Below are 49,249 nucleotides of genomic sequence, written 5' to 3'. Positions count from 1 at the left end.
GGCCACCGGACCCATCGAAACACATCTCCACCATTCCTTCAACTGGGAAAATGGCGCCCCCGGGGCCCGAGAGGGGCCGCGGGGGCGTTCGGTTAACTGCGGGAGCGTGCCATCAGCTCAATGTGTTCGGCTGAGATCGGAAATCAACCATCGTGATAATACCTATAATGGCGATAGCTAAAACACGACCTGCTTCCCCATCGGAGGATATTTATGACCGAAACCGTTGCCGCAGCCGCCATCGAGACACGCGACACCAAGCTCGAGATCATCATGGGCCGCGAGGCACTCGATAAGCTCGCCGATGCTACGGTGCTGGTGCTCGGCTGCGGAGGTGTGGGCTCCAATTGCTGCGAGGCACTCGCCCGCGGCGGCATCGGTCATTTCGTCATTCTGGACAAGGACATCATCGCGCCCAGCAATATCAATCGCCAGGCCATCGCCTTCCACAGCACCGTCGGCAAGCGCAAGGTAGACGTGATGGAAGCCATGATTCGCGATATCAATCCCGCCGCCACCGTTATCAAGCGCACCGAATACCTGTTGAGCGACAACATCGACGAGTTCTTTGCGAGCGTTTTTGAGCAGACGGGCAGCAAGCTCGACTACGTCGTCGACGCCATCGACACCATCTCGGCCAAGCTCACTATTGCCAAATATGCTCAGGACCACGACATTCGTTTGGTTAGCTCCATGGGCGGGGCCAACAAGCTCCATCCCGAGTGCCTCCGCTTTGCCGACATCTTCGATACGGTACGTGACCCCATGAGCCGCATTATGCGCAAAGAATGTAAGAAGCGCGGAATCAAGAGCCTACATGTATTGTTTAGCTGCGAGGAATCGGTTAAGACACAGCCCCGCGACCCTTCCAACATCCACGAGCGTACCGAGCTCGGAACCGCCAGCTTTATGCCGCCCATCATGGGTCAGATGATTGCCGGCGAGGTTATCCGCCAGATCAGTGGGCGCGGCACCGAGCGCGTGCGCGCCGATGGCCAGCGCCTGGACTAGCGGAGTGCGCCGAGATGGAGCCCCGGTTATTTGATGCACACTGCCATCTTGATTTGATGGCTTACCCGAATGCTGTTGCCGACGAAACTGCGGCTATAGGGTTGGGGGTCTTTGATTGCGGGGTCGACCCACGCGACTTCGCGGCAGCAAAAAAGCGGGCCAGCCGTTACCCAAACATTATCGCGGGCGTCGGGCTCCATCCCTGGTGGCTCGCCGACGGCCGCTGCGGTCCTGCCGAAGTCAATCTGCTTTGCAAAGTTGCTGCCCAAGAGCGCTACATCGGCGAGGTGGGACTCGACTTTTCCGCGCGCTTTGCCGGAAGCGAACCGCTGCAAATACAGGCACTTGACCGGCTCTGCGATGCGCTCGTGCAGTGTCCTCTTGCCGGGCGCGTGATATCGATTCACGCCGTTCGTTCGGCAGGAGCCGTACTGGACGTCCTCGAATCGCATGGTCTACTCATCCCAAACCCCGACTCCCCCGCTATCATCTTCCACTGGTTTAGCGGTACTTCGGACGAACTCGTCCGCGCGCGTAATGCGAGCTGCTATTTTTCTGTCAACGAACGCATGCTCGCGTCTAAACGAGGACGCGAATACGCACGACAGATTCCACTCGATCGTTTACTGCTCGAGACCGATGCGCCGGCAGAGGCAAACACAGAAACAAGCGCGCAGTCGCTCATCAAATCGCTCACAAGGACCTCGATGCGCATCGCCTCGCTCAAAAATTGTGACGCAAAGCGCATCGAATCGGCAGTTTTAACAAATGCGCACTCTGTTTTTGGCCTTCGCTAACCCCTCTGGGCAAAAAGACGACAACGATACCATTATGACGGCAGACGTGCCGTCCAAGTCCTACGCAAGCTCCAGCAGCTCCGGCAGCTGGTCGATAATCTTGTCCGCGGCATCTTGGCTAAAGCCGAAGCGTTCCTCGCGCTTGGCAATGACCGTCAGGCCGGCTCGCTTGCCGGCAGTGATACCAGGTACCGAATCCTCAACGCAGCAGCAGCGATTCGCGGGCAGTCCCAGCAGGTCCAGCGCATGCAGGTAGATGTCGGGCTCGGGCTTGCTCTCCTTAAACTGCTCGCCGCTCACCACATACTCAAAGGCATCCGACAGCCCGCACGCATTGAGCACTTCCTCGATGCTATCCATGGGAGACGAGCTGGCAAGCGCCACGCGAACGCCGCGGCGCGGCAGCTCTCGAATCGTATCCACGGCGCCTGGGTTAATCAAAGCCTGATAGTCGCGCGGACGCTTATGCGCCCACTCGTCCCAACGGGCCAACGCTTCCTCGCCAGTGAAATGCCCCTTACCGGCGCGCTCAAACCAATCGACCAGCATATGCAGGAAGAACTGATGTGAGGTACCGATCTGCCCGTTCAACTCCTCTTGAGTCAGGTTAAGCCCAAGCTCCTTGGCAAACGCGGCAGTCTCGCTCAGGTAGTAATACTCGGTATCGACAATGACGCCGTCCATGTCAAAGATAACGGCGTCGAACGGAAATGCGGACACGGCACCCTCCCTAACAAAAGGGCGCCTGTAAGCAGGCGCCCGAACCATGCATTAATCGGCGATTCTAACCCAGCAGCTTATCCAGCGCCACCGCAATGCCGTCTTCGTTGTTATTGGCAGTCACCATCTGGGCCACGGCCTTAACCTCGTCAACCGCGTTGCCCATGGCAACACCGGTGCCGGCCCACTCAATCATGGACTTGTCGTTCTGGCCGTCGCCAAACGAGACGACCTCGCTGGCATCGATGCCGAGCTTGGGCAGGGCACCCTCGAGCGCGCGGGCCTTGTCGATACCGGGAGCCGTAAACTCAAAGTACCAGTCGGCCGTAAACATACCCGAAAGCGTCTGAGTAAAGGGCGCATACATCTCCTCGTGATGCGCTTGCAGATAGGCCGGGTCGCCAGCAGTGAGCAGCTTGTCCACGGGATAAGTGTCCACGACCTCATGCAGGCTCTCCACCTCGCGGATCTTAAGGTCGCAGGCATCGCGCTCGTATTTGACGATGTTTTTCTGCGAGCCATCCGGCAGCGTAATCATGCAGCGGTACGAATCCTCGACATGCAGATCGCGACCGAGCGAAATCATAGGGATCACGTCGAAATTGCGCAGATGATCAATCAGGCGATACAATTCGTCGGCAGGCATAGCCTGATCGAACAGCACCTCGTCGGTCTGGGCATCGACGACGTGAGCGCCATTAAAGGCCACCAGCAGACCGTCATGGTTATGAAGGTCGAGCTCCTGCGCCAAGGCGTGCAGCCCCCATGCGGGACGGCCCGAAGCCAAAATGAGCTTAATGCCCGACTCCTGCGCCGCGAGCAGCTTCTCGCGCGTACGCGGGCTGATGACCTTTTGGTCGTTGGTGAGCGTACCGTCGATATCCATTGCGATGGCTTTGATTGCCATATAAGCCTCCTTGCATCGTTTTTATCGCGCACTATCTTATCCGAGCCGGGGCACGTTCGCACAGCGCACGTATGACGGTTGCAAAACCACCCCATTTGAAACAAAGGCAAAAAAGTACTTGCAAAGACGCGTTCCGACATATAAGTTGATAAAAGACCGCCGTTGCGGTTTTAAGTAGATCGAGCATATGAAGTTTGAGTTTTAGCGTGTAAGAGAAGGAAGATCGGCAAAGTACAACCCCAAACGTAATGACAACTTAATGAGGTAACTGCCACATGTGAGGCACCCAGGGCATTGCTGTCTCGATTTTGAGCACGATGCCTTCCGCCTTGCATGGGCCGTTCCATCCCGCCCCTGCAGCAACTGTCTCACGGGCTCATTGAAAACCGCATAGCACCCCAACGTCAGCACATCACCCACGGCAAGCACATCACTCACGACAACCAACACATCAACAAACAGCACGAACATCAACCGATTGGAGAAGCTATGACAAACCACCACGCTGAAGACGGCGATAAGAAAAGCATTCTGGATGCCCGCATTGAGCGAGCATATGCAAACGAATATGACGCCGCCTTTGCCGCCGCGACCATCAAGAACTACGCGTCGCTACCGCTCGCGACGATCCTGGCCGACCACCCTCAACTGCTGAAGCTCTGCACAAAGATCATGGGCGACCCCGACATTCGCAAGCTGACAGACCCCTATGCCCCAAAACGCGGCAACGATTCGTACGTTCTTGCCGTAGGCTGCCTAGCCCATATGCTTACGGCGCTCGACACGAAACTCAAGCTCGAATGGGAACCCGACGAGCGTCATGAACTCGAAAGCAAGCGGAACACCCTGCGCACCGCACTGTTCCTTCCGTTGGACGGCCTCAAGCGCTGCAACGTCGAGCTCAATACACAGGCGCGGCAAAAGCCCGGGACCACGGGGCAGAAAACTCCAAGACCCCATGCGGCCATCGTCGACCGCAACCGATATAACCGCATGACCGCGCACTTTTCCGCCGAGGGAGCAGCCATAAGGACGCTGATCGACCTGCTGTGCCTCCTGAGCATCAACGAGCTATTTGATGGCTATCTCGCCCTTGTTCCCGCGACGGCACCCAAGTCGGTAGCAAAGATCATCGAGACCTGCAGACGCCAGTTTGAGCGCCATCGCAATGGCAGCGAGATGAACGCCAGCATCGCGCAGTACTACGCGGCTCATTACAAAAATGACGGATGTGCCCCTGTCGAGCATCAGCTGCGGCTCGCCTACACCACGCCCGTCGCAACGCTCCATCGCTTTGGAGCCCTTGGCGCTTGCGAGCCGTACGAACAGGCAGCCTGCCCCACAACCGAGCTCGATCTCAGGCTCGGACGAACCCTGTAGCCCGCCAGCCCCTCCGCGGGCAACAATCCTATTCCACAACACAACCAACAGAAAGGAGTCCTCATGGACACCAATCATTCCCCCATCATCAGCCCCCTCACCATGCGTGAATCCGCCCGAGGTATCACGCTCACCAGCATTTACGATGAGATGCTCGCCCGTCGCGAGCTCTCCGTCATGGGAAACATCGAAACCCCGATGGCCCACGACCTATGCCAGCAGATCCGTCTGCTCGATGCCGCCGACCCCAGCCGCCCCATCACCATATTTGTCGCCAGCGCCGGCGGAAGCGTGCGATCGGGTCTTGCGATCTATGACGCCATGCGCCTCGCATCGTGCCCCATCCGCACCGTCTGCCTGGAATTCGCCGCGTCCATGGGCGCCGTGATCTTTATGGGCGGCGACGATCGCCGTATGGCGCCCCATGCAGAGCTCATGATTCACGACCCGCTGATCCCCCAGGGGGCAGGCGGCTCGGCACTTGCGCTGCAGGAAACCAGCCGGCGTCTCATGCAGACCCGCAAGACCCTCACGCAAATCCTCTCGGACCGCAGCGGCCTCACGCCCAAGCGCATCCAGTCCCTCACCGCAAAAGACACCTACCTTTCGGCCGAGCGCGCCGTCGAGCTCGGCTTTGCCCACGAAATCCTCTCGACCACCAAGGAGGTCGCCCATGTCTAACCTCACCAGCCGCCTCGCCGCATCTGAGTCCGCATCGTCCACCATCCTCGCCAAGGATCGAATGCTTTCCTGCGACACCCGCCAAACGGGACTCAACAACAACACACTTGTGATCGGCCCCTCGGGAGCCGGCAAGACCCGAAACGTCCTCAAGCCCAACCTGCTGCAAATGAACGCAAGCTACATCGTGCTCGACACCAAAGGCACGCTCTGTCGCGAAGTGGGACCCGTGCTGGCAGCCCACGGCTACCGCGTGCAATGTCTCAACTTCGCCGACCTCAACACCGTCCCGGCCCTTGCGCCCGGCATCGAGCGCTGCGGCTACAACCCCCTGAGGCACATTCGCCGCAAGGCGGACGGCAGGCCCAACCAGCAGGACATCCTCTCGGTGGCAAAGGCCATCTGCCCCATCGAGGACAACAACCAGCCTTTTTGGGATCATGCGGCGGCAAACCTGCTGTCGTGTCTTATCGCCTACGTCACCGAACAGCTACCCGCCGACGAGCAGACGATCAGCTCGGTCATCAAGCTGATCGAGCACCTGCAGGACGGTGCCACGGGTCGATTGTTTGACGACCTGATCACGATCGACCCCCAAAGCTATGCCCTCTCGCTATGGCGGCGCTACGCCATTACGCAAAATGCCGAGCGCATGCACGCGAGCATCGTCGGCATCCTTGCCGAAAAGGTCATGTGTCTGGGATTCGACGGTGCGGCACAGCTCTATCGTGAGTGCCATCAGGTGGACTTCGCTTCCATGGGACACACCCCCTGCGCCCTATTTGTAACCGTGAGCGATATTGACCGCAATCTCGATCCGCTGACCGGCCTCTTTATTTCGCAGGCGTTTATGGGCCTCATTCGTGAGGCCGATAGGCAGCCCGACGGCAGCCTGCCCGTGCCCGTGCGCTTTATGCTCGATGACTTCGCAAATCTGCAGATCCCCCAGATCGACAACGTGCTCTCGATTATCCGAAGCCGCAACATCTGGGCAACGCTGCTGCTGCAGTCGACCAACCAGCTCGATGCGCTCTATGGCGAGGCACGCGCACGCTCCATCATGGGCAACTGCGACACGCATCTGGTGCTGGCGTTCCAGGATCCCGAGAGTGCCCGGGTGTTTTCCGAACGCGCCGACGCGCTGCCCAGCACGCTCATGGCGACGCCGATCGATCGCTCGTGGCTCTTTGTGCGCGGCCACACTCCCGAACAGGTCGAGCGCTTTAGGCTCGAAGACCATCCGCTCTACGGGGAGCTGCCCGAGGCGCAGCGAGACCATGCGGAGGCCGAGATCTAGGCGCAGGGTTCTCGCGGCGCGCGGCGCCCCGGCGATGTTCCACAAAGGCCGTGCGCCCCGGGACTACGGCAAAGCAAAGGGGCCCGCATCCGATAGGATACGGGCCCCTGACTATAAGGCGCGATGCGTTAACAGCAGCGACTACTTACGATGCGCGCGATAGAACTCGATGAGCGCCTGGGTCGAAGCGTCCTGCTCGGCCTTGGCGGCGTCATCGTGGAAGGCCGGGGTAATCTGCTTGGCAAGCTGCTTGCCCAGCTCGACGCCCCACTGGTCGTAGGAGTCGATGCCCCAGACCGTGCCCTCGACAAACGTGATGTGCTCGTACAGGGCGATGAGCTCGCCGAGTGCGAACGGGGTCAGCGTGTCGCCGAAGATCGAGGTCGTCGGGCGGTTGCCCTCAAAGCAACGGGCCGGGACGATCTGCTCGGGCGTGCCCTCGGCACGAACCTCGTCGGCCGTCTTACCAAAGGCGAGCGCCTTGGTCTGGGCCAGGAAGTTGCCCAGGAACAGCTCATGCACGTCCTGACCGCTATCGGTCGCAGGGTTGGCGGTATTGGCAAAGGCGATGAAATCGGCCGGAACCACCACAGTGCCCTGGTGCAGCAGCTGGTAGAAGGCATGCTGACCGTTGGTGCCGGGCTCGCCCCAGAAGATCTCGCCGGTATCGGAGGTCACAGCGCTGCCGTCCCAGCGGACGTGCTTGCCGTTGGACTCCATGGTGAGCTGCTGCAGGTAGGCCGGGAAACGGTGCAGGTACTGGCAGTACGGCAGTACGGCGTGGCTCTTGGAACCGAAGAAGTTGACGTACCAGACATTGAGCAGGCCCATCAGCGCGACGGCGTTGTTCTCGAGCGGGGTGTTGCAGAAGTACTCGTCGATGGCGTGGAAGCCCTCGAGGAACTGCTGGAAGCGCTCGGGGCCGAGCACGACGATCAGCGACAGACCCACGGCGGAGTCGACGGAATAGCGGCCGCCGACCCAGTTCCAGAAGCCGAAGGCGTTAGCGGGGTCGATGCCGAAGGCCTCGACCTTGTCGAGTGCGGTGGAAACGGCAACGAAGTGCTTGGCCACGGCCTCGGCGTTCTGCTCATCGGAGCCGTCGATGGCACCCTGAGCCTTGAGCTGCTCGAGCATCCAGGTCTTGACCTCGCGAGCGTTGGTGAGGGTCTCGAGCGTGGTGAAGGTCTTGGAGACGATAATCACGAGCGTGGTCTCGGGATCCAGGCCCTTGAGCTTCTCGGCTTGGTCGTTGGGGTCGATGTTGGAGATATAGCGGCAGTCGATACCGGCGTCGGCGTAGGGACGCAGGGCCTCGTAGGCCATGACCGGGCCCAGATCGGAGCCACCGATGCCGATGGACACCAGATGCTCGATCTTCTTGCCGGTAACGCCCTTCCACTCACCGGAGCGCACGCGCTCGGCAAAGGCGTACATGCGGTCGAGGACCTCGTGCACGTCGGCGACGACGTCCTGGCCGTCAACGATGAGCTGGCCCTTCTCGCTTGCCGGACGGCGCAGCGCGGTGTGCAGGACGGCGCGGTCCTCGGTGGTGTTGATGTGCTCGCCGGAGAACATGGCGTCGCGGCGCTCCTCGAGCTTCACCTCGCGGGCAAGATCGCACAGCAGCTTGACGGTCTCATCGGTCACCAGGTTCTTGGACAGGTCGAAGTGCAGGTCACCGGCGTCAAAGCTCAGCTTGTTCACGCGCTCTGCATCGGCAGCGAACCAGGCCTTGAGGTCGATACCTTCGGCCTCGAGCTTCTCCTGATGAGCCTCGAGCGCCTTCCAAGCGGCGGTCGACGTAGCGTCGATAGGTGCGGCAACAGTTGCCATAAAGTCCTCCTCAACATACGGGCGCAAACCTCCATGCACCCGGATAATCAGATGCCCCTATTCTAGCGCAGGTCAAGACCGTAATCAGCGAGCGTTGCCAATCCGCCCCCAAACGGCGACCGACCAAAAAGGGACAGGTTTATTTTGGCAGGTCAAACGCTTTACCTACCAAAATAAACCTGTCCCTTCCTGGCAGGTATTAGGCGAGCATCATGCTGAAGATACGGGCGACGGCCATATCGCCCGCCTCGTCAACGCCCCACACACGGCGCACTAGCTGTGCCAAGCGCGGCACCGTGGCAACCTCGACATCCAGGTAATACATGAGCACCGCCGGAATCACCACGAACTTGTGAATCTGTCTGAACAGCTGACCGCCGGGACGAGCGTTTTCGTCAAACACGACGACGTCGAGCCCGCGCTTGGCAGCCTCGATGGCAACGGAAAGGCCGCTGGGACCGGCGCCGGCCACGACCAGATCATGACGCTCCATGCTACTCAGCCTCCTTTACGGCAGCAGGGCTTGCAGCCACCTCGGCAACCAGAGCCTTGGCACGCGGGTCATCCAAATCGAGCGAGGCAACGCCGTCTTGCGTGCGCACGTCCATACCGGCGACGAGCGGCGTCATGCACGTACGTACGTTAGGCTTGCCGTCCACGACCATGACACAGTCGGTGCACCGACCGATAGCGCAAAAGATGCCGCGCGGCTCGTGGCGCTTGGCGGTAAAGCGATGGACCTCGACACCAGCGGCCTTAAGCGCCATGGCAATCGATTCGCCCTCGTATCCTTCCATCTCAACACCGTCATAGGTAAAAACGACTCGACTCCCCTTGCTGGGAGCACCCAAAATGGGATGCTCGACAATCCTGGACATGGCAACACCAAACCCCTCTCGTTCATCGGTTACCAACAGCGCCTGTCCTGAGATTTGCCCTGTTAACGAGCAGTTTCCGGTCGATTACCATTCAAAGGGAAACAATGGAGCACGAGATTTTACCGCGCGGGTCCGCCAAAACGATCGGGGCCAAAGCCCATAGGTTGTCAGATCGCCCATAGAACGAAAAGGATGCAGCCGGATGGTTCTCAAAACAAGACCATCCGGCTGCATCCATTTGCGCATTCTGACTTTGAGCCCACACGCGTGTCAAGCCCAACACGACAAGTCGGCTTGAACCACTATCGGAATGAACATCCCACCTTGCCGAACACTTTAAAACGCAAGGTCACGAGTCCGCTACATCAGTCGATCTTCTCCCCCGTATACTCCTCGTACATCTCATCCATACGTGCAACATAATCGTCGGCAACCGCCTCTGCATCAGAAAGCTCAGTTACCTCTCCTTCGAGCAATTGAAATCCACCGTTGGCATAGCGCTCTACAAGAGAAGACGCGGCCTTCCTGTCTCGAACGACTTCCGTGTTTTCAAATCCGGCATCTGCGAGATTAATTGCATTGGCAACTGCCTTGAATTTGTCGGATAAATATTCCGCCCTAGTTAAGTTTCTCGGCCTCTTTAGTTCAGGCTTGAGGCCCTCGTGATAACCCAAAGCCAAAGCAAACAGCATCTTGTCCTCATTTGTCATTCCGTCAAACAGAGGGAATGAACTCATGGTCTTTACGATGCCCTCAAATGCCTCATCAGTCGTATTGAGAATAGTAGCGAAAGGCGTACTCTCATTAGCCACGATACTCGACCTCCTTCATGACTTCCGACTCTTGCTCATCCAAACGCAAGCGCGTATACGTCGCAATGGCTGGTTCAAACTCACGCGAAATCGCCTCGGAATACTCATCCGGCGTAAACGCTAAGATAAGTTGCTTGTTCTTGCTTACTTCGACCAGCGTTTTTGCGAAGTTTTCCCTGTTTTCACCAGAAGCACGCGCAATGGGCGTGTCAATGAACAACGGGGAATCAAACCCCGAGACTTCGTGCATTGCCAATGTAAAAGAAAGTGCAAGCAATGATCTCTCCGCTGCGGAGCAAGTTCCCGCACACGAATAACCTTGCCTGTCATAGAGCGACAACTGATAACGCTCCGTCAGCTCAACGCGGTCGCACTTGGAGTTCTTCCAAACAAGCCCCTTAAACAGAGCCTCTGTACGCGACTCCATTCGCTTTCTCACGTCATCAACGATCGCCTTTTCGGCGGCCTTTAATACGTTGAGCGCACGATTGCCAAATGAGATTGCCCGATTTGCTGCCTCCGTCTTCTTGTCCTTCTCAAGCTCTGTTTTTAGCTTTTTCTCCCACACCGAGATTTTTCCATCCATCTCGGACTTATTGCTTTGAAACGCGCCGATACCTTGATTCAGCAGATCTATTTCCCTATCGAGCTGCTCCCTCTCTTCGAAGAGACGCTTCAAATCATCCGAAGATTCAGCAAACTTTGCAATTCGCGCATTGATGTCATTAAGCTGACGGCCAATTTGGTCGAGGTCTTGTTCATCTTTCAGAAGTGGTTGAAGAGCCCGTTTTCGCTCGTCTGGGTATCGTTTAACGGAATCGACAATTCTTTTAAGTTCACTTCGCATCGACGAGAGAATATTCGATGTTTCGCTACTCACCTTAAATTGATCGAGCATGGCCTTAATATGCAAACGCTCTTCTTCATTTAAGGAATGGCCGCACAACGTGCATGTGCCCATGTTGAGAGCCTTTTGAAGCTTTTCGGGGTCGATCGAAGGAGGCAGATGCCCCTCTCTCTCCATCCTTTCAATGACATCGAGAGTCTTCTTCGCAACGGGATAAAGGTTAAAATCAACCATCATCTTACGAGCGAATTCGTAGTATTTAGCTCGGTCCTGTTCATAGCGATCATTGAATCTTCCTTCGAGCTCTAGAGCCGCCTCCCGCTCGTTCTCGATGCCACGCACATCCTCAACGCCGCGCAGCTGTCCGTCGATATCAGCCAGCCGCCGCTTCGCCTCAGACAAGCTGGCCTCCTTATCCTCTATCTGTTTGATACACCCATTGCGGGTCTCTTCAAACTCGCTGAGTTTCTTGTAAGTTTGTTCCGTGCTGCTTGAAGCTGAAGACGCATCCCTTTTCTTTCCGGAAACGGTCGCCTTTAGATGGTCGATCGTCCTCGACAGCACATCAATCTGCGAAATTGAATACACCGCTTCTTTGATGCGATCGCCCTTTGTCTCCTGAAAATAGGTATTGAGCTGCTCACCATCAAAAAAGAAATACTCTCGAATTGATTCGGGAAGATAGCGATTGATGTATGCCGTTGCTCCTTCATTCTTAAGTGAACGAGCTTGGCCATCAACCCCATTCGTCACTGTTACCGTAAACCGCTCGTCGGCCTTTTTCTCAAGGAACTCTAGCTTATCTTTCTGAAGCAAGCGAAATGGAACAAAACGTCTAATCTTTACGGTAGTATTCTTCGTATCGCCCAGCTCGACGGTCACAACAACGCTAACGTTTTCCACCCAAACGCCATTCTGAACGCACTCGGCGATAACCTCCTTGTTTAGCTTGGGCTCTCCGGCGTCATACTTGCTGTTGCCGAGGTGAGGCTCATCACCGTATAAACACCAAGTAAATGCATTGAGCAAATTTGTCTTGCCAACGCCGTTATCGGCAACGATTAACTGCAGGTCGTGATCGCCCGGACGAAACTCAAGTGTCAGATCACGATACTGACGATAGTTGTGAATCTCAATCTGCTTGAATCTCATCGCTCTTCCTTACCGCGGAATCCAGCTCCTGCTCATACCGCTTTCGATAGCTGCCGTTTCCTTCCATTTCGTACGAAATAAGCTCAAGCAGGAAATGGAGCATGGCTTGATCGCCCGTGCATTCCTTTTTGACGCTTTCGAGTACTTGCCGATTAATAGCCATTTGCCCTCCTCAAACGGTCCTGTACCTCAAATAACAAATCAGTGCTGTTCACTGCATTCGCGCGCATGTCTTCGATGCGAACCATCTCTTGCTTGAACAGCTTTTTCTCGAGTTCAATGCCGCCCATTTCTTTGATTCGTTTCCAATCCGGCTCAATTACGAAATCGTAGATATGGGCAATCTTCTTTCCGGGGTGTCGGCGAATCACCCTGCCCACCCTTTGGACGTACTCGCGCGGATTCGTGCTGCTCGACAGCAAAACGGCCGTTTTCGCTTCGGGAATGTCGATGCCCTCGTCAAGGCATTTGATTGCCACGAGCGTTTGAATGTCGCCCTGCCTGAATGCGTCCAAAAGATACTCACGCTCGCTCAGACCGCCATACTCCGCCCGCTTCGCCGTTCCCTCTTCTTCGGTAAAACGATGCGCCGCAATCTCATGCGAACCGAGCATCAAACACACTTCCGAGATTCTGTGGGGCGAAGTGAAAACGATTGCTCCGGTCAAATCAACCGAATCAATCAAGTCTTCAAAGTGGACCATCTTCGAAGCGGCATCTTTTTTGATTTCTGCCCTATCGCGAAGAAGCTTTTCGACATGCTCTTCCGCATCTGGCAGTGGGCTATTCTTAGCCGCCACAATCCTCTTCGTCAAAGCACAGTATTTATCTAGCTCTTCGTCGTTCAAGCTAGAAAACACAAGATGATACTCATAGGGACAGAGGAACGTATCACCTGTTATCGGATTAATAGTGTTTTGAGCCTGAGCAATCGTAAACACAAAAGACCTGTCACCAAAGTATCTGCGAATGAGCTCGGTTCCATCCTCATCAAACCAACGGGACGGCGTAGCAGACAGGCCAATTCGATACCGGTACCTCTCCAAAAGCCCGGCGCGCTGCTTCGGCGAGCCCATTCCATGGACCTCGTCGCCGACGATGCATGTAGCCACCGTATCAGGGAGTTTGTTGATAATATCTAGCAGCTTCTTGCTGCATGCGCTCTTGTGGGTGGTATAGATAATCAAGCTCGACGATCGCCCTATGCGTATCCTGGAAATCGCCGAAGAGATTTCCTTAAGCCAACGAGCGCTCGGTCCGGCAGATGAATCGGCAAATACAGATTTGTCGAACTGCAGCCCTAAAGCGGCGGTCTCCTTCTCCCATTGACGCGACAATGTACTCTGCGGCGTAGCAACGATGCAGACAAACTTCTTCTCTCGAGCAAGAAGCTCCCCAACACAAGCAAGGGCGGTGCGCGTTTTACCGGTCCCCGTCGCCATCTCGAATAACAACCTACCGTCATTCGCAAGCCATGCTTCAAGCGCCTCTTTTTGGTAAGGAAAGAGAGAGATCCGCGCTTGCTTGCGAGTTCGACGATAATTGGCAATAACGCTATGCTCGAGTTCAAAATTGGCGCCAGCAGAAACGAGCTTCTCGCAAAACGAATGCGTTGGGACGAACGTCTTTACGCTCTTATGTTCACCATTCCAAAGTGATTCAAATTTTGCCCGATCAGATTGATAAAAATCGAGTTGTCCCGGCTCCCAGCTTTTGAACACCTTGAACTCTTCGCAGTTAAGCAGCCATCCCGACGCCGTCTCGTTTACCGAGCCGCTAAATGAGAGCGCATCGCCGTCACAATCCTCAATAAGGCCGATTTTTTGATGATAGAGCTGGCCAGCCCGTACATTGCCGTCTTCATCAACGATCACGGCAATCTTCATTTCCAGAAGCCCTTTTGCAAGCATCCAACCGAGCGCCTTGACATGGTCACGCTCGATTTCATCGGCAAGGGCGTCAATATTCCCAAGGAGCTCGCTTGCTATGTCTTCAATTACCTCATCTGGATTGTTGGCAGCTTGCCTAATCGCATCGATATCACGCTCGTTTAGATTTGGGCTAACAATCAGGCGCATGGTCCCGCCGTTATGAATTAACCCCGCGACGCCCCTAGCCGCAAGAGCAAGACTTGCAGACGAGAAAAACCCTACACTTCGGTCATATTCAACAGCCTGTGAAAGTGCCGGTATATAGAAGTCGGATACGGGGTCCACATCCCCAAGCGTCTCATAAGATGTTCCGATATGCAGCTCCTTCAGACCCATCAGCGCCTGCCGATCCGTGAAATGGCAACAGATAGTGCCCGGTCTTCAGTACCGCACTGACCGTCAATCAAGCGAAGGAGGCCCGCAACGTTGGGAGCTCGCCGCTTTTTCGTCGAATCCGACAATGGTCTTAGATAATCCTCGATATAAACCGGTTCCCCATCATCGGCCTTCGCCGCATCACATAGCAGCTCTCTAATAACCGGGATGCGGAAGCACAGTTTTGCAAGCATATTCTGCTTTTCATCATCCGGAAGAGCGCAGTACAGGTCGGAAAACGGAGACGCCACGATCTCGATCCCCCTCCGTTCGCCTTTTACATCAGCGAGGTCGAGAAGCGTTGCTAGCTTTCCATGGTTCTCACCATATTTGATGTTTGCCGTAGCCTTTTTGCCTCTATCGCCAGTCAGGTAAATGCCGAGCTTCTCAAACGTGAGGGGCTCGCCAATCAGCGTGAGAATACGCACAGCAGCATCGAGGGCCTCTAGGTTGCTAAACTGTGGAATATTGGCAGCCGTAATCAACTCGCACGGTTGCAGACTACAAACGGCATGGAACACTTGCCTGAGGCTCGCTTCACGCAGCAGCGAGAACAGCTCCTTCGAAAGCCCCCCCCCCGGAACTCATTTCGCCAGCACTTGCCAACCAAACAATATCAAGGTTTTTGGCATAATAAGCTGCTAGAACTTCTTCAGTACTTGACTCCCCAGTGGCAAACCGTGCCCATGCATTTCGCTGGATATCGTCAACGTCCTTAGAAGGGGTACCAATAAACTGCCTTCCATACCAGCGAAGCATATTTCTTTCCTCAAATTTCAAATCAAAATAGCGTTTTGCGATTTCTGGATACTCTTGTTCAAATGAAGTCATTGCCGCATAAGCGGAGCAAAGCGTCCCCTTCGTTTTGTGGAGCGCTTGGTTTGCCTCGCAGAATTCTCGAAACGATTTCTTTTTGAAGAACTGCGGTTGGTTGCACCATCGGGCAATGGTGACATATAAGCCTCGTAAAGGAGACTCTTTGTATTTTTCATACCGCATGATATACGGTAGGCAGCCGTATTTCATTAGAATCGAGATGCGTTCGAACACATTGGCAATATCTTGCGCGTCCTGAGAATCATAGCCGCTCAAAACATACAGACGGGTACCCTTATCTGACCAAGTTCGCCAAATGCGCAGCTTTCTTTCTATGAGCTCACGGTCTTCGATGTGGTCGAAGGCGAAAATATAATCCCCGTGATAACGGCAGCCGGAAAGAGCTTTTGCCTTCGCATCGGTCATAAGACGCACGTCAAGACCTTGGCGAAACTGAAACGGCTTGCCCGTCTCACGAAGTTCATCCAAGATCTCTCGCCAACCGGGAAACGCAAAGAAATTATCATCCCAGAGATAAATGTAGGGCCTGTCTTCGTCTAGGAACTCAGAAACAGGCGAGTGCTTAAAGGCGTGATCGTACTTTTGGTTTACGCAGAAGCTGCACTTTCTAAAACAACCTCTCGTAGTAAAACCAATCGAGTAATCAAGGTAGTCAGCATATTGGCTACGCCTCCTGCCGGAAGCAAGCTGCTTTTCGACAAACGACTGATACAGGCTGTAATCGGGATGAAAATGCTCCACCTCATCCGGTAGGTTTTCTCCGCCGTCTTCATAAAAACCCGTACCGCCATAGACAACGTTTGGAAGGGCCAATAAGCCTTCCGGTATGTTCGTAAATGTGAAAACGCAAGAGATGAAAACGATATCGTAATCTGGGACTGCTTCAAACGCCTCGATCAGCTCGACGCTATGACCCCTCGCCTTGAAATATCCACTCAGTTTAAGAAGAACCAGGTTTGGATGGCGCGTGCCATGATCGATTAAATCGGCATCAACAAGACCAATACGTAGGTGGCTATTGCTTTTAACAAAATCGATAGCACACGATACTGGCCGGCTGGACAATCTGCTCCCCTTACACAATAAAGCTCTCAATTTGTGTGATCTAAAATAGCACTGAGGTTGTAGAAAATGTTGATCAATTCTGCTAGCGGCATTCTCGCCATTAGCATCTGCCTAGACGCGAGCAATTATCCGAGGCGAAAATAAAAACAGGACTTTATCGGAAAACGAATCAGTCGGGACGTCGCATCCGCACGTCATCGACGCGGGAATTCGAAGCTATCCAGCCAGCGGCAGAAGGATCGACCCTCTCAGCGACCCAACAGAGACTTGTGGAATATCTATCAAGCATCGCCGTCTCATTACGAAGTTCCTCCAGAACCAAACGCTCTTGATGGGAACATCTGTTGTGCAATCTATAGATTTCTGCAACGTTAGCCTCAAACTCAGCCCGCTTCGTCCCCGGTAAAACGGCATGCCGCCATTCGCCTGCGCGCGCAAGGCGCGCCATACCGTGGGCTCCAGGCGGCAAACAAGCATGAATCGCCATACATCAAATGTCAAAGCGGCGGCGACCCTGTCATAAGATGGCGCCTTTCCTTCATGGCCCAAACGAACTTTCGCAAGCTATAGCAACAGCAAGCTGAACATACGGCATAACGCCCTCCTACGCCGTGGCGCACACGCTGCCGAGCAGCTCGCGCAGAGGAGACCCAATGCCCTCCAGCAGTTCGGGCGCGATGATGGCAAAAACGGGAACCTCGCCGGCCCCCACGACGGCAGGCACCTTGCCCTCCGAGACAATACAGCCATAAGGCACAAAACCGTCTTCGCCGGCATCGAGCGCCGCCATGCGACGCGCGAGTTCGCGCGCAAAGCCGGCAGTATCGGCATCGCCGATCGCCAGGACAAAGTCCACGCCTTCGTCGGTCGCCAGGGCCACAGCTTCGTCGATCAGCTCGTCTCCCCCGTCGCCCTCAACCGAGCCGCAACGAAAAAGCACGCGCTCGAGCAGAGCTCGGTCAAGCGAACCGAGTGCCGCCGAGACAAGCTCATCGCGCGTATGCTTGTCTCCGCCCAGCACCACCAGCGCCTTGGTGCCGCCGTAGTGAGCGACCAATCGTCCACACCAGCGAGCCACGTCTCCATCCGCAACAAGGCGCGTCGGCATACCAAACCCATAGTTGACCATTATCCCCACAACCCTTCCGTGCTTTATGGTGGTATCGATCGTTAGGCTCATGCTACGAAGCGAGGTTTTCCGGGCTGTTTCGCGCTCTTTAGAGCTGCGTTAAAACCCGATACAACCGCCCGACCATACCTGCCAAAAAGGGACAGGTTTGTTTTGGTCGGTCAAGCGTTTTACCTACCAAAATAAACCTGTCCCTTTTTGGCAGGTTTTGACGATGTCCGGACGAGCGGGTATTATCGAACATGTATTCGATAAGAACATGTGTTTGATGGGAGGACGCGTGGGGGACGGGCGTCACACCTATATCTGCATCGACCTCAAGACGTTTTATGCCAGCGTCGAGTGCGTCGACCGCGGGCTCGATCCGCTCACCACCCACCTGGTCGTTGCCGACGAATCACGCGGGCGTACGACCATCTGCCTCGCCATTACCCAGGCCATGAAGGACCTCGGGATACACAACCGCTGCCGCCTGTTTGAGATTCCCGACGGCATCGACTACATCAAGGCCGTACCGCGCATGCAGCACTACATGGAGGTGTCGGCGCAGATCTACGGTATCTACCTGGAATACGTCAGTCCGCAAGACGTTCACGTCTACTCAATTGACGAGTGCTTTATCGACGTGACACCCTATCTAGAGCTCTACCATACCAATGCCAAAAGCTTTGCCTGCATGCTGCGCGATGAGGTCCTCGCGCGCACCGGCATCACGGCGACAGTCGGCATCGGCCCCAACCTATTCCAGGCCAAGGTGGCGCTCGACATTACCGCTAAGCACGTACCCAGCCGCATCGGCATACTCGACGACGAGACCTTTCGCAAGGAGATCTGGCCCCATCGCCCCATCACCGATATCTGGGGCATCGGCCCCGGCGTGGCAGCCCGCCTCGAAAAGTACGGGGCATACGATCTGATGGGCGTCGCCGCGCTCGACGAAAACCTGCTTTACGACGAACTCGGCGTCAATGCCGAGTATCTCATCGACCACGCCTTTGGGCGCGAGCCGACAACTATCGCCGATATTCAGGCCTATCGCCCGCAGGCAACTTCAACCACCACAGGACAAGTGCTCTCGAAGGGTTATGCCTACGAGCAGGCCTACACCGTCTTGCGCGAGATGGTCGATGCCGCCGTACTGGACTTGGTCGATAAGCACGTGGTCTGCGACAGCATCTCGCTCTTTGTGGGCTACGCGAGCGAGCGCGCCGACATACGCCGCCTCGACGCCAGCGGCACAGCGCAATATGTAGACGGATGCGGACATTTGCGTTCGAGCACGTCGAGCATCGAACCCGCCGCAACCGCCGGCCCCGAGCTCACACCCCGTGCACCCAAGCCCGTCCAGCGCGATGACGAACGACGCCGTCTGGTGCGCGAGGCACAGGCAATCGACGGCATCTTTGTGGGAGAGCATGGCGGCAAACCGCGTGGCGGCTATGCCGCGCTCTTTGCGCACTCTAACGCTTCGCGCAAGCTGCCCGAGCGCACCAATTCGTTTAAGAAGATCATGGGCCATTTCGATGAGCTCTGGGCGCAGACCGTCGATCCCAAACGACCGGTCAAGCGCATCAATTTGGGCTTTGGCAACCTCATGCCCGAGGAATTTGCCACCATCGATCTGTTTAGCGATGTTAAGGCCGACGAGCGCGAGCGTGACCTGGCCCGCGCCGTTCTGGCCGTGAAGGGCAAGTACGGCAAGAATGCCCTGGTCAAGGGATTAAGCTTTACCGCCGGCGCCACCGCACGCGAACGCAACGATCAGGTAGGAGGACACCGTGCCTAAGGCCCAACAACAGCCGATGCGGCCACCGACGCCTTTTGAACGCCTGGCGGACCCCGAGGGAAGACGTCGCGCCGCCGACCCCAAGCTCACCGCTAACGGTGCCGTTCGCGCCAACCGCGCCGCGCAGTTTATGCCCTTTGCCGCCCTCACGGGATACTACGAGCTCGTGCGCAAACAAGAAATCTCTGTTGAGCCCAAATGCGAACTCACGGAAGAAAAAGCCCTCGAGCTTTCGGAAAAGCTCGAGGGCCTCAAACGCGGCGACTTGGTACGTGTCACCTATTACGATACATACGGCTATCGTAGCCGAACCGGCATTCTCGACGAAGTGCTCCCCGCGTTCAAACTGCTCAAACTCCGAGACATCGCCATCGGCTTCGACGATATCCAAGACATCGAGCTGCGCGGCCGAGCCTAGGCGCAAGCGCACGCCCGGCCCTACGGCTTTATGACGTAATAGCCCGCATCCCTCACGGCAGCCTCAAGTACCTCACGATCGATCGGGTTTTTAGAACGGATGCACGCCGTGTGGTCTGTATACGTCACCGTGGCCCAAATGCCATCGAGAGCGTTGAGGGCGTTCGTCACATTTTGCGCGCAGCCGCCGCAGCTCATACCGCCAATAAGCAGCTCATCGCTATAGGGGTAGTGAGACACATCGGTGTCCGCGACCGCGACCCTCTTGACCTTCTTTCTGCCCGCCCCATCGCCGCAACAGCATTTGCCATGCGTCGATGCGACAATACGCCGGAATCCAAAGAATAAGCCGGCGGCAATTACGGCAAGCACAATGATGTTTGCAGTTTTCTGCTATGTCAGCCACATAAAGCAGCTACGAGATGTTGCCCAAAAACGCCTTGGTACGCTCGCTCTTGGGATGGTCGAAGACCTCGCTCGGCGTGCCCTCCTCCACGATAACGCCACCGTCCATAAAGACGACGCGGTCGGCGACGTCGCGGGCAAAGCCCATCTCGTGCGTCACCACGATCATCGTCATGCCGTCACGCGCAAGATCGCGCATGACACCCAGAACGTCGCGGACGAGCTCGGGGTCAAGCGCCGACGTAGCCTCGTCAAAGAGCATCACGTGCGGATTCATCGACAGGGCGCGGGCGATGGCCACGCGCTGCTGCTGGCCGCCCGAAAGCTGGCTCGGCATAAAATCGATGCGCTCGGCCAGACCGACCTTGGTCAGCTCCTCGACGGCAATCTTCTCGGCCTCTTCCTTGCTGCGCTTGAGCACCTTTTGTTGCGCAAGCATGACGTTCTTTTTGACCGACAGGTGCGGAAACAGATTGAACTGCTGAAACACCATGCCCAAGTGCGTACGCACCTTATTGAGGTCGACGCCCTTGGCGCACACATCCACGCCCTCGACGACAATCGAGCCGCTCGTGGGCTCCTCAAGACGGTTAATGCAGCGAAGCATCGTCGACTTACCCGAGCCCGAGGGGCCCAGGACCACGACGACCTCACCCTTGTGCACATCCAGATCGATGTCGCGCAGGACCACGTTATCGCCAAAGGCCTTCTGGAGATTCTTGATGCTGACGACGACCTCGTTCGAGTTATTGGTTTCGCTCATAATAGAACCTCCTTACAGACCTGCAATATGATCGGCGGGTGTCGCGACAACCTGTCCGGCGCTCTTGGTGGGACGCTTCTTTTTGGTTTCGGCCGTCCCCAGAAGTCTCGCCTCAAGACCGCTCACCAAGCGCGCAAGCGGCAGGGTAATGACCAGATAGAACAGGGCGGCAACCACATACGGCGTGATGGAGCCCGTCGTCGCCACGATGGTGCGGGCATTCATGACGATCTCGACCACGCCCACGGCGGCGAGCAGCGACGTATCCTTGTAAAGCAGGATAAACTCGCTGGTCAGCGTAGGCAGGACATTGCGGAACGTCTGCGGAATCATAACGTAGAGCAACGTCTGGAAGGCATTCATGCCCAGCGAGCGGGCAGCCTCGTTTTGGCCCTTGGGAATCGACTGAATACCGGCACGGAAGATCTCGCACAGGTACGCAGACGAGTTCATGGCCATGACGATAACGCCCAAGACGTAGTCGTCCACCTTGACGCCGGCAAGTGGCAGGCCAAAGAACGCGATATAGATCTGCAGGAACGCCGGCGTACCGCGGATGATATTCACGTAGATGCCGGCAAGACAGCGCAGGATGCGCGACTTGGAGATGCGCATGAGCGACAAGGCAAAGCCAAAGGGGATTGCCAGCGGAAACGCCACAAGCACGATCGAGAGCGACATAAGGAAGCCCTTAAATACGACCGGCAGGCTCTGGACCAAAATGACCGGGTTCAAGAACAGGCGCAGGAACATATTGGAATTCCAAGCCTCGACCCACGGCTGTTCCTTAAGATCGGCCTGGAAGTTATCGAAGGCCGTCACGCCCTTAATCTCGACGGAAGGAATCTTGGAAATCTTCTTGGTCGAACCGTCGGCGAGCGTATAGGCGCCGCTAAAGGCCTCGTCGCCGCCTTCGACGGGGAAGGTCACGCCGTACACCTCGACACGGAAAAAGCCGCCGGCAGGCGCCGTCTCGCCAAAGTCAATCTTGAGCGTCTGGCCATCAGCCGTGCACGTGGGCTTCATGGGTGTGCGATCCATGAGGTCCTCGCCCGAGAGCATCGTCAATCGCGTGTCATCGGTACCAAACGTCGTGCCGTCGACAAACGTCAGCGAAAGACCGCTCAGCTCCTCGTCGGCATCGGCCTGGACCTCCCAGGTAATGCGCGTCTCGGTACCGCCGACCACAGCGCTGCCCGAACCGGTGTTGGGTCGGGCGGTAATCTTTGCGGTCTCAAGCGCCTGGGCGGTCGTGGGCGCATATGCCCACACACACACCAGCGCGAGCGCCACGGCCATGACGCAGACTAGCTTTTGGAGCAAGGCGGGCAGTGGAAAACGCTGCTCCGCGGCCCCTTTGTTCAGTCGAGACAAGGTGGCTCCTATCGTAGAAGTTGCCGGCAAATAGAGACGGAAACACTCTCCGTCGAGAGAAGCGCAAAGGCCCTCTCCGCTAAACGGAAAGGGCCCACACGCAATCAAGTATCTGTTTACTTGATGTTGTACTTAGCCATGAGGGCGTCAACGGTACCGTCGTCGGTCAGGTCCTTGATGGCCTGGTTGATGTCGTCCTTGAGCTTGGTGTTGCCCTGGTTGATGGCGATGGCATACTCCTCGCCGGTGCTAATCTGCTTAATGGTCTGGCAGGTGTTGAACTGCTCGGCGGTCAGCTGGCTGGCAACGGAGCGGTTGGTGACTACGGCGTCGCCCTTATCGGACTGCAGGGCGCTGAAGCACTCGGTGGCGTCCTTGTAGGGGACAATCTTGGCCTTGGGGAAGTTCTCCTGGGCAAAGGACTCGGCGGTCGAGCCAGACTGGACGATGATGGTAGCATCGGCGTTGTTGAGCTTCTCGCTGTAGTTGTCGGCCGTGATGTCGGTGTTATCGACCTTGGTCACGATAGCCTGATCGTCCATGTAGTAGGAATCGGAGAAAGTGACTTCCTTCTCACGCTCGGGCGTGTCGGTGATAGCCGCGATGGAAACGTCATATTTGGCGCCCGAAGCGACGCCCGGAACCAGCGTGTCAAAGTCGTTGTTGACATACTCGACATCCAGGCCCAGCTTGTCGCCGATAGCCTTGATGAGCTCAAGGTCAAAGCCCTGATAATCGCCGTTGTCATCCTTGTACTCAAACGGAGCGTACTCGGCAGAGGTGCCGACGGTCAGCGTACCGTCCTTGACGAGCGCGTACTCCTTGGAGCCGTCGACCTTCTCGACCTTAGCGTCGTCAGAGCTGCTGGAACCGGCATTAGAACCAGAGGTGGCGTTGGACGAGCCGCAGCCCGTCAGAGCGAGGGCGAGCGCCATGGCGCCCGTGGCGGCAAATGCGCCAAGCTTCTTCAGCTTCATAATCAGTCTCCTTCCAATGACCCCACGTGATTCAGAGGTCTGCAAAAACTGAGGATTATTATGCACCCGCTTGGAAGAATCTGCAATTAGAAAACTGATTGAAACAAACCCATAACGTGAATGGAGCGTCCCACTTTATGGCAGCCATTACTGCTGCAATGACCTTAACAGTTTGATTTCAGCCGCATAACCTGCAAGTTCGTTCGGTGTCTCCAAAATGAATGGCAATGCGCGCAAGCGGCCATTCGATACAATATTCTGTATAACCTGCATACCGCCGCCAAACTCTTCACTACCCAGGTAGCCCTTGCCGATGCACTCATGCCGGTCCTTATGGGCACCGCGGGGATTCTTGGAGTCATTGATGTGCACGGCGCGCAGGCGCTCGATACCCACCACACGATCGAACTCGTCAAGCACACCGTCAAGATCGCGGACGATGTCATAGCCGGCGTCATTCACATGGCAGGTATCTAGGCAAACGCCCAACTTGGCCGACAGCTCGGGGCGCTTGTCGGCAACGCCCTCGATGATGAGCGCCAGCTCCTCAAAGCTGCGGCCCACCTCGGTGCCCTTGCCCGCCATGGTCTCGAGCAATACCGTCGTCTGCTGTCCCTCAAACATCACCTGGCACAGCGTGTCGACAATCATCTGAATGCCGGCGTCTGCCCCCTGTCCCACATGCGCACCGGGGTGAAAATTGTAGTAGTTGCCGGGCAGTGCTTCCAGACGCTGCAAATCTTCCGCCATAGCCTCCAGGGCAAACTCGCGCGCCCGCTCTTTGGCCGAGCAGGGGTTATAGGTATACGGAGCATGGGCCACGAGGGGACCAAAATCGTTTTGTTCCATAAGCTCGCGCAGGGCCGCCACGTCATCCATGTCAAGGTCTTTCGCCTTGCCGCCGCGCGGGTTGCGCGTAAAGAATGCAAAGGTATTGGCGCCAATGGATAGCGCCGTCTCCCCCATCGCCCGATAGCCCTTCGTCGTGGATAGGTGACACCCAATCGTCAGCATCCCCAGCTCCCCCTCATCAGTTACGGTGAAATAGTTCCTGTTGATGCCTTATTCTGCCGCAAACAGGAACTATTCCACCGCAAGTTATAAAAGGGTCATGAGGAGCGCGTTTTGCCGAAGGCCTTAAGCGCCGCCGTCACGGGGCCAGGCTGGAAACGTCGGCGCACATCGTCAAGACACTCGGGGATATCGATGTGCTGTGGGCAGCGGCGTGCGCATTTGCCGCACTTGACGCAATTGCTCACCAACTTGGGATCGCTTGTGCGCACCGCGCTCGCCGTAAAGTACTGCGATAGACCCGTAAACCAGCTGTGCGCATAGCTTGCGTTGTAGGCGGCAAAACATCCAGGAATATTGATGCCTTTAGGACACGGCATGCAGTAACCGCATCCCGTGCAGGGCACGCGATTCGATTTTTCAAACTCCGTCAGCACGTGCGCGATGGCATCGAGCTGAGTAGCTGTCATCGAATCCGGCAGGGCCCGATCGGCCAACGCCGCGTTCTCATCCACCTGCGCGGTATCGGTCATACCCGAAAGCAGCATCGTCACCTGAGGATGATTCCACACCCACGAAAGGCCCCAAGCAGCCGGCGTCTTCAGGTACGGATCGCGTACGTCATCGAGCACGGCGCGGGCCCGCGGAGGCAGCTTGCCCGCCAGGCGTCCACCCAAAAGCGGTTCCATTACAAACACCGCGAGCCCGCGCTCGGCGGCTGCCATGAGTCCAGCCGTTCCCGCTTGGTAGCGCTCTCCAGCGTAGTTGTACTGGATCTGGCAAAAGTCCCAGTCATACGCGTCAAGCATCGTCAGGAAATCCGCCGCACTGCCGTGGTACGAAAAACCTATCTGGCGAATACGCCCCGAAGCCTTTTGGCGCGCAATCCAGTCCTCGATGCCCAGTGCCACCACGCGCCCCCACTGGGCGGGCGAGGTGATGTTGTGCATGAGGTAATAGTCGATATGGCCGGTCCGCAGCCGACGCAGTTGCTCATCGAAGATGCGGTCGAAATCATCCGCGCACTTGCACGAGGCGTGCGGCAACTTCGTCGCCAGCAACACCCGGTCACGCAGCCCCAAGCGCTCAAGCGAGGCGCCCACGCACGCCTCGTTACCGGGATAGAGATACGCGGTATCCAGATAATTAATCCCCTGCTCCACCGCACGGGAAATGATAGTATCGGCTGTCTTCGCATCCGGACGTCCCGGCGCACCAGGAAATCTCATGCAGCCCAGACCGAGAGCGGATATTCGGTTACCACTTTTGGGGTCAACGCGGTATTGCACGGCCCCTCCCTTCGCCATCAGCGCCCCGGCAAAGCGAAACACAATGGTCACGCGGCCGAAACATCGTGGAATCGCAATCGAGAACGTATCGTAACGCAGCAGAAATCGAGCTGTCACGGCACCGCTTTAACATCAGCAAAAAGCCCGATGAAAGGAGGCGAGCGTGACCACACGCGAGGACGCCTACCCCTACCCCGGCGAGCAGTACATCCTCTCGGTTGACCGATATCAGATTGAGGTCATGGACCATCTGGACGAGCTTCCTGCCACAGGCGCCGTCATCTTCTGCACCTTCCCCAAGGTGCGCGATGGCGTTGGATATCCCGCGCGCGTTTTTGCCATCTGCCCCGCGGCATAAGTTCCCATGCATTTGTTCTTCTAAATTCAGCCTCCGGTGTACGCCACATGCCCCAGCGGCATACAATCCATCAGGCGCCCCATATGCGGGCGCCTTTTATATGGGGAGATGATTCACATGCAGATCAACAAGGTCGCCTTTATCGGCAAGGGCGGCGTCGGCCTGCTCTACGGCAGCATGATTGCCAAGACCCTCGGCAACGATGCCGTCGAATACGTCATGGATGACGCGCGTTTCGAGCGCCACGTGGGCGATGCGCTCACCGTCAACGGAAAGCCCTGCACGCTCAAGTCCGTCCGCGCCAGCGAGGCAACGCCCGCCGATCTGGTCATTCTCACGGTCAAGACGACGGGGCTCAACCAAGCACTCAAGACTATGGAGCGCGTCGTGGGACCCAACACGCTCATCGCCTCGCTGTGCAACGGCATTACGAGCGAGCAAAAAATAGCCGAGCGCTTTGGCTGGAAGCACACCGTCCTGGGCATCTGCCAGGGCATGGACGCCGTATTCCTTAACGGCGCGCTTACCTTTACCAATGCGGGCGAGATTCGCTTTGGCGCGGCAGCAGGCACCGAGCCCGCAACCGTCACCGCCATCGATGAGCTCTACACGCGCTGCGGCATCGCCCATACCGTCGAGAGCGACATTGCGCACCGCATGTGGGCCAAACTCATGCTCAACGATGGCATCAACCAGACCTGCATGGCCTACGGCGGCACGTACGGGAGCGCCACGGAACAGGACTCCGAGCAGCGTCGCTGCTTTGTTTCCGCCATGCGCGAGACACTTGCGGTCGCCAACGCCGAGGGCGTTGAGCTGACCGAGGCAGACCTGACGCAGATGGTGCACCTCATCGAGGGAATCGATCCCGCCGGCATGCCCTCGATGGCGCAGGACCGCATCGCACAACGTAAAACCGAAGTCGATGAGTTCGCGGGCACCATCTGCCGCCTGGCCGCCAAACACGATATCCAAGTGCCGCAAAACGATTGGCTCTACCAGAGGATTCGCGAAATAGAAAGCAGCTGGTAGCCTCGTCCGCACGGCGACGCGCGCAATGCAAGCAGACAGGCCTTCGCGAGGATCCCATCGCTCGCGAAGGCCTGTCGCATTTAGGCCGAGGCTAAAACTGAGGCTCGTTTTGCGACTCCGGGGCCTCGTCCTCGTCATCGCGGCAAAGCACCACGCCGGCGCTTCCCAACAGCGCCGCTGCAATCAAGGCGCTCACAACCACAGGAGCGGCACCCGTAGTGGACTGCAAGCCGGCAACTAACGCCGCCGTCGGACCAAGACATCCGATCAAAAGGGCAACGACGGCAATAGCGACATCTCGAGCGTTCATGGGATCACTTCCTCCACGAGAAAGACCTTGTTTCTCATGACTTAGTGTGCCCCGCGCCCATATGCCCAACGTAGTGCCATGGTAAGGGCTCTGTTAACCCAAATGCATATAAAAACGGGCGCCCCTACATTGCCCGAAAGCTCGGTAAAGACGCCCGTCCATCATGTGCAATCGATGCCGACAGATTACCAACCGGTGTAGTAATCGGTAGTTCCGGCTGCGCAACCCGAATCGTAGACCTTGCACTCGCCCTTAGAGCCCGTAAAGGTCGAGCCCTGGGACTTATCGCTCGCAGCCACCACGTAGTAGCCGTCGGAATCACGCCAAAAGCCCTCGGAATCCAGCGTCCACTCACCCGTGCGGTGGTGATACAGCACGTTGCTGCTGTAATAGGTCTCGCGACGACCGTTGTAGTTATTGACGCCGCTCGAGCGCGTCAGGCCCGAGCCGTTCGCGTAATACGCAGCAGACGCGTAAGACGAGCCGGAGCCGGCGTTGTAATACGAAGCCTGAACGGCCTCGGCAGCTTCTGCCTCGACGGCCGCAGCCTCGAGCGCCTCGCGCTTAGCATCCTCGAGCGTGGAGCGAAGCTCGTCGAGCTCGGCCGACTTCGCGTCGACCTCCTCCATCGTCAAAAGACTGCCCGCACCGTCGATACAACCCTGCAGTACAGCGCGCTCGTCATCGGTGGCATAGTCACCGTACATGTTCATGATGATCTGCGCGCGGACCTCTAGGGAATCGCGCTTGGCCCCCATCGAGACGTTCCACTCCTGCATGGAGCCAAAGCCGTCGCTACGATAGTCGACGGGCTGCATCAGGGTCGCCTCGGACGGCGTGGATCCGACCGCGTCGGACAGTGTTGCCGCGTAGGCATCGGTTACGCCGGCACCCACTAAAAGCGCCACGGCAAGCGTGGCAGAAAGGGCGGCGGCCTTCGGTTTTCGTGAATCGATCCTCATGTAGCTGGAAACCTCCGTAGTGAGTTTTTGCTGCGTTTAAGCTGCGTGTGATTCGATCGCGCTGCATAGTACCCCGAGTAAATCGCGACCTGCGGTTTTTCTCAAAAGGTGCACGTCATTTGCGTAAAACTCACATCCTCTCAACAGGAGTTTTCCACAACTCGCATGCATAAAGCATGCCAAAAACCCTGTAATAGCGCCCTTCCTATGCAAAAAAGGCGCCTGCGCAACCATTGTTCGCGCAGGCGCCTTGAGCAGGCATTTTATGCAGTTATACCTATCGAGTCGCAAGGGGCCCTTGCACAAGTCGCCTTACTCGTCCAGCGCGGCAAAGGCCTGCTTCAGATCCCAAATGATGTCCTCGGCGTTCTCGGTACCAATGGAAAGACGGATTGTAGAGGGCGTAATGTTCTGCTCGGCAAGCTCCTCGGAAGAGAGCTGGGAGTGCGTGGTGGTAGCCGGGTGCACGACGAGCGACTTGACGTCGGCCACGTTGGCGAGCAGCGAGAACACCTGCAGGTGGTCGATGAACTTCCAAGCAGCCTCCTGGCCGCCCTTGATCTCGAAGGTGAAGATCGAGGCGCCGCCACGGGGGAAATACTTCTGGTACAGCTCATGGTCGGGGTGCTCGGGCAGGCTCGGGTGGTTCACCTTGGCAACATGGCCGTCACCGATCAGGAACTCAACGACCTTCTTGGTGTTCTCGACATGGCGGTCAACGCGTAGCGACAGGGTCTCGGTGCCCTGGAGCAGGACCCAGGCGTTAAACGGGCTAATGCAGGCGCCCTCGTCACGCAGCAAGATAGCACGGACATAGGTCGCGAAGGCAGCGGGGCCGGCGGCCTCGGTAAACGAGACGCCATGGTAGGAGGGATTGGGCTCGGCGATCTGCGCATACTTGCCGCTCGCCTTCCAGTCAAAGTTGCCGCCATCGATAATCACGCCGCCCAACGAGGTGCCGTGGCCGCCAATAAACTTAGTTGCAGAGTGAACGACGATGTTGGCGCCGTGCTCCAGCGGACGGAACAGATACGGGGTGCCGAAGGTGTTATCGACAACAACCGGAAGACCATGCTTCTTAGCGACCTCGGAGATAGCGTCGATGTTGGGGATATCGGAGTTGGGGTTACCGAGCGTCTCGAGGTAAATGACCGTGGTGTTGTCCCTGATGGCACCCTCGACCTCGTCCAAGTTGTGGGCATCGACGAAGGTGGTCTCGACACCAAACTGGGAGAGCGTGTGCTCCAGCAGGTTGTAGGAACCACCGTAGATGGTCTTTTGGGCCACCACATGGTCGCCGGCCTGAGCGAGGGCCTGCAAGGTATAGGTGATGGCGGCGGCGCCAGAGGCGACGGCAAGACCTGCAACGCCGCCCTCGAGCGCGGCGATGCGATCCTCAAAGACGCCCTGGGTGGAGTTGGTCAGACGACCGTAGATGTTACCGGCGTCGGCAAGGCCAAAACGGTCAGCAGCGTGCTGGGAGTTGCGGAACACATAGCTCGTGGTCTGGTAGATAGGCACGGCGCGGGAATCAGATGCGGGGTCGGCGCTCTCCTGGCCAACGTGCAGCTGCAGGGTGTCGAAACCAAAGGTGTGCTCGGGGTTGTTGATAAACTGGCTCATGATGATCTCCTTGATCAAACAAAAGTAATAAGAGTAAGAGAAGTAAGCCGCTGTCTCCTGATCACGCCGACGGGCGCAAGCAGGAGCCCGGCATTCGTCTTAGTAAGCAGTTCATATGCGGTCCTCCTTTTGACATCCCGTTCTCGTGGTCGGCTTAATTACCTACCGCCTTTGTGTGTTTTGAATAGTACGAGCATTGTTTCGCGCGGTCAATCACTTAAAAGCGCTAACCTGTTATCGGGTTTTTAGATAGCTATCGAAAGGACGGGTGCCGATGACCCTCCAGCAGCTTCGTTTTCTTATCGCCGTGGCAGAATCCGGCTCAATTAACGCCGCAGCTCAGCGCCTCTATACCGCGCAATCCAATATCTCCAACGCCGTCAAAAGCCTAGAGCAGGAGCTCCGCCTGGAAATCTTTACGCGCTCCAGCCGCGGCGTCACACTCACCAACGACGGCACCGAGCTGTTAGGCTATGCGCGCCAGGTCGTAGAGCAGGCCGATATGCTCGAGGCCCGCTACGAGGACGGCGGCACACCCCAGGCACGCCTTGCCGTCTCGGCCCAGCACTACGCTTTTTCGGTCGAGGCCTTTGTCAACGTCGTCGAGCGCTGCCGCGACAGTAAGTTCGAGTTCATCATGCGCGAGACCACCACGTCACAGATCATCGACGACGTCCGCGCATTTCGCAGCGATATCGGCATTCTGTATCTGGATGACTTTAACGCCCGCGTCCTGCAGAAGGCCTTCGCCGACGCCCGCGCAAGCTTCCATCCCCTCTTCGATGCAACGGTCCACGTCTTCGTTAGCGAGCGCCATCCGCTCGCACGCCGCCCCCAGCTATCGCTTGCCGACCTTACGCCCTATACGCGCTACAGCTTTGAGCAGGGGACCTCAAACTCCTTCTATTACGCCGAAGAGCCGTTTAGCTATATCCCCTGCGACCGCAACATCCGCGTGTCCGACCGTGGCACGCTCACCAATCTGCTCATCACGTCGAACGGTTACACTTTGTCGACCGGTGTCCTCTCCAATGAAATGAAATGGGGCATGGCATCGATCCCGTTGGCAGACGCCCCAACGATGCGCGTGGGCTACATCATGCACGATGAGCGCAAGCCCTCTCCCCTGCTGCGGCAATACCTCGACGAACTCGAACGCATCATCCACGAAAACCAACCATTTGGGGACGGGATAGAAATGGCAGATTTAAAAGCCCTCTAGCTCTTGACAATTCAGGTCGCCCATCTTTCTTGGCGACAACGTCTCCACCATCCTTGTGGAGCGGCGCGCCTCGCATAAAACAGGATGGACCGGCGATACAATAGACAGCCGCAAGAGAGGAACTCGACGAAAGGAAGTCTGTGAAGGTCATCATCTATACCGACGGCTCGGCTCGATCCAATCCGGGACGCGGTGGCTACGGCGCCGTGCTCAAATACACCAACCCCGCCGGCAAGACCTTCACCTCCGAGCTTTCGCGTGGCTACGCCAAGACCACCAACAACCGCATGGAGCTCATGGCGGTCATCGTGGCGCTCGAGGCGCTCAACCGTCCCTGCGAGGTCGAGGTCCACTCCGACTCGCAGTACGTCGTCAACGCCTTTAACAGGCACTGGATCGACGGCTGGAAAAAGCGCGGGTGGAAAACTGCCAACAAGCAGCCCGTTAAGAACCGCGACCTGTGGGAGCGCCTGCTTGCCGCAAAGAGCAAGCATAAGGTGGAGTTCATCTGGGTTAAGGGGCATGCCGGCCACGAGCTCAACGAGCGCTGCGACGAGCTCGCCACCACCGCGGCCGATGGAGCCAACCTCGATATCGACACCGGCTTTAACGAGAGCGACCTGTAATAGCGTTTTCGCGCAGCTTTATATCCCCACGCGCTACACTCATCCTGTAGACCAAAACAACGCAAGGGGGACGTATGCTGCGCATCGCGACCATCGGCACATCCATGATCACCGACGACTTTATCCAGGTCGTCAATGCCAACGACCAGGCTGTATTCGTAGGCACGCTCTCGCGCAACGCCGAGCGCGGCGCCGCCTTTACTGCCGAGCACGGCGGCGAGCGAAACTTTACTTCACTTGATGAGCTTGCAGCAGCCGCCGACGTCGACGCCGTCTATATCGGCAGCCCAAACGCACTTCACTACGAGCAGGCCCTTGCCTGCATCGCCAGCGGCAAGCACGTCATCGTCGAGAAGCCCTTCTGCGCCACCGAAGCACAGGCACTGGAAGTCTTCCGCGCCGCCGAGACAGCAGGTGTCGTGGCCCTCGAGGCCATGCGTCCCCTCCACGATCCCGCCTTCCACGCCATCGAGGACGCCCTGGGCGAGATTGCGCCCATTCGTCGCGCCTCATTGCGCTTTGGCAAGTATTCTTCGCGCTACAACGAAGTTCTCGCGGGGCGCGCCACCAACATCTTCGACTGCCACATGGCCTCGGGCTCCCTCATGGATATTGGCGTCTACACCGTCGAGCCCATGGTCGAGATCTTCGGCATGCCCTCCGGCCTTACGAGCATGGCTACTCTGCTCGACCCCACCACGCAAGAGCTCACCCATGGCCCCATCGATGGCTGCGGTTCCATCCTCGCCAGCTACGGCGGTGGCCGTATCTCCGTCGAGCTCGCGCACTCCAAAATTACGAATGACCTACTGCCCTCGCAGATCGAAGGCGAGCGTGGCACTATCCAGATTGACCATCTGTCCACGCCCCGCAACGTCCGTATCGACTATCGCGGCGATGTCGTACGCGGCTCGGCGACCGAGGCGCCGCGCGAACAGAGCGACAACGGCCGCGCGCTCGACCTGCCCAAATCGAGCAACACCATGGAATACGAACTCGCAGACTTTATCACCGCCATCGGCGGCATCGATAACGTCAAGGAAGAGATTTGGGAGACCCCGGCGGGACGTCACGAGCTTGGCCACTATCGCGATGTCACGCTTGTCTCGCTGCGCATCATGGATGCCGTGCGCCAACAGGCCGGCATTACCTTCCCCGCCGATTCTGTCAAGCAGGCCTAGCGATGGGCTTCTTCGATACGTTCTTCTCCAGCGTCACCGGCGGCAGTCGAGAGCCTCAAAAACCATCAAACGTCGAGCTCGAGCTGCGCCGCAGGCTTACTGTGCTCGCAAGCGACGAGGCCACTCAAGACACTCCCCTGCGCTATTTCCTGCGCTGGGAGGGACAGGTCCAAGGCGTTGGTTTTCGCTTTACCAACACCAACCTCGCGCAGGCACGCGCACTCACCGGCTGGGTGCGTAACATGGAAGACGGCTCAGTCGAGATGGAGATACAGGGAGCTCCGGCAAACATCCTATCTCATCTCGAGGCGCTTCATGCCTCCTACGAGCGCATGGGAACGCGTTTTCGCCTCGTAGACGCCCAGGTCCGAGCCCCACTTGCCAATGAAGACGGTTTCACTCCTCATTATTAGTATTGTGTGCTAAATACGGTATCATTTACCTACGACCGTTAATAGAAAAGAGGCGAGGCGCATGGCGGTGCAAAGAAGGAATACCAGGCAGCGAAAGCTAGTTCTTGATGCCGTGCGCCAAAGCTACAACCATCCCACCGCCGAAGAGATCTACAACGCTGTGCGTGAACAGGATGACAAAATCAGCCGCGGTACGGTCTACCGCAACCTCAATCTCTTGGCCGATGCCGGGGAGATTCTCTCGATTAAAACGCCGGGCGGCAGCCGCTTCGATCGTGCCATCGAGCCGCATGCGCATATCATCTGCACCTCGTGTGGCCGCGTCATCGATGTGCCGCTCCCCTTCAATACCCAGCTCGACGCCAGGGCATCCGAACAAATCGGATGGAGCGTCAGCTCGCACTACACCATCTTCGAGGGCCTCTGCCCCAACTGTAGGTAGATTTTGGGGCATGCCTTAAAATCAACTTTTCACCGATTGCGGCAAAAGAAAGATTTCCAGGCATGTCCCAAATGTCTACTCAGCAAGTAGGCGACGCAGCTCTTCTTCGACCGTGCGCACGTAACGGACGCGGTCGTTGATACCGCGCATACTGGGATTGCAGCTCTCCATCAGATAGGGATGGCCCACCACGTTGAGCATGTCGCGGTCGTTTTCATTATCGCCAAACGCCATCATTTCGTTAGGTGAGATCCCCAGCGCACGACCATAATCGGCAAGCGCGGACCCCTTGCCCGAATCAAAGCCGATAAAGTCGGTCCATTCGGTTCCCGACGTCATCACATCGACCCGGTCGCCAAAGCGACGGACGAAATACTCCAGCGCCGCCGGCTGCTCTGTCTCGGGCGTTTGAAACGCGATCTTAATGACGTCCTCGTCGATGTCCTCGGGACGTTCGACCACCGCCACATCGCAATGGACCTCGTAGCGCAAATGGTCGACGAATGCATCGTTGCCGCTTATGGTGTAGAGGTGCCCCTCGCAGGAAAGGGTCACGTCGGCATGGGGATACGCAACCACGGCATTCGCGATATCCATAGCAAGGTTACGCTCCATGGAACGCTTGACAACGGCACGCCCCTCGCTCATCACGAGGGCTCCGTTTTCGCATACATAGGCGAGCTCATCGGCCACCGGGGCAAACAGATAGCGCAAGCTCGCATATTGACGGCCGCTCGCCGGCATAAACACGATGCCACGACGATGCAGCTCATCGATAAGCTCAAAGGCCTCGGAACGCGGCTCGCACTCCCCCGGATGCAGCAACGTGCCGTCCAAATCGCATGCAATCAGCTTGATTCCCTCAAGACCCATATGCTTTCCCCCACAGTACCTCATCAACAGCAAGACGGACTTTGAATAGCTGCCTCTCAAAGTCCGTCTTGCTCATACGGACGTTAACCGCGCGCCTTTTTTACGATCGTAAAGTCGGGAGCCATGCTCACAACGGCATACGCCGCACTCGACGCAAAACGCCGGTCCGTATCGAGTTCACGGGTAACCACCGAGAGCCGAACACCCTCGACACCCCGGAGCATGCGGCCCAAAACAGGCTGCACCGGCGTATACATGCGCACGGTATGCTCGTCCGAATCGCCTCGGAAAAGCGGCGCGTGCATATTGCCGATCTCCCAGCACGCATGCGCGAGCGCAATCGGATCCATGCGGTCGACTTCGACCAAATAAACCTCGGCGCTGCGCAGGCGCACGACAACCGCCACGGGCACCATGCCCGAACGGTCGATGGCGAGCACGTCGCCGTCGGCAAGACGACTGCCGTCGGCAGTATCCAGCCGAACATCGACCGTGCGCCCCAGCTCCGTCACGCCCGCAAACGCGCATACATCAGCCTGGTCCCAATCGAGCAGCAGCTCGTCAACTTCAAAGATGCCACCCAGCTCCCGACGAAGCAGGAGTTCATAGGACGGATCGTTGAGATTTCCCAAGCATGTCGTCGAAACCAAGCGTTCAGGCATACTCTAACCCTCGACCTCGACGAGCTCGATATCAAAGTTGAGATCCTTGCCGGCCAGTTCGTGGTTAGCATCGAGCGTCACGGCCTCGGGCGTCACATCGATGACAACGGCAGGGACAGGCATGCCGCTCGGCGTGGACAGGAAGAGCTTCATGCCCTTCTCGATCTGCTCGATGTTGGGAACCTGCTCGGCCGGGAAGGTGATAACCATCTCGGGATTGTGCTCGCCGTAGGCATCGGCAGCAGGAATGTGCACGGACTTCTTCTCGCCCACCTGCATGTCGACAACGGCGGCATCGAAGCCCTTGATCATCTGACCGGCACCGCAGGTGAACTCCAGCGGCTCGCCGCGATCGTAGGAGCTATCGAACTGCGTGCCGTCGTCGAGCGTGCCGCGATAATGGGTCTTGACCTTCTTGCCCTGGTTGGACATGGAAACCTCCGTGATAAGGGCGGCACACAACGCGGGCCGCCATGAACGTATGGCGCTAACTATACCCTAGTCATACAATTCGAAGACAGTTTGCAAAGAAACGCTGCAACCGGAGGAACCATGGCATATCCCGTATTTGACTTGCACTGCGACACCGCCGACCGCATCGGCTGGGCCACACTCGATCTCGACCTGAGCTTTACCGCCGGCACCGACGGTTATTTCCCCGGCGACGAGACGCATCCGCAAGATTTCGACCTCATCGAGGGCAATGCCTGCGCCATCTCGCTCGCAAAGATCGGCAACACGCCGTGGGCACAGTGCTTCGCCACGTTTATCCCCGACGAGATTCCCTCCGCCCACGCCGCGCGCTTCCAGGCGCAGATCATGGCGCATATGAGCGGCCAGGCAATGCTCAACCACGACCGCATGGTCAACGTGCGCAGCGCCGCTGACATTCGCCACGCGCTCAAGGACGGCAAGGTCGCCTGCATCCACACCATCGAAAACGCCACGTTCTTTGCCGAGGACCCCGCGCTGATCGAGGTGCTCAAGAGCTTGGGCGTACTCATGTCGTCACTCAGCTGGAACGCGCAGGGGCCGCTCGCGAGCGGACACGATACCCACGCCGGCCTCACCGCCGCCGGTATCGAGGCACTTACGCAGATGGAGCACGCCGGCATGGTGCTTGACGTCTCCCATCTCAACGATGAGTGCTTTGACGAGGTCGCCGCCCGCGCCACGCGTCCCTTCGTCGCCAGCCACTCCAACTCCCGTGCGGTTTGCGGCGCCAAACGCAACCTTACCGACGACCAGTTCCGCACCATTCGCGACATGGGTGGCATCGTCGGCCTCAACTACTGCAGCGAGTTCCTTTCCAACGACGCAACCGACAAGACCGCCGCAGACGTCACCTTCGATCAGCTAGCGGCACATATCGAGCACTGGCTCGACCTGGGCGGCGAGGACGTCATCGCGCTCGGCGGCGACTGGGACGGCGCCACGGTGCCCGCTTTCCTCTCCGATGCCAGCAAGATGCCCGAGTTCCAGAACATGCTCTCCAAGCATTTTGGCAAGACCGTGATGCAAAAGCTCTGCAGCGACAACGCGCTTGCCTTCTTTGAGCGTTATTAATTTCACATCCCTTGAGCGGGCCGGCATGCCGAACGGTCGACATACCGGCCCGTCCCCAATCTGAAGGACCGCTTTTGACGCAGCAGTTTACGATTTCCGTATCCCGACCGGATGGGATGCCCATCCCCGTCGTCGTTACCAAAAAGCGTGTCAAGAACTTCAACCTACGCGTCACATCGAGCGGTGAGGTCCACGCAAGCGCACCGCTCGGCGCCAGCCGTGAGCGTATCGAAGCATTTGTGAAGCGCAACAGCGCCTGGATTATCAGCCAACTTGCCCAGCGCGAGCAACGTCAGGCGACGGCGCAAGAGCCGCTCAGCCCCTCGTCCATCATTGCGCTTTGGGGCAAGCCCATCACGGTACAAGATGCGCTCGATCACAACTTTGCATCACCCGCACCGCGACCCAAACAGGCCACCTTCGCAAGTTTTATGGGTACCGACGAGCCAGACGAACACCCACAGGCCAAGGGGCACGCAATCCTCGACGGCCTAACGCCCGATGAGCTCCAAGCCCGCATCGACCAGCTCTATACATCCGAGGTCACCACGGCGCTGCGCGATATGGTGCGCACATACGAAATCGCAATGGGTGTCGTCGCTTCCCGCGCTTCCGTGCGCAGCATGAAAACGCGCTGGGGCTCGTGTACGCCCAAAACCGGTGCCATTCGCATCGCACGCGAGCTTGCCGCCTACCCCGTCGAGTGCCTTGACATGGTTGTCGCCCACGAGCTCGTCCACTTGCTCGAGCCAAGCCACAATCAGCGGTTTCACGCCCTGCTCGACACGTACTGCCCCAACAATAGAGCTCTGTCGCAGCGGCTCAAGCAGCCACCCATAGAGACGTATTAGAACCGGTTAGCGCACGCGCTCGATCTCGACACCGCAGCTTGCCAGGGGAAGACCGACGGGCGCCCAAGGCTTATCGAGCTTAACACGCACGCCGAGCAGCAGAGGGTAACGACGTAGCAGCATCGAGGCCACGCCCTCGGCTGCGGCCTCGATGAGCTTAAACGTATGCTCGCGCAGATAGCCATCGACATCGTGGCACACCGAGCCGTAGTCAATCGAGGCATCCAGGTTATCGTGCTCCCCTGCTGCACGCAGGTCGGCATAGAGCACCAAGGACACGATGAACTTCTGGCCCAGGGCGTTCTCCTCGGGATACACGCCGTGGTTGGCAAAGACCTCAAGACCTTCAACGGTGATGCGATCGGCATGGCGCAGATCGTCATAGCTCACGTGGGGCACCGCCGTTGCGGTGGATATTTCGCCCCTTCCACGGCGGGCGAGCTCGGCGCCTTCAGTCTTGGTTGCATTCTCGGGCAGTTTCTTGTTGGTCATCGCGATCGTCTCCTTCGTTTAGAACCCCGACCACGCAAACCAACTACACGCGAATCGACAGGTTCTTTTTATCATCGCTCCAGTTGCAGGCATTGCGCGCGGGGCATGCAAAGCAGGCGCGCGACGCTTTGTCAGCTGCATAGAGCAGACGCTCAAGCGGTTGGCTGTTCACGCGCAGCTTTCTATGGCCTAAAATGGCCGTCTTAATGGCCGCGGCATCGGCCGGATCAAATGCCACGTCATCGGGCATGCCGCCAAGAATCGCATCAGCGACGCGCTCGCTTGCAACATCATGGGATATACCCGATTCATACTGTTCATCTTTGCCGATATCGTGAAGAAGTGCCGTGGCGTATATGACCTCGCGGTCAAATTCGAGCTGTTCCTCAAGATTCTTAATCCACATAATGCGCGCGACATCCAGCAGATGGTCAATACCGTGGCGGCAGAAGATACGCCCCGATTCCAACTGTGCAATGTTGCCCAGGTGCCGCCGGAACAGCCCGTTGGCACAAATGTAATCAATGCGAGGCATGGCGCCAAAGGGAGTCAGGCCCGAAGCCATAAAGCCGCGACGCGGCGTCCCCTCATCGGTCTTCGATGTAAAGTCGTTGACGACTCTCATGGTTAGCGGCCCAGCATCCTAAAGAATCGCTCCTCAAGCGCGGGATCGGTCTCAAAGACACCGCGACGAGCAAGCGTTACGGTCTTGGTACCGGGCTTTTGCACGCCGCGCATGGTCATGCACATATGCTCGGCTTCCATCAGCACGATCGCCCCTTGGGGAGCAAGATATTCCATGAGGGCATCGGCAACCTGCGCGCACAGCTGCTCCTGCAGCTGCAGACGACGGGCATAGACCTCAACCGTGCGAGCAAGCTTAGACAGACCCGCCACGCGACCGTTAGGGATATAGCCGATCGCAGCCTTGCCATAAAACGGCAGCAGATGGTGCTCGCACAGCGAGTAAAACGTAATATCGCGCTCGATAACCAAATCGTTCGAAGCGACGGCAAAGGTTTTGGACAGGTGCTCCTCGGCACTCCGGCCCATACCGCCGGCAATCTCGCCATACATACGGGCGACGCGTGCCGGGGTCTCCAGCAGGCCCTCACGAGTTGGGTCCTCGCCTATACCTTCAAGCAGCAGCTTAATAGCAGTCTCGACTTTTTCCTGATCGACCATCTGGGCCTCACTTTTTTCAATTTCGCGTTCGCGCTATGGTACCACGCTGGCACGCAACCTCTTCCAGCTACATAGTATGGGTCGAATAGACCGGATCGTCCCGCCAAAGCTCCACAGCGTCGCAAAGCGCAACGCCCTCGCGCGCAGCACGAGCGCGCGTGGCGTTCATGTCGATCACGCGCTGATTGCTCGAGCCCCTAAAGCGCAACGAGATGTCGTACAGATCTTGAACGAACGGACCGTCTACCAGCATGTCGAGGCAAGCAAGGATACGGTCCGTCACGTCGGTATGGTGACGGCCACCCGGCATTAGTTCCTCGAGCACGTCACCGGTAAAGCACCAAATGGTCTTCCCAGACTCCACAGGGTAGGTCGCACGCACGCGTTCGATAAAATCAACGAGCCCCGCCTGGTTCTCGGGTTCCATAGGCTCCCCGCCCAGAATCGTCAGGCCATCAATAAAGGGATGATCAAGACTCTCGATGATTTTGTCCTCGACGGCACGATCGAACGGTTCACCCGCGGCAAAGTCCCACGCGACGGAGTTAAAACAATTCTTGCACCCACGACGGCACCCACTCACAAACAGAGAAGTACGAACGCCTTCTCCATCAGCAATATCGAAATACTTAATGTTCGCGTAGTTCATAGGTAACCTTCCTGGGGGTCTGGAGCATATCATCCCGTCCTCAAACATTCTCGGCCTTCGGCCTGCGAAACTGCGGGCGGGACGATATGCTCCAGATCCCTCGCGAGCGACACTCGGTGAACAAAGCGAACATCGAGCATAGGGTTCGAGGTCCAATAAAAACTAGGTTGCGGCTCAACCGCCATCGCAAGTAAATCGCAGCTGCAGCTCGAATTATTTCTGCCAAGAACTTCGAGGAGTGAGCAGACCGCATACTGCATCTCAGCTACATCAACTTGGCTGCCCCGTCGCGAGGCCCCGGACCTTTGCTCGACATGAGTTCCGCACGAACAGGAGGCGCCAGTGGCGCCTCCGTCGTGAGCCAGGACTGTCCGAAATAGCGAGTAAAGGTCCGGGGCCTCGCTACGGGGCAGCCTGGGATGGTTATTAGAGATGTAGCACGCGGTCGCGGATCTCCTCGGTTCGACCCTGGTTCCAGAACTGGGTACCGATGTAGCCGCACGTGCGACGGGCGACATTCATCTTCTCCTGGTCACGATTGCCGCAATTGGGGCACTCCCACACCAGTTTGCCATCGTCCTCGACAATGCGAATCTCGCCGTCATAGCCGCACACCTGGCAGTAATCGCTCTTGGTGTTGAGCTCGGCGTACATGATGTTGTCGTAGATGTACTGCATTACGCGAATGACCGCCTTGAGGTTGTCCTGCATGTTGGGAACCTCAACGTAGGAGATAGCACCGCCCGGCGAAAGCTGCTGGAACATGCCCTCAAACTTAAGCTTGTCGAAGGCATCGATCTCCTCGGACACGTGGACGTGATAGCTGTTAGTAATGTAGCCCTTGTCCGTCACGCCCGGGATAATGCCGAAACGGCGCTGCAGGCACTTGGCGAACTTGTAGGTCGTCGACTCAAGCGGGGTGCCGTACAGCGAGAAGTCGATATCGCTTTCGGCCTTCCACTCGGCGCACTTGTCGTTCATGTGCTGCATGACGGCCATGGCAAACGGCGTGCCCTCCTTCTCGGTGTGGCTGTGGCCCGTCATGTACTTGACGCACTCATACAGACCGGCGTAACCCAGGCTAATGGTGGAATAACCGCCCACGAGCAGCTTGTCGATCGTCTCGCCCTTCTTAAGGCGCGCCAAGGCACCGTACTGCCAAAGAATCGGCGCAGCATCCGAAAGCGTGCCCATCAGGCGCTCATGACGGCACAGCAGGGCGCGGTGGCACAGCTCAAGGCGCTCATCGAAGATCTTCCAGAACTTGTCCATGTCCTGATGCGAGCTCAGCGCAACATCGGGCAGGTTGATGGTCACAACACCCTGGTTAAAGCGACCATAGTACTTAGGCTTGGTCGGGTCATAGTTGAGAGCGTTGGCGACATTGTTAAAGCCGTTGCCCGAACGGTCGGGCGTCAGGAAACTGCGGCAACCCATGCAGGTATAGCAATCGCCGTTGCCGGCGGTCTCGCCCTTAGACAGCTTGAGCTCGCGCATCTTCTTCTCGGAGATGTAGTCGGGCACCATGCGCTTGGCGGTGCACTTGGCGGCGAGCTTGGTCAGATAGAAGTACGGCGAATCCTCGCGGATGTTATCGTCCTCGAGCACGTAGATGAGCTTGGGGAACGCCGGGGTGATCCACACGCCGGCTTCGTTCTTAACGCCCTCATAGCGTTGACGAAGCGTCTCCTCCACAATCATGGCAAGGTCGTGCTTCTCCTGGGGCGTACGGGCCTCATTGAGATACATAAAGACCGTCACGAACGGCGCCTGGCCATTCGTGGTCATAAGGGTCACGACCTGATACTGAATCGTCTGGACGCCGCGACGAATCTCATCGCGCAGGCGTTCCTCAACGACCTCGCGAACCTTCTCGGCAGATGCCGAAACACCGAGCTCATCAAGCTCGCGAGCAACCTCGCCGCGAATCTTTTGACGGCTCACCTCAACGAACGGGGCGAGATGGGTCAGCGAAATAGACTGACCGCCGTACTGGGAGGAAGCAACCTGGGCGATAATCTGCGTCGCGATGTTGCAGGCGGTCGAGAAGCTGTGCGGCTTCTCGATCAGCGTGCCCGAGATAACGGTGCCGTTCTGGAGCATGTCCTCCAGGTTCACCAGATCGCAGTTGTGCATGTGCTGGGCAAAGTAATCCGAATCGTGGAAATGGATCAGGCCCTCATTATGGGCATCCACGATCTCCTGGGGCAGCAGCACGCGTTGGGTCAGGTCCTTGGAAATCTCGCCGGCCATATAGTCGCGCTGAACGGAATTGACGGTCGGATTCTTATTGGAGTTCTCCTGCTTAACTTCTTCGTTATTGCACTCGATCAGCGACAGGATCTTGTCGTCGGTCGTGTTCTTTTGGCGCTTCAGGCTCTGAACATAACGATAGATGATGTAGCGGCGAGCGACCTCATAGCAGTCGAGACGCATGATCTCGTCCTCGACCAGATCCTGGATCTCCTCGACCGATACGGTATGGCCGGCCTTCTCACATGCCTCGGCGACGTTTTGCGCCGCGTAGATCACCTGGCGGTCGGTAAGACGAGAGCCCTCCTCGACCTCCAAGTTGGCGGCGCGAATCGCATTGACGATCTTATCGATGTCAAAGGCAACCTCGGTGCCGCTGCGCTTGATGATCTTCATCCTCTTGCCTCTTTCGCGTCGTAATCCCATTGCGCTTCAGAGCCAAACGATGCCTGGCAGGGCTTGTCCCTGTCTTGCGGCGCCGTCGCGCAATCTGTGTTCTCGATAAACCATAGGTCCTCATGCGGACAATCCTCGCGGCCGATCAAGCGGCTCAAAGGCGTGTCCAAATGGGACGAACAAGGTCTTCGTTCTCTGTCCGCCATCTATCATACGACAAAGACGCCTCTATATCCTGTATTCTTTTTTTAGGTCAAACACAACATATAGTGTTTCAGCAGGTCAAAGCAATTGGTCATTTTACAGACACATTAATTATGAGGGTTTCTTGGCAAGTCGGTAAAACGTTACCAACGCGGCTACCTGCAAGGCAGTTATAAAACCCCCTAGTCAAGCCGCCGACAAATCCTACCAAAACCAAGCCGCTCACGCGAAAAGAATCCAAAAGATTATGCTTGACCAACATGTTGCGGTCGAATGCCGGCGGACGGAGCGACGGGGCTGCAAACGCTCGGAAGACTACAGCCCCGACACCCCGTCCGCCGGCATTCGATAGGCGAGGAGCTATTAGTTCTCTTCGCGAGCTATCATGCGGCCGAGAGCCGCTGTAAAGGGATCGAGCAGCACACCGGCGATAACCACAAAAGCCCACCCCTTTGTGACAAGGCCCGCCCAGCGCGCGAAGAACGTACGGCCTTCAATCGTTCCGAATCCTCCCTGGAAGGCAATCTCGCCAAAACCGATCACCATAAAAGATTGCACGGGGGTCAACCATGGAAACGCGGGCGACGTGCACGGTTATGATCAAAATAATCATCTCCCACGAGACCAAGAGGCCAATAACGACAAATTATGCTGGGCAGCAAATGCAACGTGAAAAAGCGACCGAGGTCGATAATTTGACGGCATATTATGTGTGTTTATAACAAAACAGTCCAGAAGCAAAGCCTCTGGACTGCGAACATTTGGTGGGCGTTACAAGATTTGAACTTGTGACCTCTTCCGTGTCAGGGAAGCGCTCTCCCCCTGAGCTAAACGCCCAAATGGAGCGGACAACGGGGCTCGAACCCGCGACCCCAACCTTGGCAAGGTTGTGCTCTACCAACTGAGCCATGTCCGCTTACGGGGATTAATCTTACGTGATGCCCGCATCCTATGCAAGAACTTTTTTTGAAAAGTTTTGCGACGCCCTCGCGAACCTCACGAAGACATCAGTCACCTCAAAAAGGCCGAGCTCCTCACCCTGATACACGTATGCCGAGCCCGGAAGCGCCAGCTCAAGCAAAAGGGCCGCCCGCGCGCGGCGCTCGCCGAGTTCACGGTCCTCGTCATAAGACGACCCGTCGCGTAAGAGCCAGTCGAGCGCAATCTGGTGGTAGCGCGTCGCCTTGATTTGCGGCAGGGCATAGCGCGTCGCCACGCGCGATAGATCTCGTGGACCTCGTTGCGGTCCCACAGCGGATGGGTGCCGTCGTCAACCATGTCATCGCGCTCGGCGAGATGCCACCGGTCAAGGTCATCGCGGTCGAGGTCCTTGGCGAGACCGTGCGCCACATCAATGCGAAAGCCATCAACGCCTCGATCGCTCCAAAACGTCAGGACGTCGCAAAAGAACGCATGAACCTCGGGGCATGACCAGACAAAGTCCGGCCGCTCGGGCATAAACATATGCAGCTACCACTGACCGTCCGCAACACGCGTCCAGGCGGGGCCGCCAAAGTTGGCATTCCAATTGGTGGGAGGCAGCTCGCCATGTTCGCCGCGACCATCGCGGAAGATATAACGGGCGCGCTCGGGCGATCCAGGGCCGGCGGCAAGAGCGGCTTTGAACCAGGGGTGCTGGTTGGATGAATGATTGGGCACGATGTCGACGATGACCTTGATGCCGCACGCGTGAGCCGCAGCGACCATGTCATCGAAGTCGTCAAGCGAGCCGAGACGTGGGTCGACATCGCAGTAGTCCGCCACATCATAGCCACCATCGACAAGAGGCGATGGGTAAAACGGGCTCAGCCAGATGGCCTCGATGCCCAGCCGCTCAAGATAGTCCATCTGCTGGGTAATGCCCACGATGATACGCCCAAAGCTGTTATTCGCGGCAAACAACGCCACGGCCACGCCCCAAGACGCTCGCTCCCTCTCGGGTTCGAGCCTCTGCAATGGGTACGAAAAAGCCCGGCTACCGTGGTAGTCGGGCTGTTGTGCTTGGAGCGGACAACGGGGCATCCGCGTATCCGCTTCGCGGATCCGCACCGGCTTCGGCCGCCTGCCGGCGACCTCGCCAGCTCGCTACAAACGCTCCGCGTTTGCTTAACGCTCGCTCCCTCTCGGGTTCGAGCCTCTGCAATGGGTACGAAAAAGCCCGGCTACCGTGGTAGTCGGGCTGTTGTGCTTGGAGCGGACAACGGGGCTCGAACCCGCGACCCCAACCTTGGCAAGGTTGTGCTCTACCAACTGAGCCATGTCCGCATATGTAAAACAAAACGGGCGCCGGAGCGCCCGGATGTTGCCTGGAGGCGAAGCCCGGATTCGAACCGGGGGTAAAGGCTTTGCAGGCCTCTGCCTTACCACTTGGCCACTTCGCCGAAAAAGGACCGTTAAGAACGGTCCGGAAATGCAATGGAGCGGACAACGGGGCTCGAACCCGCGACCCCAACCTTGGCAAGGTTGTGCTCTACCAACTGAGCCATGTCCGCTTGCGGGTTATTAATTTACGCGAGTTATCCAAAAGACGCAAGTACTTTTTTCAAAAAAGTTGCCCAAAGCAAGTTCACGCAGGAAAATCATGTCAACCCAAGGCGCTAAGCGCACGATTCCAATGCCGAGCTAAACAGCTTCACCATCCGAACGCGTGTGCCGGCACCATCCGTGCGACGGGCAACCTCCACATTATCGACGAGCATGCGCATAAGCTTGATACCTCGTCCGCGTTCCTCGGATGCCATCGGTTCGCTCGCCCCATCGATAGAATAGCCAGAACCTCGATCAAGCACCTCAAGCACAACACGGTCCCCATAGGCCTGAACCGTCAGGATGCAGCCAACACCGCCCGCATGGTCATATGCGTTACCCAATGCCTCCCCCAACGCTAATGCGACGTCATAGCGCTCATCACGCCTCAGGGGAAGCGATTCGAGAATCTCGGCCACACGGTGCCGATAATACGGGAGATTCTCGATGCCTCGCTGCACCTTGACGCTCTTGCTCCATCGCGGCAACTCCCCCACCGGAATGGCGGGAATCGACTCCCGCACCGGACCCGCAACATGAAGGATGTCGACAAGTCGGGCAATCTCCAAAAAGCGAACGACCTCATCGGAGGCGTTAACAAGCGAAAGCAGCCCTTCTCGTCTCATAAGCTCTCTGGCACGCGTAAGCAAAAACGCCAAACCCGTCGAGTCGATAAAAGCCACGGTCTGGCAATTGATGACAACACGGCGCACGCCCCGGTCGATTAAATTATCCAACCGTCGGCGCAGCTCGGGCACCGAGGCGATATCGATATCGCCCGGTGGCGTCAAAACCGCTATGTCATTCCACTCATTCATGCGACCATGGTTCCCCAAAAGAGCTCGCTCGATGCACACTTTTCTGCAACCGTTAGGATTCTGTATGCCCAACGTCGCGACCTACGATCGACCCCGTAAAAACTCAAGGGACACCAATGCAATGTCATCGTCCAGCGCCGAGTCGGTAAAGCGGTCAAGCTCGCCCAAGACCTTACCGCAGATGCCCGATACGCCCTCACCCGAAACAGAGAGTAGAAGGTCGCGCAGGCGTTGCTCGCCAAAGAAAGCACCCGAGCGGTCGCGTGCTTCGATCGTTCCGTCGGTATACATAAACAGCATGTCACCAGGATCGAACGAAAACACGCCCGTCTCGTACACCATGCTCTCAAAGGCACCGATCACGCCCGATTGGCACCCAAGGAGCTCCACTTCTCCCCCGCAGGTCTCTCCTCCGCCATGCGGCGTCGACGACGGCCTAATGACCATAGTGGGAGGATGTCCCGCAGAGCAATAGGTGGCGCGGCCCGCTTTAAGATCAATCTTGGCGATAAACGCCGTCACAAACGTCTCGACCCTCGAAAAGCCCATGAGCATGCTATTGAGCGAGCGGGCCATGCGAGCGGGTCCCGCACCCTCCCAGGCATAAGCCGTCAACGCCGTCTTGACGAGCGCCGACATCGACGCCGCCTCAATTCCTTTGCCGGAGACATCGCCCAATATCATAACGGCGCAATCGTCGGGAAGACGGACAAGCGTATAGAAGTCACCACCGACCAACGCCGAATTCGTTGCCGACAGGTATACCGAATCGGTTGCGATGCCCGGAACGTCGCCTAGCGAATTTCTCATGCCAATCTGAAGCGTCTGAGCGATATGACGCTCTTCACGCTTTTGAGACTCGCCCTCATAGATCAGCTCAAAGTCGTGTGCCAAATGCACCATGTAGTCGTATTCAAGGTCGTCGATTGGCTCCTGGCTGCCATCACGGAGCAGCAAAACGCGCCTCGTCGGTCCCTTGGCGATATCAGCGGGCACGATTGCATCGTTGCTTCGCGTACCATCCGCCTCCGAGTGGCAGCGCCCCGCCTCGATACCGGAGTCGACATAAAGTCCCTGACACGGCAGGCCGTGGGCTCTCAACCATGCGCCCATAGTCGTGGATTCGTCCACGCGCGTAAGGCGCACGTGTTTGAGGTCGTCGGCGCTCGTCCCGCCCAGCACCGATGTCTCAAATCCATCGGAAATTGCCCCCAGGCGCGCCGCCGGCGTCGTGACAGAAAAGAAGAGTGACTCCGGATCGCCCGGCAATGCCACACGACTGCCGCCTTCAAAATCGATGACATAGGTTTCGAGGCCCGCATCATACTCCACGGGGCAGAAATGACAACTGAGCACAGCGCAGATTTCGGTCGATACCGCACGCGAGGCGGCAATAGGATCATCGAGATAGGCAAACAACTCATCGCGCAGCACGTTGAGAGAACGGCCAAGCTCTGCCGTGCGACGTGAACGTAGACTCGATGCCATGCCGACTAGTTGGATGGAGAGATAATCGCAAATGACCTCGAGCACGTTGACATCATAGGCAAGCGGCGCCTGCGGACGTTTCCAACCGACCTCCAACACACCGAGCACCTGAGTGCCATAAAACACGGGAAGACATATCTCGCTGCGGTATGGAGGCATATCTTGCATGCGTAGCAGGTGCTTAGAACGATTGTCCAGGTCCATGAACATACCCGAGGCAATCCTATCGCCCTCAAGGTCCTGCTGAATCGACAGGCGGCAGGCACGAGACTCACGGAGCACATACGTCGGGATACCCGCACCATACGGCATAAACTCGGGCAGGTAGCTGTCATACAGCTCCTTGGAAACACCGCGAAGCTTAAAGCCGCCGCTCTCAGAAAAATAGATGGCAGCACCCGAGGCATCGAGGGTTCCTACAAGCTGGTTCAAAACGGTATCCAACAAACTAGGCAGCTCATCGGAGCCCACCGTGCTCATAATGACCGACAACGTGCCCGAGAGGCGCTTATTCGCCACTCTGAGCTCCGAAAGCGCACGCTTGAGCTGACGGTCATGCGAATACTGCTCTTCGATACTATGGAGCGCCACGAGAACACGCGGCGCATGGCGGCCAAAGATACGAGGCGGCGTAACCGAGCCGGCACAAACTAGGACGGGAATAAAGGAGCCGTCACTGAGCTTAAGCATCAACTCGCTCTCGGTACCATTGGTCTCAAAAGGAAGACGATGTTCTGTCGCGCGTTCAAATGCTGACGAGTACAAGAGATCTTTAACGTCCCCGTTGATCACATCGGAACGTTCCTCGCAGATCAAGTCGAGCAAGCGATTGTTTACATGCAAAATGGTTCCGTCGAGCTCGCAGATAATGACAGCATCGCTCGTAATATCGACCAATTGGGCAACGTCAACCCACTCATTGCGCTCAAGCGTTTCCATCGTGAACCTCACCGTCTATCGGTAACAAAAAAGCCTCCGAAGAGGCTTCTCAAATGCGATGGTGTCGGAGGCGGGACTTGAACCCGCATGACCAAAAAGCGGTCACTAGCACCTCAAGCTAGCGCGTCTGCCAATTCCGCCACTCCGACATGCTATATTGTTGATTCGCAGTTCGTTTTGTTGGACCCGCGCTTTCAACGAGGAAGATAATAACCTATGATTCGAGAACTGTGCAAGCACTTTTTTCAAAAAAGTTTTCGAATTTGAAAATGCGCAGGTAAATCTATATGTCCGGTCCCGGATCGGTGTTGCCGAGCCCTTATATAAGGAGGCCGGAGCTAAAGCTCCGGCCTCGCTCAATTTCTTATTAGATTAAGTGAGCGATCAAGGGGTACCGTCAAGATTCTTTCGCAAATTGATTTAGCCGTCTCCGGCCCCGTCCTCTTCTAGCCCTCCGTCTTTCCCCTCAGCTCGTCCATCTCCTCCAGCTTCGACATGTCC

At 57.3% G+C, this 49,249-nt stretch carries 49 protein-coding genes, 6 tRNA genes and 1 pseudogene; 16 read left to right on the top strand and 40 right to left on the bottom strand.

Going from position 1 to position 49,249, the window contains the following annotated elements; translation table 11 throughout:
* The first annotated feature begins 213 nt into the window (after positions 1–213).
* Positions 214–1,011: a tRNA threonylcarbamoyladenosine dehydratase gene (locus ACTNBB_RS05210; RefSeq protein ID WP_441056993.1), complete on the top strand. Its 798-nt coding sequence runs from the start codon at positions 214–216 to the stop codon at positions 1,009–1,011.
* Positions 1,012–1,025: 14 nt separating this feature from the next.
* Positions 1,026–1,808 (top strand): TatD family hydrolase, encoded by a 783-nt coding sequence (locus ACTNBB_RS05205; protein WP_441056991.1) that lies wholly within the window; start codon positions 1,026–1,028, stop codon positions 1,806–1,808.
* 60 nt (positions 1,809–1,868) lie between these two features.
* Here ACTNBB_RS05205 and ACTNBB_RS05200 read toward each other — a convergent pair whose 3' ends face one another.
* A complete protein-coding gene (locus ACTNBB_RS05200) occupies positions 1,869–2,528 on the bottom strand; it encodes an HAD family hydrolase (protein ID WP_370450635.1) in 660 nt (219 codons plus the stop codon).
* 64 nt (positions 2,529–2,592) lie between these two features.
* The gene (locus ACTNBB_RS05195; protein ID WP_441056989.1) at positions 2,593–3,435 is read right to left on the bottom strand and encodes a Cof-type HAD-IIB family hydrolase; all 843 of its coding nucleotides are present in this window, start codon (positions 3,433–3,435) and stop codon (positions 2,593–2,595) included.
* A 489-nt stretch (positions 3,436–3,924) separates the two neighbouring features.
* Here ACTNBB_RS05195 and ACTNBB_RS05190 point away from each other — a divergent pair, with 489 nt between their 5' ends.
* The 3 genes from ACTNBB_RS05190 (at position 3,925) to ACTNBB_RS05180 (ending at position 6,793) form a co-directional block, all read left to right on the top strand.
* The gene (locus ACTNBB_RS05190; protein ID WP_441056987.1) at positions 3,925–4,815 is read left to right on the top strand and encodes a hypothetical protein; all 891 of its coding nucleotides are present in this window, start codon (positions 3,925–3,927) and stop codon (positions 4,813–4,815) included.
* A 63-nt stretch (positions 4,816–4,878) separates the two neighbouring features.
* The gene (locus ACTNBB_RS05185) at positions 4,879–5,496 is read left to right on the top strand and encodes an ATP-dependent Clp protease proteolytic subunit (RefSeq protein WP_427718549.1); all 618 of its coding nucleotides are present in this window, start codon (positions 4,879–4,881) and stop codon (positions 5,494–5,496) included.
* Complete coding sequence (locus ACTNBB_RS05180; protein WP_441056985.1) at positions 5,489–6,793, top strand: VirD4-like conjugal transfer protein, CD1115 family; 1,305 nt, start codon at positions 5,489–5,491, stop codon at positions 6,791–6,793. The genes ACTNBB_RS05185 and ACTNBB_RS05180 overlap by 8 nt, the downstream gene beginning before the upstream one ends.
* Before the next feature lie 141 nt (positions 6,794–6,934).
* On the opposite strand, the gene pgi is transcribed toward ACTNBB_RS05180, so the two are convergent.
* From pgi to ACTNBB_RS05130, 10 genes are all read right to left on the bottom strand, one after another.
* Entirely contained in the window at positions 6,935–8,629 is a 1,695-nt protein-coding gene (gene pgi / locus ACTNBB_RS05175; RefSeq protein WP_117817172.1) for a glucose-6-phosphate isomerase, read from the bottom strand.
* A 199-nt stretch (positions 8,630–8,828) separates the two neighbouring features.
* A complete protein-coding gene (locus ACTNBB_RS05170; protein ID WP_441056983.1) occupies positions 8,829–9,122 on the bottom strand; it encodes an FAD-dependent oxidoreductase in 294 nt (97 codons plus the stop codon).
* A gap of 1 nt (position 9,123) precedes the next feature.
* Complete coding sequence (locus ACTNBB_RS05165; protein WP_441056981.1) at positions 9,124–9,507, bottom strand: (2Fe-2S)-binding protein; 384 nt, start codon at positions 9,505–9,507, stop codon at positions 9,124–9,126.
* A 365-nt stretch (positions 9,508–9,872) separates the two neighbouring features.
* Complete coding sequence (locus ACTNBB_RS05160) at positions 9,873–10,319, bottom strand: hypothetical protein (RefSeq protein ID WP_441056979.1); 447 nt, start codon at positions 10,317–10,319, stop codon at positions 9,873–9,875.
* The gene (locus tag ACTNBB_RS05155; RefSeq protein ID WP_441056977.1) at positions 10,312–12,318 is read right to left on the bottom strand and encodes an AAA family ATPase; all 2,007 of its coding nucleotides are present in this window, start codon (positions 12,316–12,318) and stop codon (positions 10,312–10,314) included. The genes ACTNBB_RS05160 and ACTNBB_RS05155 overlap by 8 nt, the downstream gene beginning before the upstream one ends.
* Positions 12,299–12,481 (bottom strand): hypothetical protein, encoded by a 183-nt coding sequence (locus tag ACTNBB_RS05150; protein WP_427727806.1) that lies wholly within the window; start codon positions 12,479–12,481, stop codon positions 12,299–12,301. Before ACTNBB_RS05150 ends, ACTNBB_RS05155 begins: the two co-directional genes overlap by 20 nt.
* Entirely contained in the window at positions 12,471–14,585 is a 2,115-nt protein-coding gene (locus tag ACTNBB_RS05145) for a DEAD/DEAH box helicase family protein (RefSeq protein ID WP_427727804.1), read from the bottom strand. The genes ACTNBB_RS05150 and ACTNBB_RS05145 overlap by 11 nt, the downstream gene beginning before the upstream one ends.
* Positions 14,585–15,109, bottom strand: coding sequence for a hypothetical protein (locus tag ACTNBB_RS05140; RefSeq protein WP_441068505.1), 525 nt, complete (start codon positions 15,107–15,109; stop codon positions 14,585–14,587). The genes ACTNBB_RS05145 and ACTNBB_RS05140 overlap by 1 nt, the downstream gene beginning before the upstream one ends.
* 52 nt (positions 15,110–15,161) lie before the next feature.
* Complete coding sequence (locus tag ACTNBB_RS05135; RefSeq protein WP_441068503.1) at positions 15,162–16,526, bottom strand: hypothetical protein; 1,365 nt, start codon at positions 16,524–16,526, stop codon at positions 15,162–15,164.
* A 604-nt stretch (positions 16,527–17,130) separates the two neighbouring features.
* Complete coding sequence (locus ACTNBB_RS05130; RefSeq protein ID WP_441071037.1) at positions 17,131–17,634, bottom strand: iron-containing alcohol dehydrogenase; 504 nt, start codon at positions 17,632–17,634, stop codon at positions 17,131–17,133.
* Between the two features lie 235 nt (positions 17,635–17,869).
* On the opposite strand from ACTNBB_RS05130, the gene ACTNBB_RS05125 reads away from it, so the two are divergent.
* Together ACTNBB_RS05125 and ACTNBB_RS05120 are read left to right on the top strand one after the other, a co-directional pair.
* On the top strand, positions 17,870–19,441 hold the full coding sequence (locus ACTNBB_RS05125; RefSeq protein ID WP_441071035.1) for a Y-family DNA polymerase: 1,572 nt from the start codon (positions 17,870–17,872) through the stop codon (positions 19,439–19,441).
* On the top strand, positions 19,434–19,859 hold the full coding sequence (locus ACTNBB_RS05120; protein ID WP_441056970.1) for a hypothetical protein: 426 nt from the start codon (positions 19,434–19,436) through the stop codon (positions 19,857–19,859). Before ACTNBB_RS05125 ends, ACTNBB_RS05120 begins: the two co-directional genes overlap by 8 nt.
* A gap of 20 nt (positions 19,860–19,879) precedes the next feature.
* On the opposite strand, the gene ACTNBB_RS05115 is transcribed toward ACTNBB_RS05120, so the two are convergent.
* The 6 genes from ACTNBB_RS05115 to ACTNBB_RS05090 form a co-directional block, all read right to left on the bottom strand.
* On the bottom strand, positions 19,880–20,098 hold the full coding sequence (locus ACTNBB_RS05115) for a heavy-metal-associated domain-containing protein (RefSeq protein ID WP_427747961.1): 219 nt from the start codon (positions 20,096–20,098) through the stop codon (positions 19,880–19,882).
* A gap of 175 nt (positions 20,099–20,273) precedes the next feature.
* Positions 20,274–21,026, bottom strand: a complete 753-nt coding sequence (locus ACTNBB_RS05110) for an amino acid ABC transporter ATP-binding protein (protein WP_022094423.1) — start codon at positions 21,024–21,026, stop codon at positions 20,274–20,276.
* Positions 21,027–21,038: 12 nt separating this feature from the next.
* Complete coding sequence (locus ACTNBB_RS05105; RefSeq protein WP_441056966.1) at positions 21,039–22,400, bottom strand: ABC transporter permease subunit; 1,362 nt, start codon at positions 22,398–22,400, stop codon at positions 21,039–21,041.
* 116 nt (positions 22,401–22,516) lie between these two features.
* Positions 22,517–23,377: an ABC transporter substrate-binding protein gene (locus ACTNBB_RS05100; protein ID WP_152067906.1), complete on the bottom strand. Its 861-nt coding sequence runs from the start codon at positions 23,375–23,377 to the stop codon at positions 22,517–22,519.
* Positions 23,378–23,524: 147 nt separating this feature from the next.
* Positions 23,525–24,391: a deoxyribonuclease IV gene (locus ACTNBB_RS05095; RefSeq protein ID WP_441056964.1), complete on the bottom strand. Its 867-nt coding sequence runs from the start codon at positions 24,389–24,391 to the stop codon at positions 23,525–23,527.
* Between the two features lie 95 nt (positions 24,392–24,486).
* Positions 24,487–25,677 carry an aldo/keto reductase gene (locus ACTNBB_RS05090; RefSeq protein WP_441056962.1) on the bottom strand — a complete coding sequence of 397 codons (1,191 nt, stop codon included), beginning with the start codon at positions 25,675–25,677 and terminating at the stop codon, positions 24,487–24,489.
* A gap of 163 nt (positions 25,678–25,840) precedes the next feature.
* Between ACTNBB_RS05090 and ACTNBB_RS05085 the strand changes: the two genes are divergently transcribed.
* The gene (locus tag ACTNBB_RS05085) at positions 25,841–26,035 is read left to right on the top strand and encodes a hypothetical protein (protein ID WP_154517383.1); all 195 of its coding nucleotides are present in this window, start codon (positions 25,841–25,843) and stop codon (positions 26,033–26,035) included.
* Positions 26,036–26,152: 117 nt separating this feature from the next.
* Entirely contained in the window at positions 26,153–27,067 is a 915-nt protein-coding gene (locus tag ACTNBB_RS05080; RefSeq protein WP_441056959.1) for a ketopantoate reductase family protein, read from the top strand.
* Positions 27,068–27,158: 91 nt separating this feature from the next.
* Here ACTNBB_RS05080 and ACTNBB_RS05075 read toward each other — a convergent pair whose 3' ends face one another.
* The 3 genes from ACTNBB_RS05075 to ACTNBB_RS05065 all read right to left on the bottom strand — a co-directional run bounded on the left by ACTNBB_RS05075 (position 27,159) and on the right by ACTNBB_RS05065 (position 29,962).
* Positions 27,159–27,377 (bottom strand): hypothetical protein, encoded by a 219-nt coding sequence (locus ACTNBB_RS05075; RefSeq protein WP_441056957.1) that lies wholly within the window; start codon positions 27,375–27,377, stop codon positions 27,159–27,161.
* Positions 27,378–27,562: 185 nt separating this feature from the next.
* Positions 27,563–28,339, bottom strand: coding sequence for a hypothetical protein (locus tag ACTNBB_RS05070; protein ID WP_441056955.1), 777 nt, complete (start codon positions 28,337–28,339; stop codon positions 27,563–27,565).
* 312 nt (positions 28,340–28,651) lie between these two features.
* On the bottom strand, positions 28,652–29,962 hold the full coding sequence (locus ACTNBB_RS05065; protein WP_441056953.1) for an O-acetylhomoserine aminocarboxypropyltransferase/cysteine synthase family protein: 1,311 nt from the start codon (positions 29,960–29,962) through the stop codon (positions 28,652–28,654).
* A gap of 274 nt (positions 29,963–30,236) precedes the next feature.
* Here ACTNBB_RS05065 and ACTNBB_RS05060 point away from each other — a divergent pair, with 274 nt between their 5' ends.
* The 5 genes from ACTNBB_RS05060 to ACTNBB_RS05040 all read left to right on the top strand — a co-directional run bounded on the left by ACTNBB_RS05060 (position 30,237) and on the right by ACTNBB_RS05040 (position 33,846).
* A complete protein-coding gene (locus ACTNBB_RS05060) occupies positions 30,237–31,184 on the top strand; it encodes a LysR family transcriptional regulator (RefSeq protein WP_441056951.1) in 948 nt (315 codons plus the stop codon).
* Positions 31,185–31,324: 140 nt separating this feature from the next.
* Positions 31,325–31,810 carry a ribonuclease HI gene (rnhA, locus tag ACTNBB_RS05055; RefSeq protein ID WP_427747971.1) on the top strand — a complete coding sequence of 162 codons (486 nt, stop codon included), beginning with the start codon at positions 31,325–31,327 and terminating at the stop codon, positions 31,808–31,810.
* 74 nt (positions 31,811–31,884) lie between these two features.
* Positions 31,885–32,991, top strand: coding sequence for a Gfo/Idh/MocA family protein (locus ACTNBB_RS05050; RefSeq protein WP_441056949.1), 1,107 nt, complete (start codon positions 31,885–31,887; stop codon positions 32,989–32,991).
* Between the two features lie 2 nt (positions 32,992–32,993).
* Positions 32,994–33,404, top strand: a complete 411-nt coding sequence (locus ACTNBB_RS05045) for an acylphosphatase (protein ID WP_441056947.1) — start codon at positions 32,994–32,996, stop codon at positions 33,402–33,404.
* Positions 33,405–33,465: 61 nt separating this feature from the next.
* On the top strand, positions 33,466–33,846 hold the full coding sequence (locus tag ACTNBB_RS05040; protein ID WP_427718597.1) for a Fur family transcriptional regulator: 381 nt from the start codon (positions 33,466–33,468) through the stop codon (positions 33,844–33,846).
* A 75-nt stretch (positions 33,847–33,921) separates the two neighbouring features.
* On the opposite strand, the gene ACTNBB_RS05035 is transcribed toward ACTNBB_RS05040, so the two are convergent.
* From ACTNBB_RS05035 to ACTNBB_RS05025, 3 genes are all read right to left on the bottom strand, one after another.
* Positions 33,922–34,719: an HAD-IIB family hydrolase gene (locus tag ACTNBB_RS05035; RefSeq protein WP_441056944.1), complete on the bottom strand. Its 798-nt coding sequence runs from the start codon at positions 34,717–34,719 to the stop codon at positions 33,922–33,924.
* 83 nt (positions 34,720–34,802) lie between these two features.
* Complete coding sequence (locus ACTNBB_RS05030) at positions 34,803–35,381, bottom strand: urease accessory protein UreE (protein ID WP_441056942.1); 579 nt, start codon at positions 35,379–35,381, stop codon at positions 34,803–34,805.
* Positions 35,382–35,384: 3 nt separating this feature from the next.
* Complete coding sequence (locus tag ACTNBB_RS05025; RefSeq protein ID WP_427727768.1) at positions 35,385–35,813, bottom strand: FKBP-type peptidyl-prolyl cis-trans isomerase; 429 nt, start codon at positions 35,811–35,813, stop codon at positions 35,385–35,387.
* Positions 35,814–35,933: 120 nt separating this feature from the next.
* Here ACTNBB_RS05025 and ACTNBB_RS05020 point away from each other — a divergent pair, with 120 nt between their 5' ends.
* Both ACTNBB_RS05020 and ACTNBB_RS05015 read left to right on the top strand, forming a co-directional pair.
* The gene (locus tag ACTNBB_RS05020) at positions 35,934–36,947 is read left to right on the top strand and encodes a dipeptidase (protein ID WP_441056940.1); all 1,014 of its coding nucleotides are present in this window, start codon (positions 35,934–35,936) and stop codon (positions 36,945–36,947) included.
* Between the two features lie 74 nt (positions 36,948–37,021).
* Positions 37,022–37,798 carry a M48 family metallopeptidase gene (locus ACTNBB_RS05015; RefSeq protein ID WP_441056938.1) on the top strand — a complete coding sequence of 259 codons (777 nt, stop codon included), beginning with the start codon at positions 37,022–37,024 and terminating at the stop codon, positions 37,796–37,798.
* A gap of 6 nt (positions 37,799–37,804) precedes the next feature.
* Here the strand turns inward: ACTNBB_RS05015 and folB are convergent, their stop codons facing one another.
* From folB to ACTNBB_RS04935, 16 genes and pseudogenes are all read right to left on the bottom strand, one after another.
* Positions 37,805–38,290 carry a dihydroneopterin aldolase gene (gene folB / locus ACTNBB_RS05010; protein ID WP_441056936.1) on the bottom strand — a complete coding sequence of 162 codons (486 nt, stop codon included), beginning with the start codon at positions 38,288–38,290 and terminating at the stop codon, positions 37,805–37,807.
* Positions 38,291–38,333: 43 nt separating this feature from the next.
* The gene (locus tag ACTNBB_RS05005; RefSeq protein ID WP_195838586.1) at positions 38,334–38,915 is read right to left on the bottom strand and encodes an HD domain-containing protein; all 582 of its coding nucleotides are present in this window, start codon (positions 38,913–38,915) and stop codon (positions 38,334–38,336) included.
* Between the two features lie 2 nt (positions 38,916–38,917).
* Complete coding sequence (gene folE / locus ACTNBB_RS05000) at positions 38,918–39,475, bottom strand: GTP cyclohydrolase I FolE (protein WP_427718613.1); 558 nt, start codon at positions 39,473–39,475, stop codon at positions 38,918–38,920.
* 67 nt (positions 39,476–39,542) lie between these two features.
* A complete protein-coding gene (gene nrdG, locus ACTNBB_RS04995; RefSeq protein ID WP_427727760.1) occupies positions 39,543–40,124 on the bottom strand; it encodes an anaerobic ribonucleoside-triphosphate reductase activating protein in 582 nt (193 codons plus the stop codon).
* A gap of 426 nt (positions 40,125–40,550) precedes the next feature.
* A complete protein-coding gene (gene nrdD, locus ACTNBB_RS04990; protein ID WP_441056934.1) occupies positions 40,551–42,773 on the bottom strand; it encodes an anaerobic ribonucleoside-triphosphate reductase in 2,223 nt (740 codons plus the stop codon).
* 567 nt (positions 42,774–43,340) lie between these two features.
* Positions 43,341–43,535 carry a hypothetical protein gene (locus ACTNBB_RS04985; RefSeq protein WP_195838587.1) on the bottom strand — a complete coding sequence of 65 codons (195 nt, stop codon included), beginning with the start codon at positions 43,533–43,535 and terminating at the stop codon, positions 43,341–43,343.
* A gap of 204 nt (positions 43,536–43,739) precedes the next feature.
* Positions 43,740–43,814 (bottom strand) — tRNA-Val (locus ACTNBB_RS04980).
* A gap of 3 nt (positions 43,815–43,817) precedes the next feature.
* Positions 43,818–43,893, bottom strand: a tRNA-Gly gene (locus ACTNBB_RS04975).
* Positions 43,894–43,926: 33 nt separating this feature from the next.
* Complete coding sequence (locus ACTNBB_RS04970; RefSeq protein WP_441056995.1) at positions 43,927–44,193, bottom strand: hypothetical protein; 267 nt, start codon at positions 44,191–44,193, stop codon at positions 43,927–43,929.
* 32 nt (positions 44,194–44,225) lie between these two features.
* Positions 44,226–44,825: pseudogene (locus tag ACTNBB_RS04965) on the bottom strand (alpha-amylase family glycosyl hydrolase); the annotation flags it as partial.
* 341 nt (positions 44,826–45,166) lie between these two features.
* Positions 45,167–45,242: transfer RNA gene (locus ACTNBB_RS04960), tRNA-Gly, on the bottom strand.
* A gap of 42 nt (positions 45,243–45,284) precedes the next feature.
* Positions 45,285–45,358 (bottom strand) — tRNA-Cys (locus ACTNBB_RS04955).
* A gap of 35 nt (positions 45,359–45,393) precedes the next feature.
* A tRNA-Gly gene (locus tag ACTNBB_RS04950) sits at positions 45,394–45,469 on the bottom strand.
* A 105-nt stretch (positions 45,470–45,574) separates the two neighbouring features.
* Complete coding sequence (locus tag ACTNBB_RS04945; RefSeq protein WP_441056932.1) at positions 45,575–46,321, bottom strand: anti-sigma factor antagonist; 747 nt, start codon at positions 46,319–46,321, stop codon at positions 45,575–45,577.
* A gap of 81 nt (positions 46,322–46,402) precedes the next feature.
* On the bottom strand, positions 46,403–48,748 hold the full coding sequence (locus tag ACTNBB_RS04940; protein WP_441056930.1) for a GAF domain-containing SpoIIE family protein phosphatase: 2,346 nt from the start codon (positions 48,746–48,748) through the stop codon (positions 46,403–46,405).
* Positions 48,749–48,807: 59 nt separating this feature from the next.
* Positions 48,808–48,897 (bottom strand) — tRNA-Leu (locus tag ACTNBB_RS04935).
* Between the last annotated feature and the right edge of the window lie 352 nt (positions 48,898–49,249).

The sequence above is a fragment of the Collinsella sp. HCP28S3_B9 genome (genome assembly GCF_052066095.1).
GTDB lineage: Bacteria > Actinomycetota > Coriobacteriia > Coriobacteriales > Coriobacteriaceae > Collinsella.
The sequence above is the reverse complement of the archived record's forward strand: the minus strand, read 5'-3'. Positions and strand labels throughout refer to the sequence as shown.

What these genes read in the sequence shown, in the direction of transcription:
- ACTNBB_RS05210 (WP_441056993.1), top strand. Translation starts at nt 214, where the DNA reads ATGACCGAAACCGTTGCCGCAGCCGCCATCGAGACACGCGACACCAAG.
- ACTNBB_RS05205 (WP_441056991.1), top strand. Translation starts at nt 1,026, where the DNA reads ATGGAGCCCCGGTTATTTGATGCACACTGCCATCTTGATTTGATGGCT.
- ACTNBB_RS05195 (WP_441056989.1), bottom strand. Translation starts at nt 3,435, where the DNA reads ATGGCAATCAAAGCCATCGCAATGGATATCGACGGTACGCTCACCAAC.
- ACTNBB_RS05190 (WP_441056987.1), top strand. Translation starts at nt 3,925, where the DNA reads ATGACAAACCACCACGCTGAAGACGGCGATAAGAAAAGCATTCTGGAT.
- ACTNBB_RS05185 (WP_427718549.1), top strand. Translation starts at nt 4,879, where the DNA reads ATGGACACCAATCATTCCCCCATCATCAGCCCCCTCACCATGCGTGAA.
- ACTNBB_RS05180 (WP_441056985.1), top strand. Translation starts at nt 5,489, where the DNA reads ATGTCTAACCTCACCAGCCGCCTCGCCGCATCTGAGTCCGCATCGTCC.
- pgi (WP_117817172.1), bottom strand. Translation starts at nt 8,629, where the DNA reads ATGGCAACTGTTGCCGCACCTATCGACGCTACGTCGACCGCCGCTTGG.
- ACTNBB_RS05170 (WP_441056983.1), bottom strand. Translation starts at nt 9,122, where the DNA reads ATGGAGCGTCATGATCTGGTCGTGGCCGGCGCCGGTCCCAGCGGCCTT.
- ACTNBB_RS05165 (WP_441056981.1), bottom strand. Translation starts at nt 9,507, where the DNA reads ATGTCCAGGATTGTCGAGCATCCCATTTTGGGTGCTCCCAGCAAGGGG.
- ACTNBB_RS05155 (WP_441056977.1), bottom strand. Translation starts at nt 12,318, where the DNA reads ATGAGATTCAAGCAGATTGAGATTCACAACTATCGTCAGTATCGTGAT.
- ACTNBB_RS05150 (WP_427727806.1), bottom strand. Translation starts at nt 12,481, where the DNA reads ATGGCTATTAATCGGCAAGTACTCGAAAGCGTCAAAAAGGAATGCACG.
- ACTNBB_RS05145 (WP_427727804.1), bottom strand. Translation starts at nt 14,585, where the DNA reads ATGGGTCTGAAGGAGCTGCATATCGGAACATCTTATGAGACGCTTGGG.
- ACTNBB_RS05130 (WP_441071037.1), bottom strand. Translation starts at nt 17,634, where the DNA reads ATGCCGACGCGCCTTGTTGCGGATGGAGACGTGGCTCGCTGGTGTGGA.
- ACTNBB_RS05125 (WP_441071035.1), top strand. Translation starts at nt 17,870, where the DNA reads ATGTCCGGACGAGCGGGTATTATCGAACATGTATTCGATAAGAACATG.
- ACTNBB_RS05110 (WP_022094423.1), bottom strand. Translation starts at nt 21,026, where the DNA reads ATGAGCGAAACCAATAACTCGAACGAGGTCGTCGTCAGCATCAAGAAT.
- ACTNBB_RS05100 (WP_152067906.1), bottom strand. Translation starts at nt 23,377, where the DNA reads ATGAAGCTGAAGAAGCTTGGCGCATTTGCCGCCACGGGCGCCATGGCG.
- ACTNBB_RS05095 (WP_441056964.1), bottom strand. Translation starts at nt 24,391, where the DNA reads ATGCTGACGATTGGGTGTCACCTATCCACGACGAAGGGCTATCGGGCG.
- ACTNBB_RS05080 (WP_441056959.1), top strand. Translation starts at nt 26,153, where the DNA reads ATGCAGATCAACAAGGTCGCCTTTATCGGCAAGGGCGGCGTCGGCCTG.
- ACTNBB_RS05075 (WP_441056957.1), bottom strand. Translation starts at nt 27,377, where the DNA reads ATGAACGCTCGAGATGTCGCTATTGCCGTCGTTGCCCTTTTGATCGGA.
- ACTNBB_RS05070 (WP_441056955.1), bottom strand. Translation starts at nt 28,339, where the DNA reads ATGAGGATCGATTCACGAAAACCGAAGGCCGCCGCCCTTTCTGCCACG.
- ACTNBB_RS05065 (WP_441056953.1), bottom strand. Translation starts at nt 29,962, where the DNA reads ATGAGCCAGTTTATCAACAACCCCGAGCACACCTTTGGTTTCGACACC.
- ACTNBB_RS05060 (WP_441056951.1), top strand. Translation starts at nt 30,237, where the DNA reads ATGACCCTCCAGCAGCTTCGTTTTCTTATCGCCGTGGCAGAATCCGGC.
- ACTNBB_RS05050 (WP_441056949.1), top strand. Translation starts at nt 31,885, where the DNA reads ATGCTGCGCATCGCGACCATCGGCACATCCATGATCACCGACGACTTT.
- ACTNBB_RS05045 (WP_441056947.1), top strand. Translation starts at nt 32,994, where the DNA reads ATGGGCTTCTTCGATACGTTCTTCTCCAGCGTCACCGGCGGCAGTCGA.
- ACTNBB_RS05040 (WP_427718597.1), top strand. Translation starts at nt 33,466, where the DNA reads ATGGCGGTGCAAAGAAGGAATACCAGGCAGCGAAAGCTAGTTCTTGAT.
- ACTNBB_RS05035 (WP_441056944.1), bottom strand. Translation starts at nt 34,719, where the DNA reads ATGGGTCTTGAGGGAATCAAGCTGATTGCATGCGATTTGGACGGCACG.
- ACTNBB_RS05030 (WP_441056942.1), bottom strand. Translation starts at nt 35,381, where the DNA reads ATGCCTGAACGCTTGGTTTCGACGACATGCTTGGGAAATCTCAACGAT.
- ACTNBB_RS05025 (WP_427727768.1), bottom strand. Translation starts at nt 35,813, where the DNA reads ATGTCCAACCAGGGCAAGAAGGTCAAGACCCATTATCGCGGCACGCTC.
- ACTNBB_RS05020 (WP_441056940.1), top strand. Translation starts at nt 35,934, where the DNA reads ATGGCATATCCCGTATTTGACTTGCACTGCGACACCGCCGACCGCATC.
- folB (WP_441056936.1), bottom strand. Translation starts at nt 38,290, where the DNA reads ATGACCAACAAGAAACTGCCCGAGAATGCAACCAAGACTGAAGGCGCC.
- ACTNBB_RS05005 (WP_195838586.1), bottom strand. Translation starts at nt 38,915, where the DNA reads ATGAGAGTCGTCAACGACTTTACATCGAAGACCGATGAGGGGACGCCG.
- folE (WP_427718613.1), bottom strand. Translation starts at nt 39,475, where the DNA reads ATGGTCGATCAGGAAAAAGTCGAGACTGCTATTAAGCTGCTGCTTGAA.
- nrdG (WP_427727760.1), bottom strand. Translation starts at nt 40,124, where the DNA reads ATGAACTACGCGAACATTAAGTATTTCGATATTGCTGATGGAGAAGGC.
- nrdD (WP_441056934.1), bottom strand. Translation starts at nt 42,773, where the DNA reads ATGAAGATCATCAAGCGCAGCGGCACCGAGGTTGCCTTTGACATCGAT.
- ACTNBB_RS04945 (WP_441056932.1), bottom strand. Translation starts at nt 46,321, where the DNA reads ATGAATGAGTGGAATGACATAGCGGTTTTGACGCCACCGGGCGATATC.
- ACTNBB_RS04940 (WP_441056930.1), bottom strand. Translation starts at nt 48,748, where the DNA reads ATGGAAACGCTTGAGCGCAATGAGTGGGTTGACGTTGCCCAATTGGTC.